This is a genomic window from Pseudomonas sp. BTN1 (assembly GCF_001907715.1).
Lineage (GTDB): Bacteria > Pseudomonadota > Gammaproteobacteria > Pseudomonadales > Pseudomonadaceae > Aquipseudomonas > Aquipseudomonas paracarnis.
This window is the reverse complement of the sequence record NZ_MPBM01000024.1, coordinates 1-53,225: the sequence shown is the minus strand read 5'-3', so window position 1 is coordinate 53,225 and position 53,225 is coordinate 1. Positions and strand designations below refer to the sequence as shown.

65 protein-coding genes, 1 tRNA gene and 1 pseudogene (1 of these 67 running past the window's edge) are annotated in these 53,225 nt (G+C 59.6%); 44 read left to right on the top strand and 23 right to left on the bottom strand.

Annotated elements, in window-relative coordinates:
• The 21 genes and pseudogenes from BMH52_RS10735 to BMH52_RS10640 form a co-directional block, all read left to right on the top strand.
• Nucleotides 1–323: the 3' portion of a putative holin gene (locus BMH52_RS10735; RefSeq protein WP_019818195.1), read on the top strand. It extends 31 nt beyond the left edge of the window; only the last 323 of its 354 coding nucleotides appear in the window; its start codon lies off the left edge, out of view; its stop codon occupies nt 321–323.
• Nucleotide 324: 1 nt separating this feature from the next.
• The gene (locus tag BMH52_RS10730; protein WP_057709714.1) at nt 325–603 is read left to right on the top strand and encodes a phage holin family protein; all 279 of its coding nucleotides are present in this window, start codon (nt 325–327) and stop codon (nt 601–603) included.
• Nucleotides 600–1,445, top strand: coding sequence for an N-acetylmuramidase family protein (locus BMH52_RS10725; RefSeq protein WP_057709713.1), 846 nt, complete (start codon nt 600–602; stop codon nt 1,443–1,445). The genes BMH52_RS10730 and BMH52_RS10725 overlap by 4 nt, the downstream gene beginning before the upstream one ends.
• A complete protein-coding gene (locus BMH52_RS10720; protein WP_057709712.1) occupies nt 1,442–1,645 on the top strand; it encodes a hypothetical protein in 204 nt (67 codons plus the stop codon). The genes BMH52_RS10725 and BMH52_RS10720 overlap by 4 nt, the downstream gene beginning before the upstream one ends.
• Nucleotides 1,642–2,085, top strand: coding sequence for an Rz-like lysis system protein LysB (gene lysB / locus BMH52_RS29555; protein WP_057709711.1), 444 nt, complete (start codon nt 1,642–1,644; stop codon nt 2,083–2,085). The genes BMH52_RS10720 and lysB overlap by 4 nt, the downstream gene beginning before the upstream one ends.
• A pseudogene (gene lysC, locus BMH52_RS29385) lies at nt 2,000–2,185 on the top strand (Rz1-like lysis system protein LysC); the annotation flags it as partial. The gene lysB and the pseudogene lysC, both read left to right, overlap by 86 nt.
• On the top strand, nt 2,182–2,664 hold the full coding sequence (locus BMH52_RS10710; protein ID WP_057709710.1) for a phage tail protein: 483 nt from the start codon (nt 2,182–2,184) through the stop codon (nt 2,662–2,664). The pseudogene lysC and the gene BMH52_RS10710, both read left to right, overlap by 4 nt.
• The gene (locus BMH52_RS10705; RefSeq protein WP_057709709.1) at nt 2,654–3,112 is read left to right on the top strand and encodes a phage virion morphogenesis protein; all 459 of its coding nucleotides are present in this window, start codon (nt 2,654–2,656) and stop codon (nt 3,110–3,112) included. The genes BMH52_RS10710 and BMH52_RS10705 overlap by 11 nt, the downstream gene beginning before the upstream one ends.
• 61 nt (nt 3,113–3,173) lie before the next feature.
• On the top strand, nt 3,174–3,746 hold the full coding sequence (locus tag BMH52_RS10700) for a phage baseplate assembly protein V (RefSeq protein ID WP_057709708.1): 573 nt from the start codon (nt 3,174–3,176) through the stop codon (nt 3,744–3,746).
• Entirely contained in the window at nt 3,743–4,087 is a 345-nt protein-coding gene (locus tag BMH52_RS10695) for a GPW/gp25 family protein (protein WP_073843666.1), read from the top strand. The genes BMH52_RS10700 and BMH52_RS10695 overlap by 4 nt, the downstream gene beginning before the upstream one ends.
• Nucleotides 4,084–4,995: a baseplate J/gp47 family protein gene (locus BMH52_RS10690; protein ID WP_073843664.1), complete on the top strand. Its 912-nt coding sequence runs from the start codon at nt 4,084–4,086 to the stop codon at nt 4,993–4,995. Before BMH52_RS10695 ends, BMH52_RS10690 begins: the two co-directional genes overlap by 4 nt.
• Nucleotides 4,995–5,612, top strand: coding sequence for a phage tail protein I (locus BMH52_RS10685; protein ID WP_073843662.1), 618 nt, complete (start codon nt 4,995–4,997; stop codon nt 5,610–5,612). Before BMH52_RS10690 ends, BMH52_RS10685 begins: the two co-directional genes overlap by 1 nt.
• Complete coding sequence (locus BMH52_RS10680; protein WP_073843660.1) at nt 5,609–7,567, top strand: phage tail protein; 1,959 nt, start codon at nt 5,609–5,611, stop codon at nt 7,565–7,567. The genes BMH52_RS10685 and BMH52_RS10680 overlap by 4 nt, the downstream gene beginning before the upstream one ends.
• 8 nt (nt 7,568–7,575) lie before the next feature.
• A complete protein-coding gene (locus BMH52_RS10675) occupies nt 7,576–8,175 on the top strand; it encodes a phage tail assembly chaperone (protein ID WP_057709703.1) in 600 nt (199 codons plus the stop codon).
• A 110-nt stretch (nt 8,176–8,285) separates the two neighbouring features.
• Nucleotides 8,286–9,461, top strand: a complete 1,176-nt coding sequence (locus BMH52_RS10670) for a phage tail sheath protein (protein WP_057709702.1) — start codon at nt 8,286–8,288, stop codon at nt 9,459–9,461.
• 57 nt (nt 9,462–9,518) lie between these two features.
• Complete coding sequence (locus BMH52_RS10665; RefSeq protein WP_057709701.1) at nt 9,519–10,034, top strand: phage major tail tube protein; 516 nt, start codon at nt 9,519–9,521, stop codon at nt 10,032–10,034.
• A 48-nt stretch (nt 10,035–10,082) separates the two neighbouring features.
• Nucleotides 10,083–10,418: a phage tail assembly protein gene (locus BMH52_RS10660; protein WP_057709700.1), complete on the top strand. Its 336-nt coding sequence runs from the start codon at nt 10,083–10,085 to the stop codon at nt 10,416–10,418.
• Between the two features lie 8 nt (nt 10,419–10,426).
• Nucleotides 10,427–10,546, top strand: a complete 120-nt coding sequence (locus BMH52_RS10655) for a GpE family phage tail protein (RefSeq protein WP_073843658.1) — start codon at nt 10,427–10,429, stop codon at nt 10,544–10,546.
• Nucleotides 10,536–13,274, top strand: coding sequence for a phage tail tape measure protein (locus tag BMH52_RS29550; protein WP_073843655.1), 2,739 nt, complete (start codon nt 10,536–10,538; stop codon nt 13,272–13,274). Before BMH52_RS10655 ends, BMH52_RS29550 begins: the two co-directional genes overlap by 11 nt.
• A 6-nt stretch (nt 13,275–13,280) precedes the next feature.
• Nucleotides 13,281–13,721 carry a phage tail protein gene (locus tag BMH52_RS10645; protein ID WP_057709698.1) on the top strand — a complete coding sequence of 147 codons (441 nt, stop codon included), beginning with the start codon at nt 13,281–13,283 and terminating at the stop codon, nt 13,719–13,721.
• Nucleotides 13,718–15,022: a phage late control D family protein gene (locus BMH52_RS10640; RefSeq protein WP_057709697.1), complete on the top strand. Its 1,305-nt coding sequence runs from the start codon at nt 13,718–13,720 to the stop codon at nt 15,020–15,022. The genes BMH52_RS10645 and BMH52_RS10640 overlap by 4 nt, the downstream gene beginning before the upstream one ends.
• 5 nt (nt 15,023–15,027) lie before the next feature.
• On the opposite strand, the gene BMH52_RS10635 is transcribed toward BMH52_RS10640, so the two are convergent.
• From BMH52_RS10635 to BMH52_RS10630, 3 genes are all read right to left on the bottom strand, one after another.
• Complete coding sequence (locus tag BMH52_RS10635) at nt 15,028–15,468, bottom strand: hypothetical protein (protein WP_134327138.1); 441 nt, start codon at nt 15,466–15,468, stop codon at nt 15,028–15,030.
• Between the two features lie 173 nt (nt 15,469–15,641).
• Nucleotides 15,642–15,803, bottom strand: a complete 162-nt coding sequence (locus BMH52_RS29185; RefSeq protein WP_157255539.1) for a hypothetical protein — start codon at nt 15,801–15,803, stop codon at nt 15,642–15,644.
• Nucleotides 15,804–16,018: 215 nt separating this feature from the next.
• A complete protein-coding gene (locus BMH52_RS10630) occupies nt 16,019–16,357 on the bottom strand; it encodes a helix-turn-helix domain-containing protein (protein ID WP_057709695.1) in 339 nt (112 codons plus the stop codon).
• 84 nt (nt 16,358–16,441) lie between these two features.
• On the opposite strand from BMH52_RS10630, the gene BMH52_RS10625 reads away from it, so the two are divergent.
• The 17 genes from BMH52_RS10625 (at nt 16,442) to BMH52_RS10540 (ending at nt 27,187) form a co-directional block, all read left to right on the top strand.
• Nucleotides 16,442–16,642, top strand: a complete 201-nt coding sequence (locus tag BMH52_RS10625; RefSeq protein WP_057709827.1) for a DNA-binding protein — start codon at nt 16,442–16,444, stop codon at nt 16,640–16,642.
• Nucleotides 16,643–16,671: 29 nt separating this feature from the next.
• On the top strand, nt 16,672–17,142 hold the full coding sequence (locus BMH52_RS10620) for a YmfL family putative regulatory protein (RefSeq protein WP_057709694.1): 471 nt from the start codon (nt 16,672–16,674) through the stop codon (nt 17,140–17,142).
• Nucleotides 17,142–17,438, top strand: a complete 297-nt coding sequence (locus BMH52_RS10615; RefSeq protein ID WP_057709693.1) for an ogr/Delta-like zinc finger family protein — start codon at nt 17,142–17,144, stop codon at nt 17,436–17,438. Before BMH52_RS10620 ends, BMH52_RS10615 begins: the two co-directional genes overlap by 1 nt.
• Nucleotides 17,438–17,809 (top strand): hypothetical protein, encoded by a 372-nt coding sequence (locus BMH52_RS10610; protein WP_057709692.1) that lies wholly within the window; start codon nt 17,438–17,440, stop codon nt 17,807–17,809. The genes BMH52_RS10615 and BMH52_RS10610 overlap by 1 nt, the downstream gene beginning before the upstream one ends.
• Nucleotides 17,810–17,885: 76 nt before the next feature.
• Nucleotides 17,886–18,119, top strand: coding sequence for a hypothetical protein (locus BMH52_RS10605; RefSeq protein WP_057709691.1), 234 nt, complete (start codon nt 17,886–17,888; stop codon nt 18,117–18,119).
• A gap of 12 nt (nt 18,120–18,131) precedes the next feature.
• On the top strand, nt 18,132–20,849 hold the full coding sequence (locus BMH52_RS10600; RefSeq protein WP_057709690.1) for a toprim domain-containing protein: 2,718 nt from the start codon (nt 18,132–18,134) through the stop codon (nt 20,847–20,849).
• Nucleotides 20,850–20,874: 25 nt separating this feature from the next.
• Entirely contained in the window at nt 20,875–21,732 is an 858-nt protein-coding gene (locus BMH52_RS10595) for a hypothetical protein (protein WP_057709689.1), read from the top strand.
• 25 nt (nt 21,733–21,757) lie between these two features.
• The gene (locus BMH52_RS10590; RefSeq protein WP_057709688.1) at nt 21,758–22,105 is read left to right on the top strand and encodes a hypothetical protein; all 348 of its coding nucleotides are present in this window, start codon (nt 21,758–21,760) and stop codon (nt 22,103–22,105) included.
• Nucleotides 22,102–22,308, top strand: a complete 207-nt coding sequence (locus BMH52_RS10585) for a hypothetical protein (protein WP_073843757.1) — start codon at nt 22,102–22,104, stop codon at nt 22,306–22,308. Before BMH52_RS10590 ends, BMH52_RS10585 begins: the two co-directional genes overlap by 4 nt.
• A 57-nt stretch (nt 22,309–22,365) precedes the next feature.
• Nucleotides 22,366–22,806 (top strand): hypothetical protein, encoded by a 441-nt coding sequence (locus BMH52_RS10580; protein ID WP_073843653.1) that lies wholly within the window; start codon nt 22,366–22,368, stop codon nt 22,804–22,806.
• Complete coding sequence (locus tag BMH52_RS29275; RefSeq protein ID WP_073843651.1) at nt 22,803–23,021, top strand: hypothetical protein; 219 nt, start codon at nt 22,803–22,805, stop codon at nt 23,019–23,021. Before BMH52_RS10580 ends, BMH52_RS29275 begins: the two co-directional genes overlap by 4 nt.
• Nucleotides 23,022–23,023: 2 nt before the next feature.
• A complete protein-coding gene (locus BMH52_RS10570; RefSeq protein WP_073843649.1) occupies nt 23,024–23,614 on the top strand; it encodes a hypothetical protein in 591 nt (196 codons plus the stop codon).
• On the top strand, nt 23,611–23,862 hold the full coding sequence (locus BMH52_RS10565) for a hypothetical protein (RefSeq protein WP_073843647.1): 252 nt from the start codon (nt 23,611–23,613) through the stop codon (nt 23,860–23,862). Before BMH52_RS10570 ends, BMH52_RS10565 begins: the two co-directional genes overlap by 4 nt.
• Nucleotides 23,863–23,874: 12 nt before the next feature.
• A complete protein-coding gene (locus BMH52_RS10560) occupies nt 23,875–24,753 on the top strand; it encodes a phosphoadenosine phosphosulfate reductase family protein (RefSeq protein WP_073843644.1) in 879 nt (292 codons plus the stop codon).
• A gap of 9 nt (nt 24,754–24,762) precedes the next feature.
• Nucleotides 24,763–25,401 (top strand): hypothetical protein, encoded by a 639-nt coding sequence (locus BMH52_RS10555; protein WP_073843642.1) that lies wholly within the window; start codon nt 24,763–24,765, stop codon nt 25,399–25,401.
• Entirely contained in the window at nt 25,391–25,687 is a 297-nt protein-coding gene (locus BMH52_RS10550; protein ID WP_073843640.1) for a hypothetical protein, read from the top strand. Before BMH52_RS10555 ends, BMH52_RS10550 begins: the two co-directional genes overlap by 11 nt.
• Before the next feature lie 306 nt (nt 25,688–25,993).
• Complete coding sequence (locus BMH52_RS10540; protein WP_073843636.1) at nt 25,994–27,187, top strand: Arm DNA-binding domain-containing protein; 1,194 nt, start codon at nt 25,994–25,996, stop codon at nt 27,185–27,187.
• A 133-nt stretch (nt 27,188–27,320) separates the two neighbouring features.
• Here BMH52_RS10540 and BMH52_RS10535 read toward each other — a convergent pair.
• A tRNA-Ser gene (locus tag BMH52_RS10535) sits at nt 27,321–27,410 on the bottom strand.
• Between the two features lie 321 nt (nt 27,411–27,731).
• On the opposite strand from BMH52_RS10535, the gene BMH52_RS10530 reads away from it, so the two are divergent.
• The 3 genes from BMH52_RS10530 to BMH52_RS10520 all read left to right on the top strand — a co-directional run bounded on the left by BMH52_RS10530 (nt 27,732) and on the right by BMH52_RS10520 (nt 30,479).
• On the top strand, nt 27,732–28,424 hold the full coding sequence (locus BMH52_RS10530; protein ID WP_014719521.1) for a crotonase/enoyl-CoA hydratase family protein: 693 nt from the start codon (nt 27,732–27,734) through the stop codon (nt 28,422–28,424).
• 213 nt (nt 28,425–28,637) lie between these two features.
• Nucleotides 28,638–29,360 carry a 1-acylglycerol-3-phosphate O-acyltransferase gene (locus tag BMH52_RS10525; protein ID WP_073843634.1) on the top strand — a complete coding sequence of 241 codons (723 nt, stop codon included), beginning with the start codon at nt 28,638–28,640 and terminating at the stop codon, nt 29,358–29,360.
• A 147-nt stretch (nt 29,361–29,507) separates the two neighbouring features.
• Nucleotides 29,508–30,479 carry a magnesium and cobalt transport protein CorA gene (locus BMH52_RS10520; RefSeq protein ID WP_003193449.1) on the top strand — a complete coding sequence of 324 codons (972 nt, stop codon included), beginning with the start codon at nt 29,508–29,510 and terminating at the stop codon, nt 30,477–30,479.
• Here BMH52_RS10520 and BMH52_RS10515 read toward each other — a convergent pair.
• The 3 genes from BMH52_RS10515 to BMH52_RS10505 all read right to left on the bottom strand — a co-directional run bounded on the left by BMH52_RS10515 (nt 30,476) and on the right by BMH52_RS10505 (nt 34,774).
• A complete protein-coding gene (locus BMH52_RS10515; protein ID WP_014719523.1) occupies nt 30,476–31,201 on the bottom strand; it encodes an amidotransferase in 726 nt (241 codons plus the stop codon). The two genes, BMH52_RS10520 and BMH52_RS10515, sit on opposite strands and share 4 nt — an antisense overlap.
• A 206-nt stretch (nt 31,202–31,407) precedes the next feature.
• Nucleotides 31,408–33,552 (bottom strand): 3-hydroxyacyl-CoA dehydrogenase NAD-binding domain-containing protein, encoded by a 2,145-nt coding sequence (locus BMH52_RS10510; protein WP_073843632.1) that lies wholly within the window; start codon nt 33,550–33,552, stop codon nt 31,408–31,410.
• 16 nt (nt 33,553–33,568) lie between these two features.
• Entirely contained in the window at nt 33,569–34,774 is a 1,206-nt protein-coding gene (locus tag BMH52_RS10505) for an acetyl-CoA C-acetyltransferase (RefSeq protein WP_014719525.1), read from the bottom strand.
• A 650-nt stretch (nt 34,775–35,424) separates the two neighbouring features.
• On the opposite strand from BMH52_RS10505, the gene BMH52_RS10500 reads away from it, so the two are divergent.
• Nucleotides 35,425–36,225, top strand: a complete 801-nt coding sequence (locus tag BMH52_RS10500; RefSeq protein ID WP_073843754.1) for a cytochrome c — start codon at nt 35,425–35,427, stop codon at nt 36,223–36,225.
• A 165-nt stretch (nt 36,226–36,390) separates the two neighbouring features.
• On the opposite strand, the gene BMH52_RS10495 is transcribed toward BMH52_RS10500, so the two are convergent.
• The 14 genes from BMH52_RS10495 to BMH52_RS10430 all read right to left on the bottom strand — a co-directional run bounded on the left by BMH52_RS10495 (nt 36,391) and on the right by BMH52_RS10430 (nt 47,966).
• Nucleotides 36,391–37,173 carry a transglutaminase family protein gene (locus BMH52_RS10495; protein WP_032901589.1) on the bottom strand — a complete coding sequence of 261 codons (783 nt, stop codon included), beginning with the start codon at nt 37,171–37,173 and terminating at the stop codon, nt 36,391–36,393.
• Nucleotides 37,170–38,120: an alpha-E domain-containing protein gene (locus BMH52_RS10490; RefSeq protein ID WP_019820590.1), complete on the bottom strand. Its 951-nt coding sequence runs from the start codon at nt 38,118–38,120 to the stop codon at nt 37,170–37,172. The genes BMH52_RS10495 and BMH52_RS10490 overlap by 4 nt, the downstream gene beginning before the upstream one ends.
• A 4-nt stretch (nt 38,121–38,124) precedes the next feature.
• Entirely contained in the window at nt 38,125–39,534 is a 1,410-nt protein-coding gene (locus BMH52_RS10485) for a circularly permuted type 2 ATP-grasp protein (RefSeq protein ID WP_019820591.1), read from the bottom strand.
• Nucleotides 39,535–39,962: 428 nt separating this feature from the next.
• Entirely contained in the window at nt 39,963–40,304 is a 342-nt protein-coding gene (locus BMH52_RS10480; RefSeq protein ID WP_003193463.1) for a ribonuclease E inhibitor RraB, read from the bottom strand.
• A 213-nt stretch (nt 40,305–40,517) separates the two neighbouring features.
• A complete protein-coding gene (locus BMH52_RS10475) occupies nt 40,518–40,754 on the bottom strand; it encodes a hypothetical protein (protein WP_014719530.1) in 237 nt (78 codons plus the stop codon).
• 103 nt (nt 40,755–40,857) lie between these two features.
• Nucleotides 40,858–41,463: an START domain-containing protein gene (locus tag BMH52_RS10470; protein WP_060767362.1), complete on the bottom strand. Its 606-nt coding sequence runs from the start codon at nt 41,461–41,463 to the stop codon at nt 40,858–40,860.
• A gap of 41 nt (nt 41,464–41,504) precedes the next feature.
• Complete coding sequence (locus BMH52_RS10465; protein ID WP_073843630.1) at nt 41,505–41,759, bottom strand: YkgJ family cysteine cluster protein; 255 nt, start codon at nt 41,757–41,759, stop codon at nt 41,505–41,507.
• A 162-nt stretch (nt 41,760–41,921) separates the two neighbouring features.
• Nucleotides 41,922–42,413, bottom strand: a complete 492-nt coding sequence (locus tag BMH52_RS10460) for a hypothetical protein (protein ID WP_014719533.1) — start codon at nt 42,411–42,413, stop codon at nt 41,922–41,924.
• Nucleotides 42,414–42,507: 94 nt separating this feature from the next.
• Complete coding sequence (locus BMH52_RS10455) at nt 42,508–43,947, bottom strand: PLP-dependent aminotransferase family protein (protein ID WP_003193472.1); 1,440 nt, start codon at nt 43,945–43,947, stop codon at nt 42,508–42,510.
• Nucleotides 43,948–44,215: 268 nt separating this feature from the next.
• Nucleotides 44,216–45,028, bottom strand: a complete 813-nt coding sequence (locus BMH52_RS10450; protein WP_019820595.1) for an OmpA family protein — start codon at nt 45,026–45,028, stop codon at nt 44,216–44,218.
• Entirely contained in the window at nt 45,025–45,387 is a 363-nt protein-coding gene (locus BMH52_RS10445) for a DUF4398 domain-containing protein (RefSeq protein ID WP_014719535.1), read from the bottom strand. Before BMH52_RS10445 ends, BMH52_RS10450 begins: the two co-directional genes overlap by 4 nt.
• A 9-nt stretch (nt 45,388–45,396) precedes the next feature.
• A complete protein-coding gene (locus BMH52_RS10440) occupies nt 45,397–46,212 on the bottom strand; it encodes an ABC transporter substrate-binding protein (protein WP_073843627.1) in 816 nt (271 codons plus the stop codon).
• A 72-nt stretch (nt 46,213–46,284) separates the two neighbouring features.
• Nucleotides 46,285–47,214 (bottom strand): electron transfer flavoprotein subunit alpha/FixB family protein, encoded by a 930-nt coding sequence (locus BMH52_RS10435; protein ID WP_034120769.1) that lies wholly within the window; start codon nt 47,212–47,214, stop codon nt 46,285–46,287.
• Nucleotides 47,215–47,216: 2 nt separating this feature from the next.
• The gene (locus BMH52_RS10430; protein ID WP_014719538.1) at nt 47,217–47,966 is read right to left on the bottom strand and encodes an electron transfer flavoprotein subunit beta/FixA family protein; all 750 of its coding nucleotides are present in this window, start codon (nt 47,964–47,966) and stop codon (nt 47,217–47,219) included.
• 515 nt (nt 47,967–48,481) lie between these two features.
• Between BMH52_RS10430 and BMH52_RS10425 the strand changes: the two genes are divergently transcribed.
• Nucleotides 48,482–50,146, top strand: coding sequence for an electron transfer flavoprotein-ubiquinone oxidoreductase (locus BMH52_RS10425; RefSeq protein ID WP_020301874.1), 1,665 nt, complete (start codon nt 48,482–48,484; stop codon nt 50,144–50,146).
• Between the two features lie 168 nt (nt 50,147–50,314).
• On the opposite strand, the gene BMH52_RS10420 is transcribed toward BMH52_RS10425, so the two are convergent.
• Nucleotides 50,315–51,208, bottom strand: coding sequence for an AraC family transcriptional regulator (locus tag BMH52_RS10420; RefSeq protein WP_003193483.1), 894 nt, complete (start codon nt 51,206–51,208; stop codon nt 50,315–50,317).
• 181 nt (nt 51,209–51,389) lie between these two features.
• On the opposite strand from BMH52_RS10420, the gene BMH52_RS10415 reads away from it, so the two are divergent.
• Complete coding sequence (locus BMH52_RS10415) at nt 51,390–52,442, top strand: NAD(P)-dependent alcohol dehydrogenase (protein WP_014719540.1); 1,053 nt, start codon at nt 51,390–51,392, stop codon at nt 52,440–52,442.
• Here BMH52_RS10415 and BMH52_RS10410 read toward each other — a convergent pair.
• Nucleotides 52,443–53,225, bottom strand: a 783-nt coding sequence (locus tag BMH52_RS10410) for an IclR family transcriptional regulator (protein ID WP_073843625.1), incomplete at its 5' end; no start/stop codon positions are given. It abuts the gene before it with no gap.

Below are 53,225 nucleotides of genomic sequence, written 5' to 3'. Positions count from 1 at the left end.
GCCTGCTCATTGGCTTGGGCCTGGCCAGCGTCACGCCAGTCATCGATGACGGGGCGCTATTCGGCGCCATCCTCGGTGCCTGGCTGGTTACCAGTACCAAGCGTGACCTGAAGGTCTGGCAACGGCTGGGCTCACTATTCCTGTCGGCCGGCGTGGGCTACCTGTTCGCACCGATGGCTTTACAGGCAATTCCGTTTATCACCAGCGGTGGCAGCGCCTTTCTCTGCGCACTGGTGGTCATCCCGATCAGCATCAAACTGATGGTTTGGGTGGAAAAAGCGGATATCTGGGACATCTGGCGTCGAATCAGAGGGGGCACCTGACATGCAGAACATCGAACTGGCTGTTCAAGTCATCACGGCAATCGCCTACCTACTGAGCGCCCTGCGCCTGGCTTGCTACACCCGAGGCGATGCGCGATATCGGCGCAGCATTTCGCTACTGGCGAGCTTGTTTGGCGCCACATTGTGCATCTGCGGTCTGGAAATTCTCCTTGACCGCCAACCCACCAGCCTCTGGCAGGCCGTGTCCATCGTGCTGCTCTGCACCCTGATTTTCCGTTCACGCGGCAACGTCGCCGCCCTGTTGAGGCCCAGCGCATGACCACCACCCTCCGCCACGGCGACCGTTCACAAGCGGTACTGATGCTGCAAAAGAGTCTCAACAAGAACGGCGCCAACGTCGTGCCGGACGGTGACTACGGCGACGCCACAGAAACCGCCGTGCGCGCGTACCAGGTCAAAGTGGGCCTGGTCGCCGACGGCGTTGCCGGCACCAAGACTCAAGCTAGTCTTGCCGGTGGCGACTGTACCCAGCTGCTACGCAACAACGACCTAGTGGTCGCTGCCGAACGTCTCGGCGTACCGCTGGCGAGCATCTACGCGGTCAACGAAGTGGAATCCAAGGGCAAGGGCTTTCTCGACAACGGCAAGCCGGTGATCCTGTTCGAACGCCACATCATGTACCGCCAGCTCGCCACGGCTCGAAACGCGGGCGATGACCCTGCCGAACTCAAACGTCACGCCGATCAGCTCGCCACCGCCAACCCCGCCCTGGTCAATCCAAAGCCTGGCGGATACATCGGCGGTACCGCCGAGCACCAACGCCTGGCCATGGCCCGCCTGATCGATGACACCGCCGCCCTGGAGTCGGCTTCCTGGGGCGCCTTCCAGATCATGGGGTTCCACTGGAAGCGTCTCGGCTATGCCAGCGTGCAGGAATTTGTGGCAGCAATGAGTGCCGGCGAATCACAGCAGTTCGACGCCTTCACCCGCTTCATTGAGACCGATCCGGTGCTACACAAGGCCCTGAAAGCTCGCAAATGGGCCGAGTTCGCCAAGCTCTACAACGGGCCGGACTACCTACGGAATCTCTACGACACCAAGCTTCAGCGCGCCTACGAGCGGCACGCCGGTTGCGAGTGTGGGCAAGGAGTGGCGGCATGATCGACTTCGACGCGGTAGAAAAACTGCGGGTGCAGGATGGTGACCTGCTGGTGGTACCTGAGTCGACCGAACAGGACGACATGCAGTTGTTGGGCGAAGCCATCCAGATGATGAACGGCGCCAGGGCCGTGATCGTGCGCGGCCCGATCAAGCAGTTCGACACCGCCGCCATGAACAAACTTGGCTGGTACCGCGCGTGAGCACACTGCGCCAAGCCCTATATGGCATTGCCCTGCTCGGCGCCCTGGCGTTGCTGATCTGGGGGCAGGAAGCGCGCATCGACGTCGCCGAAGGCGAAACCGAACAGGCGAAGTCAGCTGCCAAGACCGCCCGCGAAGACGCCGACCGCAACCTTCAAACCGCCAACACCCTCATCGCTACCTTGAAACAGGAGCGCGAGGCCCAGAGCACCCTGCGCGTCCAACAGGATCAACTGCGCCAGGGTCTGGCGAAACGCGAGCAAACCATAGAGGACCTGAAACGTGAAAACGCCGAACTACGGAACTGGGCTGATCAGCCTTTGCCTGACGCTGCTCGCCGGCTGCGCGAGCGCCCCGCCCTCACCGGCGCCGCAGCTTACCGTGACTGGCTGTCCGGCCGTGGTGCCGTGCCAACTACCAGCGACCAGCCCGCGCAATAACGGTGACCAGTTGAGCGATTTGGACCGCGCGGAAGCTGCCTGGGCCGACTGCGCTGCCCAGGTCGACATGGTCTACAAGCAACAGCAGGCCCAACCATGAACAAGCCCGAAAGCCTGCGCGCCCACCTGCTTGCCACCGTTGCCGAGTTCAAGCACAACCCCGACCGCCTGCTGATATTCATCGACAACGGTAGGGTTCGTTGCACCGCTGCCCATACCCTGTCGTTTGAATACAGCTTTGACCTGCAGATCATCCTCACCGAGTTCGCCGGTCATCCCGACAGCGTGATCCTGCCGATTCTGGGCTGGCTTAGCGTCAATCAATCCGAACTGCTGGAAAGCCTCGACAAGGTCAAGAACGGTATTCAGTTCGAAGCCGACATCCTGGACAAGAACAAGGTGGACCTCAGTATTACTCTGCAACTGACAGAGCGCGTCGTCGTGGGCAATGACGACCAGGGCAATACCACTGTCAAACACCCGAACGAACCACAGTACGTGCCGGGCTACCTCGATCCGAATTGGAAGCCGGGGGCCCAGGGCAACACCAGTGAATGGATTGTGCCCGATGGCAAGTAACCTGGAGGCGCTGGAGACCTGGGCAGCGGTTCTACTGGCACGGTTGGAGCCTGGGGAGCGCAGCAAACTGGCTCGGACCATTGGACAGGAGTTGCGTCGCAGTCAGCAGAAGCGCGTGATGGCACAGGAGAACCCGGACGGGAGCAAGTATGCCCCTCGCAAAAAGCGGGACCTGCGAGGGAAGCAGGGACGGATTCGCCGAAAGCTGGCGATGTTCAAGAAGCTACGGACGGCTTCATATTTGAAGGTCCGTGGTGATAGCAATGCCGTAACGGTTGGGTTCACCGGCCGTATTGCCCGCATTGCCAGGGTTCACCAGTATGGTTTGAAGGATCGTGCAGAGCCTGGCGCTCCTGACGTGCGTTACGAGCAGCGGGAGGTTTTGGGGTTCACTGATGCTGACCTAGATTTAATTCGCGATAGCCTGCTCGCACACCTGACACTGTAACTCCCCCTCCTACAAGGCGACGAAGCTGCACCCGCACGCGCGTGGCGTCACCATCGCCGCCATGAACGATTTCGCCGCCTTTGCCCGCATGCTTGAAAACCTCATCCGCTTCGGCGTCATTGACGCCGTGCAGATGGAGCCTCCCCGTGTGAAGGTGAAAACCGGAGAGCTTACGACTGCCTGGCTACCTTGGATCGTGCAGCGCGCCGGAGCCGATCAGGTGTGGGACCCTCCGACCGTGGGCGAACAAGTCATGTTGTTCAGCCCGTCCGGTCAACTCGCCAATGGTGTAGTTGTCACAGGCCTTTTCAGCGACCACATCCCCGCCAATGGCAACCGCCCCGGCCTGCACCGCCGCACCTACGCAGACGGCACGGTGATCGAGTACGACAGCGTCGCCCATCACCTCAACGCAACCCTCGCCAACGGCGGTACCACCAACCTGGTCAGCACGGGCGGCATCCATCTCGTCGGCGATATCACTCATCAGGGCGATTACATCCAAACCGGAAACCAAAACGTCACCGGCACCGTGACCGTTACCACCGACGTCATCGCGGCCGGCATCAGCCTGGTCAACCACCCCCACAGCGGCGTGATGCCAGGCAACGGCAAGACGGGGAAACCAGAATGAACCGAGAAACCGGCGCCGCCATCGATGAGCTGGACCATATCGCCCAGTGCTTGACTGACATCCTCACCACCCGCATCGGCACCCGCGTTATGCGCCGCGAATACGGCAGCCTGCTGCCCGAGCTGGTGGACCACCCCTTCAATGACGTCACACGCCTGCGGGTTTATTCGGGCGCGGTCATGGCCCTGATGCGTTGGGAACCGAGGGTGAGCCTCAGCCGTGTGCAATTTATGGGTGCCACCCTTCAAGGCCAGTCAGTGTTGGACCTGGAGGGCAGCGTGGTCGACAGCAATGAACCGTTCAGCCTGAGCCTGCCCCTCCAGCTCGGAGGCAGCGTATGAACACCTTCGCCGCTATCGACCTCAGCCTGTTGCCCGCTCCGCAGATCGTCGAGCAGATTGATTTCGAGCAGATCCTAGCCGAACGCAAGACCTACGCCATCAGCCTATGGCCCGCCGAGGAACAGGCGGGCATTGCCGCCAGGCTCGAAATGGAAGCGGAACCGCTGACCAAGCTCCTCGAGGAGAACGCCTACCGGGAAACCATCTGGCGACAACGCGTCAATGAAGCGGCCACCGCCAACATGATTGCCTTCGCCAAGGGCAGCGATCTGGAGAACCTGGCGGCGAACTATAACGTCAAGCGCTTGGTAATTCAGGCGGCCAACTCCCAAGCATCACCGCCCGTCCCGCAGTTAATGGAAACAGACGATAGTCTGCGCGAGCGTACCCAAATGGCGTGGGAAGGCCTCAGCACCGCCGGCCCGCGCAACAGCTACATCTTCCACGCCCGCGCGGCAGATGGGCGCGTGGCCGATGCCACGGCGGAAAGCCCGTCGCCGGCCGTAGTGGTGGTGACCGTGCAAGGTATGTCTGTGGACGGCACGGCCGAGAACGATTTGTTGGCGGTGGTCAAAACCTACCTTAGCGATGACAACCGCCGACCGGTAGCCGACCGACTGACCGTGCAGGCTGCTCAAATCCTGCGGTACCAGGTCAAAGCCAAGCTTTATCTGCTGACCAGCGGACCAGAGACCGAGCCTGCCCGCAGTGCCGCAGAACAACGTCTGCGCGCCTATGTTCATCAGCGCCGTCGACTCGGCATGGAGGTTTCGGAATCCGCGATCCACGCCGCGCTGCACGTCGAAGGTGTGCGCAAGGTCGAGCTGGAAGGCTGGACCGATATCGTCGCTACGCTGTACCAGGCTCCCTACTGCACTGACATTCAGTTATCGGTCGGGGTGGAGTGATGGGCGCTCAGCACCTTCTCCCCGGCAACTCCACCCCTCTGGAACGCCAGGCGGCGATAGCGCTGGCCCAAATTCAGCGCGTGCCTATCCCTCTGCGCCTTCTGTGGAACCCGGATCTTTGCCCTGTCGCCGTTCTGCCCTACCTGGCCTGGTCGTTTTCCGTCGACCGTTGGGACAGCACTTGGTCTGAAGCCACCAAACGCAAGGCCATTCGTGCCGCGTACTTCATCCACTCGCGCAAAGGCACCGTCGGTGCACTGCGCCGCGTGGTCGAGCCGCTGGGCTACCTGATTGAGATTGTCGAGTGGTGGCAGGACATGCCGGAGGGCGTGCCTGGCACATTCAAGTTGAGGATCGGCGTGCGGGATACCGGCATCACCGAAGAGATGTATCAAGAACTCACCTTCCTGATCGATGACGCCAAACCCCGCAGCCGGCACCTCACCGGCTTAGCCATCAGCCTGGAAACCCAAGGCGCCCTAAACATCGGTGTCGCCGTTTATGAAGGCGACGTAATCGACGTCTACCCACCCGTACAGCGTGACGTTGAAGTCACTGGTTACATCGGTGTGGTCGGGCGTGAACACACCATAGACACCCTGGACGTGTACTCATGATCGATCAGAACTCGCAATTTATGGCGATCCTCACCAACGTGGGGGCCGCAAAACTCGCAAACGCCAATTCATTGGGGCTTCCGTGGAAGCTCGCGGCACTCGGGGTGGGTGATGCAAATGACACCAATCCCATGCCCAGCGCGACCCAAACCAAACTGATCAACGAGCGTCGTCGCGCGCCTCTGAATCAGCTCATGATCGATCCCGTAAATCCGGCTGTAATTATCGCCGAGCAAATCATCCCTGCGGACGTGGGTGGCTGGTGGGTTAGAGAGATTGGCCTGTATGACGAAGACAATGACCTCGTCGCGGTTGCCAGCTGTGCCCCGAGTTACAAGGCGTTGATGGACCAAGGATCGGCGCGCACGCTCATCGTGCGGATGAATCTCATCGTCTCCAGCACCGGCAACATTGTGCTGAAGATCGATCCCGCCGTCGTGCTGGCCACCAGGGAGTATGTCGACCTCTCCGTCGATCGGGTGCTTCCACCAAACAAGGTGCCCGGTACCTACTTTCAGGTGACGACAGACAAGCGGGGGGTGGTGCAGTCAGGCCGTAATCCGACCACTCTGGATGGTTTCGGCATCACCAATGCCATCGCCAAAGGCCAGTATGGTTTGGGTGGAAAAACCGCCCCAAATGCCCCCATTGACACCATTGGGCTACCGGGAGGCTTTTATTCTTTTGGCGATGGTGGAAGCTCCTTCGGTAACTACGTCGGGCTAATAAATGTTCCTTACGCCACGGACAGCTACGCCGGACAAATCGGTTTCGCACAAGGCAACGATGAACCACGAATTTTGGTACGGGCTGGCAAAGGGCCGAACGCATGGACTAAGACCCGTGTGCTTTGGCACTCAGGTACGTTCAATCCTGATAGCAAAGCCGACAAAGCCACAACATTAGCTGGGTATGGCATTACTGATGCGTATACCGTTACGGAGGTCAACTCCGCTCTGAACCTCAAAGCGCCGCTGGAAAGCCCGGTGTTCACGGGCCAACCACAGGTACCAACGGCAGCTGCTGGGGCCAACAATAAACTCGTCGCTAACACAGCCTTCGTGCAAAAGACGGTACAGGATGCGATTACGGCCGTTATAGACGGCGCTCCGGGCGCACTGGATTCGTTGAAGGAGTTGGCCACGGCGTTGGGTAATGATCCAAACTTTTCCACCACCATTCTGACTGCATTGAATGGCAAGGCGGCAAAAGCCACCACCTTGACGGGCTATGGGATCACTGATGCATTAGCGAAAGGACAATACGGGCTGGGGGGAGCTACTGCACCAGCGGCAGCGATTGATACGATTGGATTGGCTGGCGGCTTCTATTACTACGGGGAAGGCAATTCAGGCTTTGCCGATAATGTTGGCTTGGTCAACATACCCTATGGGAACGCTGGCTACGCCGCGCAGCTAGGGTTTCGTCAAGGATTGGAAGAGCCGGACATCTACGTCCGTGGTTGTAAGAGCAATGGAGCCTGGGGGAGAACTCGAAGGGTCTGGCACACGGGGAACCTTGATCCTTATCAATTCATGCCCGCAGGCACCACCATTGCATTTGCAGGCCCGACAGTTCCTACCGGGTTCCTTAAAGAAAATGGTGCAGCCGTTTCTCGTACCACCTATGCAAATCTATTCGCCGCAATCGGCACGACCTACGGCGCTGGTGATGGCAGCACGACGTTCAACCTTCCCGATAGCCGAGGCGAGTTTATCCGCGGTGCTGACGAAGGTCGTGGCGTTGAACCAGGGCGTACTGTAGGTAGCTGGGTCGACTCGCAGAACAAATCTCACACCCACGTTTACGGTGCACAGCACAAGACCGATTATGGTTTGAGCGCTACCGGCATCCAGGGCGTGAGCCCTGGGAAAGTGATGTATGAAACTACTGCGTCCGGTGGTGATGAAGCCCGCCCTCGCAGTACTGCTCGACTTATGTGCATTAAGTATTGAGGTTAACCATGTCTGATTCCATGTTGGTCGTATACCAAGCGCATCCAGTAACGGGTGAATACACCGGCCCGACCCAGGCCGATCCCGACCCGCTGGACGAAGGGAAGTGGCTCATTCCCGCCATGGCTTTTGCCGATGCCCCGCCCAAGCCAAAGGCCGGGTTCGCTATCGTTCACACACCTGGCGCTGATCAGGTGTGGAGCCTGGTACCAGATCACAGGGGGATGGTTTACCAGGTCGAAACAGGTGCGCCGCTACAGTGGGAAGAATTCGGCCCGCTGCCGGACAACCTCACCGCGTTGCCGTACCCTGGGCCAGGCCACCGCTGGGGTGGGAGCGACTGGATCTATGACGATGCGCTGGCTCAGGCGGGGCTCATCGCGGCAGAGCGGGCGTGGCGCGACTCCGAGATCGAGTCGGTCAAATGGCTGCGGGAACGTCATCGGGATCAGCAGGAAATCGGGGTGGACCCGTCCCTGTCTTCGATTCAGTTCCGCGAGTTGCTGGTGTACATACAGGCCCTTCGCGACTGGCCGCAGACCGCCCAGTTCCCGGTTCTGGATTCACGCCCCACAGCTCCCGGCTGGATCGCCGACCAATCGCAATAACCCCTCCGTGAACCTGTAATGCCTCTCCCTACAAGCCCCCGCGCTCGCCCAACCGGCGCGCGCGCGGCAGCCTGTGCACTGTCATTCCATCACAGCGCAGGCAACCACCCATGGCCGGTTCAGACTATCTCCACGGCGTGCGGGTCATCGAACTCAACGACGGCACCCGCCCCATTCGCACCATCCCCACCGCAGTCATCGGCCTGGTATGCACGGCTGAGGATGCAGACCCACTTATGTTCCCGCTGGACACACCTGTCCTTCTGACCAGCGTTCAAGCCGCCATCGGCAAAGCCGGTGTGAAGGGGACCCTTGCGTCCAGCCTGCAGGCAATTGCCGATCAGACCAAGCCATACACCATCGTGGTGCGGGTCAAGGAAGGCGCTGACGAAGCGACCACCACCAGCGCCCTGATCGGCACCACCACGGCCGACGGCAAATACACCGGCATGAAAGCTCTGCTCGCCGCCAAGGCCCGCGTGGGCATGACGCCGCGCATCCTTGGCGTACCAGGCCTCGACAGTTTGCAGGTGGCTACGGCTTTGGTGTCGGTTGCCCAAGACCTGCGCGCCTTCGCGTACGTCAGCGCCTGGAACTGTAAAACCAAGGAAGAGGTGGTCGCTTACCGCGAAAATTTCGGCGCCCGCGAAGCCATGGTGATCTGGCCAGACTTCCTCAATTGGGACACCGTCACCAGCAAGACCGTTACCGCCTCGGCAGTTGCACGCGCCCTGGGCCTGCGGGCGAAGATCGATCAGGAAACCGGCTGGCACAAGACTCTCTCCAACGTTGCCGTCAACGGCGTGACCGGTATCAGCGCCGACGTGTTCTGGGATCTGCAAAACCCGGCTACCGATGCCAACTACCTCAATAGCAACGAGGTCACGACCCTGATCAACGAGGGCGGCTTCCGCTTCTGGGGTAGCCGTACCTGCAGCGACGATCCGCTGTTCGCCTTCGAAAACTACACCCGTACCGCGCAGATCCTCGCCGATACCATGGCCGAGGCGCACATGTGGGCTGTGGACAAGCCCATGCACGCCTCCCTGGTGCGGGACATCCTTGAAGGCATCAACGCCAAGTTTCGCGAGCTGATCGCCCAGGGCTACCTGATCGGCGGCAGCGCCTGGTACCCGGAAGATATCAACGACAAGGACACCCTCAAGGCCGGCAAGCTGACGATCGATTACGACTACACGCCTGTGCCGCCGCTGGAAGACCTCACCCTGCGCCAGCGCATCACCGACCGCTACCTGATGCAGTTCGCCAGCCAGATCAACGGCTAAACCGGGGCTCCCCGCGAGGGGAGTTGACCCGTTGCCAAATACCCGGAGAAGACCGCCATGGCTATGCCACGCAAACTCAAGAACCTCATGTTGTTCAACGACGCCAACATCTACAGGGGGGTGGTGAAGTCCATCACCCTGCCCGTGCTCGGCCGCAAGATGGAAGCCTATCGCGGCGGTGGCATGAATGGCCCGGTCAAGGCTGACCTAGGCTTTTCCGACGACGGTATCCAGTTCGAATGGAAGACAGGTGGCCTGGATCTGATCAGCCTGAAACAGTTCGGTATGGCCAACGCGTCCGGTGTGGCCTTGCGCTTTGCAGGTGCCTTTGAGCAGGACGATACGGGAGAAGTCAGCGCCGTAGAAATTGTCGTCCGTGGGCGTCATGAGTCCATTGAAATGGGCGAAGCAAAGCCAGGCGAGGACACTGAGCACACCATCAAAACAACCTGCACCTACTACAAGTTGACCGTCGACAACGAAGAGATCATCGAAGTCGACCTGCTCAACTTCATCGAGAAGGTTGATGGTGTCGACATGCTGGAGAAACAGCGTAACGCCCTCGGCTTTTGATAGCCCCACCGCACCATAACCGTTTGCCCATCACTAGGAGCTTTACTCATGGACACCGCAGCTACCGCACAGACTGACGTTAAACCATTGGTCGACGACAACACCGTTATCCTCGATACACCGATCCGTCGTGGCACAACCACCATCGACAGCATCAGCCTGCGCAAGCCAAACTCGGGCGAACTGCGCGGCGTTAGCTTGGCCGAGTTGCTGAACATGGACGTTGCCAGCCTCCTCAAGGTGCTACCGCGCATCAGCACCCCGACCCTTACGGCCGTCGAGCTTGCCGGCATGGACCCTGCCGACCTGTTCATCCTCGGCAACAAGGTGTCTGGTTTTTTGTTGCAGAAGCAACTGAAGACGGATGCATCCCTCGTTGCGTAGAAGACGCTATGGCCGATCTGGCCGTGGTTTTTCACTGGGCGCCGGCTGACATGGATCAGCTGGGCCTGCAGGAACTGATGGACTGGCGCGAACGGGCGCGTATTCGGAGCAGCGTCGATGGCAAATGATTTAAAACTGCGGGTGTTGCTCGACGCCATCGACAAAGCCACAGGCCCGTTGAAGAAAATCACAGGGGGCAGCACCGAAACGGCCCGCGCACTCAAAGCCGCCCGTGACCGCCTGAAAGAACTCAACACCCAGCAGAAAGATGTGAGCGCCTGGCGCTCCCAAAAAACTGCCGCCGACGAAACCAAGCAATCCCTGGACGCCGCCCGTGAACGAGTTAAAGCCCTCAGCCAGCAATTCGCCGCGACCGGCGCCCCGACCAGAGCAATGACCAAGGACTTTCGCGCAGCTGTGCGCGAAGCCCAACGCCTAAAACAAGAACACCTACAGCAAGGCATACAGCTCCAGGGGCTGCGGTCCAAGCTTTCCGATGCAGGCATCGGCACCAAAAATCTTAGCACCCACGAACGTCAGTTACGTGAGCAGATCAGCGCCACCAACAACAGCATTGCAGAGCAGGGGCGCCGTCTGCGAGCCCTGAACGCCAATCAGGAACGCGCGGCAAAAACCCGGGCACGCCTCGACAGCACATACAGCGGGCGCAAGCAGTTCGCCGGCAACGCTGCTATGGCAGGCGCCGCCGGTATGGGCACGGGATACGCCATCGGCCATGGCCTTTACGCGCCTCTACAAGAGGGTAAACAGTTCGCGCTTGAAGAAAACCGTGTTGCCGCCCTGGGCCTGGGCAAGGAAGACACCGGCAAGGCGATTGAGTTTGCCAAGCGCATGAAAACCTACGGCACCAGCGTGACGGAAAACCTAACGTTGGTTCGGGATGCAATGACGGTGTTTGCCGACGAGCATGAAGCGGAAATGGTTGCTCCCACCTTGGCGAAAATGAAGTTTGCCAACCACGCGATGTACGGTGAGGAAGAAGGCTCTGAGAACGAACGCAAGTTCATGGATATGCTCAAGGTGATTGAGCTGCGCGGTGGCCTGGCCAGTAAAGAAGCGTTCATCAATCAAGCCGATATCGTGCAGCGCATCCTTACCGCCACCGGGGGCCGTGTTGGGCCGAATGAATGGCTGAACGTGATCAAGACCGGCGGTGTAGCGGCCAAGGGCATCAAGGACGAAGCGTTCTACTACCAGATGGAACCGCTGGTGCAGGAAATGGGTGGCCATCGTGTGGGTACAGCGATGATGAGCGCCTATTCCAACATCTACCAGGGCAAGACCACCAAACGTGCGGCGAACAATCTAGAACAACTGGGCCTGGTCGACCCGGCCAAGGTCAAGCATGACAAGGCTGGGCAAATTGCTTTCCTCGACGTCGGTGCGATCAAGGGCAGTGAGCTGTTTCGCGAGAACCAGTTCGAGTGGATGGAGAAAATCCTGCTGCCGCAGCTGGCCGCCAAAGGCATCACGGACAAGAAGCAGGTGCTGGATAGCATAGGCAGCATTTTCTCCAACCGAACCGCCTCCAACCTGTTCGCGCAGATGTACTTGCAGCGTGAGCAGATCCACAAAAATGCCAAGCTCAATGCCGGTGCCGACGGCATCGACCAGCTCTACGACAAAGGCATGAACACCGCTCAGGGTGCTGAGCTGGAACTGCTCGCACAAAAAGCCAATGCCTACCGGGAAATGAGCGACGCGATTCTGCCCACCTACGTCGAGGCGCTGAAAAGCATCACCGCAGCGATCAAGGGCGTCACCGCATGGATGAAGGAGAACCCTGCAGCCGCCGCTGCCATGACGAAAACCCTGATGGTGGTCGGCGTGCTGGCGGGTGTCTTCGGTGCGCTAGCCTTGACCCTGGCCAGCTTGATCGGCCCCTTTGCCGTGGTCAGCTACGGCATGGGCTTGTTCGGCCTCAAGAGCGCCGGGGTGGTTGCCGTCGCCCAGCGGCTGTTCCCGACATTGGTTGGCCTCGCCAAAAACGCGTTCCCGATGCTAATGCAGGGCATTCGCTTGCTGGCCGTGACCATGGGCGGCGCGCTGCTGACAGCAATTCGGATGGTAGGCATTGCCCTGTGGGGCCTTGCGGCTAATCCGATCGTTCTGATCATCGCCGCCGTTGTCGCCGCAATTGCCGGCGGCGCCTACTTGATCTACCGGAACTGGGACGCAGTGAAGCTATATTTCAGCAACGCCTGGACGGAGATCAAGGCCGGATTCGATGGCGGCATCGGCGGCATCATCGCCACGCTGGTGAACTTCAGTCCGTTGGGGCTCGTGTACCAAGCCTTCGCCGGGGTACTGAGCTATCTGGGTATTGAGCTGCCGTCACGGTTCACCGAATTCGGCAGCATGATCGTCAATGGGTTGGTGAACGGCTTGATATCCGGCATGGGCCTGGTGAAAGACACCATCGTATCGATCGGAGACTCGACCATTGGGTGGTTCAAGGAAAAGCTCGGTATACACAGCCCATCGCGGGTGTTTGCGGAGCTGGGCGGCTTCACCATGGCGGGACTGACACAGGGGCTCGAAACCGGTGAAGGGGGGCCACTCACCGCACTGAGCAAGTTCAGCAAACAATTCACTGCCGCCGGCGCAATGACCCTGGGCACGATGAGCGGAACGGCGCTGGCAATTGATGACCGCCCGCCCATCAGCGCGATGAGCAGCCCCACTTACGACAGCCACGATCAGTACGAAATCAACATCCATCCCGGTCAGGGTATGGATGCCATGGCAATTGCGCGGGCCGTGCGTGCGGAACTGGCCCGTGTTGAGAGCGAAAAAAACGCCCGTACACGCAGCAAACTGTCAGACCTGGAGTAACCCCGCATGATGCTCGCCCTCGGCATGTTCGTGTTCAGCCTCTCAACCGCCGCCTATCAGGAACTGCAGCGCCAAACCGAATGGCGTCACGCCAGCAACAATCGGATCGGTGCCGTACCCGCGCGGCAGTTCCTTGGGCGTGGCGACGACACCATCACGCTGCCAGGTGTGATCCTGCCTGAGCTGGCGGGCAGCGGCCTCAGCCTGGACGCCATTCGATTGATGGCTAACACCGGCAAGGCCTGGCCTATGGTCGAAGGCAGCGGCCGCATTTACGGCCTATGGGTGATCGAAAGTCTGAGCGAAACCAAGACTATTTTCTTTAGCGACGGCACGCCTCGGCGCATTGAATTCAGCCTGTCCCTCAAACGTATCGATGATGACCGGATCGACCTACTGGGCGCCGGTACCGCCGTCGGCGTGAATATCCTGCGCAGGTTGCTATGATCGACGCCGCCCTTTCCCGTGTGACCGGGTTTCTAAAAGACACGGTCGATCGCTACAAACGCGATGCGGCGTATCCGGTACCGGCTTTTCGCGTGACCGTCGACGGCAACGACATCGCCCAACTCATCAGCCCGCGGTTGATGAGCCTTGAACTGACCGACAACCGCGGCATCGAAGCCGATCAGCTCAGCATCACCCTCAGCGACCACGATGGATTGCTGTCGATTCCCCCCAAGGGTGCGGTGGTGCGGTTATGGCTGGGCTGGAGTGACACCGGCTTGGTCGACAAAGGCACCTACACCGTCGACGAGATCGAACACAGTGGTGCGCCGGATATGCTGAGCATCCGCGCTCGCTCGGCAGATCTACGCAAGGCCCTCAAAACCAAACGCGAGCGCAGCTGGAGCAATACCACCCTCGGCGACGTCTTGGGCGATATCGCAATAGGCAACGGCCTCACCGCCACCATTGCCGGTGCGCTCGACGGTCTGCCCATCCTGCAGCTCGATCAGGCGAACGAATCTGACGCCAACCTGATCAGCCGCCTGGGTGAAGAGTTCGACGCGGTGGCCAGCGTCAAAGCGGGATGCCTGCTGTGCATGCCAGCCGGTGGTGGCAAGACCGCCAGCGGCCTGGACCTGCCCCACATCACCCTCACCCGCGCCGACGGCGACCAGCACCGCTACCTGTTGGCTGACCGCGACAGCTACGACGGTGTGCGTGCCTACTTCTACGACGTGAACAGCGCCAAGAAGCAGGAAGCCATTGCCGGCGGCGGCGAAAACCTCAAAGACCTGCGCCACACCTACAGCGACAAGCAGTCTGCCCTTCGTGCTGCCCGGGCGGAATTCAACCGCCTGCGCCGTGGCAGCGCGACCCTCAGCTACACCCTGGCGGTGGGCCGTCCCGATCTGATCCCGGAGCTGACCTACACGCTGCAAGGCGTGAAGGCTGAAATCGACGAAATCATCTGGTACGGCGGCAACGTGCAACACAACCTCAGCCCGGACAACGGCTACACCATGAGCCTGGAGCTGGAAAGCAAGTTGCCGGAAGACACCGTCGATGACCTGGCGGTGGAGAACAAACTGGATTACACCGGGATCATCGCCTACTACCGTGATGACAAAACCGGGAAAGAGAAAACTATGACGGCCGGGGACCAGGATAAGCCTCGGCGTCTGCTGTGGCTGTACGCCAACAAGAACACGGCCAAGCGGGCTGTGGATCGGGAGTGGAAGCGGCTTCAGGCGACGAAGGCTGAAACGGGAGGCCCTGCGGACGGCGGGGCCAAGGTGTAGGAAGGTTACTCGGCGAACACGGTAATGGTCGTGCCACCACCGTCACGGGCAAAGGCCTGGCATTCGATGGCCAGTCCTTTTTGCTCGACGGTCGCAATCTCGCTATCGTCTTTCAGTGCCTGTTGGCGGCATTGCTTGGACGCCTTCACCACTTCGGCAGCGGAGCGTTTTGATACCAGGCCGCCAGTACGGCCGACAAGGTCATAAAACGCTTGATCAGGGGCTGGGCCATCCCAAGTAACAGCAACGTTGGGAGCACCCAAGGCACAACTGAGCGACAGCGCGATATTCGGACCGTCACGATACTCGGTGGTTTGTTTGCCCTCAGTTTGCTTGACCTGGGAAAGGTGGCGTTCCTGCTGGAGCGCAGCGAGAACATCGTCGCAGGGTTCTGCCAGGGCGTTTGTGGAGAGTGCAAACAGCATCAGGCCGGTGAAGGCGCCCATCAGTACGTCAGTTTTCACAGCATTCCCTCTATGGATCATTCCTTGAGACCGTCGGATCTTTGGTATTGCCAAAGCACATAGGCTATTTGGCAATCACTAATTCGGCAATAGCGCAAGCCTCATACTGGCAGCATCAGCCTCTTTAAAAAGCCCGGCGAACCGGGCTTCCCCTCCTACTGAGCGTTCAAGAGTGCATCAATAAAGCGCAGCACGTCGTTCCGGTGTTCCTCGCTCAACTGCCTGAACACCTTCACCAAGTGAAGCTCCGCGTGTGTAAAACGCTGTTCTTCACCGCTTGCGGTTTGATTGGTCTCTGCATCGCTGTTCACCAACATGTTCTACTCCCTTTACAACACGTAACGGGCGCCCGGCACTATCGGTAGTGCCGTCGAAAACACCCGGCGAACGAGCGATTCTCAGCATGTTTTGGTGTGCCACCACCCCCGCCATGCAAAAAAGGCAACGAACACTTTGGGCAGAGAAATAAGTCAGTGCAGTCCACAGGAACTAAGGCCGATTGGCCGCCGCAGACCTAGAACGAGACAAAAGTTTAAGTAGTAGTAGAGATTGCTAAAGCGCTCGTCAGCCTCTGGACGGATGCTTTATCGCCCTCCGATAGGGATCGGTAGTTTTCTAGAATTCGAGACTCAGCACTGTCAATCCCATCTTTCGACAGCAAGGTCTTCGCGCCTGTCAGCACGTACTGAATGTCCACACCCGCTCTCTCAAGAGCCGCCAGGTATCGCAAATCGGGCGAATTAGCGCCCTGTTCGTAAGCCTTCTGTGTCCCTCGGCTGACACCTCCGAACGCCCCGAAATCAGTCTGACTAAGGCCCAAACGGTCGCGCTCTTCTTTTAGGCGATCGCCCACCCCATCAGAAATGTACATTTTTATGAGCAATCCTTATTGACTTGTATATTTTTCTGTTCAAAAATGCCCTCACACAAACACGAACGAACACACATGAACACTATGCCCGCCCCTCTGACACCCGAGCAAGCCCGCGCAGCTCTTGACCGCAAGGGCGTCAGCATTGCCGAGTTCTGCCGTACATATGAGTTGAACAGAAATTTGGTCAGTGACCTGCTTAACGGCCGCAAGAAAGGTCGTCGTGGCGAAGCACACCGGGCGGCGGTATTGCTCGGGATCAAAGACGGCGTGATTACAAACTAGGGCCTCTGGCTCCAAGGGGATACCAGAAGATGAAACGCCCAGTTCTAGACAGCAGAAAAAGCGTCGTCATGGCCGTGATCGGTGCCTACCCTGGCGGTCGGTCGTACGCCTCGGCAGACCTCGGCATGCCGATTAAGAAGTTCGACAACCAGGCCTACGGAAATGCAGGTAGTCGCCCGCTGACCGACGAGCATATTCACCGCCTGGAGAAGGTTGCCGGTACCACCTTCCTACCGGACTACATCGCCTCAATGTACGGCGGCATGTTCGTACCGCTGAGCCTCCCGGAAACCCTGGACAACGTTGAGCTGTACACCCGTTCGCTCAAAGCCTCGGCCAAGCGCGGCAGGGTTGACCAGATCATGTCTGCGGCCCTGGATGACGGAGTCATCGAAAAGCGCGAGGCCGACGCAATCATCGCCGCCCTGGTCACCTACATGTCGGCTCGTTACGCCGAGGTGTTCGCGACTATCCAGCTTTACAGCCAGGGAGCTGTCTAGTGAGTACTTACAAACTCGTCTGCCCTTGCTGCAACAGTTCTATGCGCATCCGTACCTCCGAGGGGCAGACGCCTTGCTTCCGCTCGATGTACTCGGAATGCACCAACTTGCTGTGCGGTGCCACCTTCTCCGGGTCGTTGGTTTGGGAATATCAGCTCAGCCCGTCCGGCATTGAGCGGCCCCTGACGGTTTTGCCCACGGCTCCCACAAAGGTTCGGCTACTTGCACGTCAGAACCTCAAGTCGAAAAACGATCAACCCGATCTGCTGGACCAACTGGAAATGGAGCGCGCGTGATGAACCTCGATCAACAGACTCATGACTACCGCAGCAGCATGCAACAAGCTGCTTTCGCTTACCTGCAACGCCACGAGGCTGAACACCTGGTGGATTCCGATTTGCTGTTCGATCGCTGCATTCGCCACCTGACACTTGCGTTGGAAGTTCCGGTGTTCATGGCGCCAAAGCTTGTTCACAACGCTTGGACTGAACTGCAAATGATCAAAAAGCGTCGTTGGATCGGCGTCGACTGGGCCACCGGGGCTGACAGCACCCGTGTACACCTGGTGGACGTTCTCGCAGATCAACGCTTCCCAGTTCCGGCTCGCTTTCTGCCGCAAAAAATGCTCGACCAGCGCAACGCCGTACACAAGCCACACCCTCAGTAACGCTTCCTTTTAACCCCCCGCCCTGCCCCATTCCCAATGGGTTTGGGTGAGCTTTGCCCGCAATCCGAGGTGGACCATGGAAATCGACATCGCCATCACCGCAAAACTGCCCCGCGACCAGGCAGAGGCCCTGCTACAGGACCTGCGCGCGCAGTACTCGGCGCAGCTCAACGAGCACTGGTATGACGATCGGTTTCGCATGATCCCCGAGGGTTTGCGGCACGGCTCATTGCTGGTGGCCTTCCCCGGGTTGGCAGCAAGAAAAAGCCTGATGGGCGCCCTTAAACACAGTCTCGACGAAGCGAAGTAAGCCACGATGGAAATGAAAGAAAGGCTGCGCGCCGACGTCATCCAACGCATTGAGCGGGATTACCAGCTCAAGCACATGCGCGGCACCGAATATATGCGTAAGGGTGTTTGCCCTGCCTGTGGCCAGAAGACCCTCTACACCTTCTACGACTCGCCCTGGACACTGATCTGCGGACGGCCGGAAAAGTGCGACCACCGCGTCCATGTGAAGGACGTTTACGACGACTTGTTCAACGACTGGAGCAAGACCGCCCCGTCGACGCCAGACAACCCCCAGGCCACGGCACGCGCATACCTTGAATTTGCACGGGGCTTCAAATTTGAGCTGATTGCCGGTTGGTTCACCCAGGAAAACTACTGGGATGGCCGGCTAAACATCGGCAGCGCCACGGTACGTTTCGCCCTGGAAAAGGGTGGGTACTGGGAACGGCTGATCGATCGGCCAGATCGCTTAGGCAAGATGAAAGCGCGCTTCCGCCCCACCGGCGATGGTTTGTCCGGCTACAAAGGCGTCTGGTGGTGCCCGCCGAGCGTCGACCTGCTGGAAGTCGACGAGCTGTTCATAGTAGAGGGAATTTTCGACTCCATTGCACTGGTGCACAACGAAGTGCCAGCCGTGTCGATGATGTCCAGCGCTCCCTGCCCCATCGACTCACTCAAGGCCCTGGCCAAGCTGCGCCACGACGCCGACAGGCGCTTGCCGGTACTTGTGTGGGCATTGGATAACGAGCCCGTCGCCAAGGCCAACATGCGCCGCTGGGCGAAGGAAGCGCGCGAGCTGGGCTTCACCTGCAAGGCTGCGGTGATCCCACAGCCCAATGGCAAAAAGGTTGATTGGAACGACCTGCACCTACGGTGGAAGCCGATCGAGGGCGACGACAAGCGTGCCGAGCGGATCGAGCAGGATCTGGACGAAGCCCGTCACCACGGCGATTTGCTGCTGGCTGACTCGGCTGAAGAAAAGGGGTTCCTCATTTACCTGCGCGACGAGCGCAAGGAATTCAACTTCACCTTCCGCAAGCGCCTTTACTGGTTTCGGCTGGACCTTGAGCGGTACGACCGTGCCATGGCCGATCTGGAGAGTTCAGACCGCCATGAGGACCAACTGCTCAACGACGACCAAAAGCGCTACAAGGCACTGCGCCAATCCGGATCAGTGACCAGCATCGCCAACTGCAATTTCCAGGCGCTGTATTACATGCGCAACGACCTGACAGATGAAGCCTGGTACTACTTCCGTATCGAGCGCCCGCAGGGGCCGGCCATCAAAAGCACGTTCACGGCCAAGCAACTCACGTCAGCACCTGAGTTCGCGAATCGTCTCCTGAACGTCTCCAACGGCGCGATGTTTGAGGGCAGTGCGCAGCAACTGAAACGAATTCTGGCGCCCCAGCTGGACTGCCTGAAAACCGTCAACACCATCGAATGGATCGGCTACAGCCGCGACCATGGTGCCTATGTTTTCAACGACCTGGCCTTTCACGGCGGCAAGGTGCAGGTGCGCAACAAGGAAGACTTCTTTGACCTCGGCAAGCTGAGCATTAAGTCGCAGAGCCAGTCGCCTGTGTTGCACATCAATACCGACCTCAATGCCTACAACGAGGGTTGGTTCGACATCTACTGGCGCTGCTTTGGCGTACAGGGCCTGGTGGTGCTCGCCTGGTGGCTGGGCGCATTGCACGCGGAGCAAATCCGCCAGATCCATAAGTCACTGATGTTTCTGGAGCTGGTGGGTGAAGCTGGCTCGGGCAAAACCACCTTGGTGGAGCTGCTGTGGAAGTCGGTCGGGCGTACTGATTACGAAGGCTTCGACCCGTCCAAAGCGACGGCCGCAAGCCGTGCGCGTAACTTCTCGCAGGTCAGCAACTTGCCGGTGGTGCTGATCGAGTCCGAGCGCGAGCAGAAGGAAGGCCAGCCGGTTAAGCACTTCGACTGGGACGAACTAAAAACCGCCTACAACGGCCGCAGCGTTCGCTCCACGGGCGTGAAAAACAACGGAAACGACACCCACGAACCGCCCTTCCGCGCCGCCTTGCTGATCGCTCAGAACAACCCGGTGAACGCTTCGGAACCGATCCTGCAGCGTATCTGCCATGTGCATCTGACACGCGAGCACCACACCCCGGAAACCAAGCAGTACGCCGAGCAACTGGAGCGCATGCCGATGGACAGCATCAGCGGCTTCCTGGTCAAGGCGCTGCAACGTGAAGCTGAAACCATGCGGCTGATGGAGGAAAACACCTCCGGCTACGAGCAGGAGCTGCTGGCCCAGCCTGGCGTGCGCACTGTGCGTATAGCCAAAAATCACGCCCAACTGCGCAGCCTGGTGGATGCACTGGCCGGGGTCGTGCCGCTCGGCGAGCGTCGCAAGGCCCTCGCACATGCCGAAATCAGCCGTATGGCCCTGGAGCGGCAGCAGGCAATCAACGCCGACCACCCGACCGTGCGCGAATTTTGGGACCTGTACGAATTCCTCAATGGCATGGACGAGAAAAGCGCGCTCAACCATGCGCGGCGCGACGGCCTGATCGCCGTGAACCTCAACGAATTCGTGGAGATGGCCGCCAACAAGCGGCAGCAGGTTCCCCCGCTGAGCGATCTGAAGCGCCTGCTCAAGACCAGCAAGTCACCCAAGTTTCTGGAGTCGAACAAGCCCGTCAACTCGGCGCGCCAGGTCGACGCCTTCGACAAACCGAAAACCATTCGCTGCTGGGTATTCCAGGGCGTGTAACCACCGCAACAACAGGAGCAGCACAATGCAAAACGAACTCAAATCAGCCATTCGCTTCAATGATTTTGTCGCCTACTTCGGCGCCAGAGGGGTAGTTGCTTTGGCCTGGTGGATGGGGGCTGCGCATGCCGCCCGTATTCGTGAAGACCAGAACAGCTTCCCGTTCCTTCAGATCAACGGCGCCGCCGGCAGCGGTAAGTCGCTGATGCTGGAGTACCTGCAAAAGTTGAACGGCCAAGCCCCTTATGCACATTCGCTGTCCCACGCTACCCAGGCCGCACGGGCTCGCATCTACGCCAACGCAGAACGGCCGATCGTCATTTGCGAACACCACGGTGAGCCAGAACAACCCTTTGATATTTGCGAACACCACGGTGAGCCAGAACAACCCTTTGATTGGGATGAACTGAAGCCGCTCTATAGCTCCGGCGACGTCATCAACCAGGAGGGAGGTGATCGGACCCAGCGCGTGACCTTCAAGGGTGCTCTCGTGATCACTGCAAACCAACCGTTGGAGTGCAGTGAGGCGGTCCGCAGTCGAATGGTTGTGGTCGATCTTTCAGGAGCCGACGCCCATACGCCCAGAATCCGGCCCGAGGCTATTGGCGACCTCAACGCAGACGAGGCAAGTGCATTCGGTATCAAGGTGGCTCAGGCAGAAGACTGGATTTCCAGCACCATTAAAGTTTGTTTGCCCGGCTACCAGGGGCAGCTAATGCACAAATACGGGCCAGGCCTGAACGCGCGCACCGCACTCAACTGCGCGCAAATGCTCGCTCTGCTCAACCTGCTTTGCTCTCTTCTCGCGATCCCGCAGGACGTCCAGCTTGAAGCCCGCAAGGTGGTTCACGACATCGCTTTCCTCGACACCATTCCTTATTGATCAGGCCTTCGAAAGGAGAACCCGCATGAATACGCCTGCCCAACAACCGCAACCCAACTGGTTTCAGCAGTTGCAAGAGTTCGAAGCCAAGCGCCCCGCCATCCGTAAAGCCGGTATCGAGGCACTTAACCGTCTGGTCCCTGTCGCCCAGCGCGATACAGGCCAGAGCGCAGTGATCGGCCGCTTCCTGCTCGGGCTCTACAACGGCCACGACTACCCCTTCGTGCTCACCAGCCTGCGCGGCCTCGACACCGCACTGTTCGATGACTGCCTGGCGGTGCTGCAACTGGACTACTCGCCAGAGCAAGAGGTGCACACGTACCTCCCCGACGGCGATGCCATCTGGGAAGAACTGATAGGGACATGGGCATGAAATGGGCGCCGAAACGCAACAGGGACGGGCAAGCCCAGCAGAACTGCTGGTTGACCGACAGCGGCTACACCGTCGCGTTGTGCCGGTTACCAGAGTCGCGATACCCCATCACTCGCCCAGGGGGCGAACTGCCCTTCGCTTACGCGAAAGACCGGGACGAAGTCATAAAGATCATTGAGCAAGACCAGGCCAAACCAGCCTGAAAGATGGTGTCGAGGAGCGCCAACTCCCCGACACCTACCACCCAAAGGAGATGCACCATGCAAGTGAATCAACCCAAAAGCAGCACGCCAGAGGCTACCACACCGCGATACGACACCATCGTTATCCGTGGGGCCCAAGGAAATACCGTTCCTAAAGAAGTCGACGGGGGGGAGGTGATTTCCTGGAGTCGCGGCCATGAACTGGCTGCCGGTGATGCCCTACTGGAGTTCGTCAACTACGTGGCTGATGCTGATTGCGGCATCAGCCCGGAGCTGAGCGCTAAGGCGCGCAAGGCACTAGACCTGATGGAGCGGCGCCAAAGGCTGGGCTGGGAGGCGGACGAACAGCCAGAAGACTGGCAGGCCTCGGTTAACCGTGCAGCGCAAACGGCCCGCGAAGTGTTCAGCGAATCCCATGACGACGCCATCCAGGCGATTGAATACATGCAGGCTCTGCTGCAACTGGCTGCCCCTGTCGTGCAAGGCGGTGAAGCATGAAGCCCTGCACCCTCGGCAAGCGCCACAGCTGGACTTTCGTCCACAACATCACCATCACCCGTCTAAACGGCAACTTCGGCAGCATCAGCACCCGTGGCCTTTACCGTTGCACCTGCGGCGCAACAAAGCACGGAACCGCTGTTCTTGCGATCGAAGTGGGGGCCGAGATCACATCTATTGCCTCTACAACACGCACGCAGTTGGGAGGGCAGTGATCATGGCCGACTTTTTCTACAAATCCAGCGAGCCTGCGACCGTCGCCATTGTTCGGGAGTTTTACCGTCAGAAGGACATCCTGATCGCCCAAATGGCTGTGCTTGGCTCAATGTTCGGCGGAAAGGTTGCACCGATGCGAGACATCACTTCTCACTTTGCTGGTGGTGTGAAACTTACAGGCGGTGCTGAGCTGGATGCGCACTGGTGCAGCCCTGATGACTATGGCTATCGCTCACTGCGCAGCACCGCCAAGCTTACCAAAGGCATGTCGAAGGAAGATCGCGCAGCAGTTCGGGCTGAGCATGAACGCCTGGTTGCCTTGTGGGCAGAGCATTGCCCAAAAAGGCTCAGCTCCCATGAGTATTGGCAGCGGTTGGGGGTAAACACGGGCCACTTGCTCATGAGCGGCGGAGTCAAGCTTGAACTCGACGGCACCGCGTACTTTCACCTGGGCTTTCAAATCAATGAAGCCGAGCATCTGGCCAACGTGGCGGCTGGGAAACCATCCTGTGGGTGGATTGACGGCGCGGTAGAGATACTGGCAAGCCAATACGAGTCCGCACGCGTGGCGAAGCTGGAGCAACGGTCATGACTGTTTTCCTGCTGCTTTACCTGTGCGCGGATGCGACCCGCACAGATTGCCAGGTGGTGAAGGCTGATAGCTGGAGCGGCCCTTACGCCAACGAACAATGCGCCGCCGCCGTGCCAGGTCTGACCGAAGCCCTCACTGGGCCCAATCGGAAGCGGCATCAGTTCGTTTGCGAGGTCCAGGGCGACATGGCGAAACCCGCAGAACATAAGGCTCAGCCGGCGTTCATTCATCAATCGTTTCGGATGTGAGGGAGAGACCTAATGCACACAATCTCCCCATACAAAATATCCGGGCCGACTGTTGTGAGCTTTTCCGGTGGCCGGACAAGTGCCTACATGCTGCGGCAGGTACTGGACAACAATGAAGACTGGAGCGATCTGGTGGTCACTTTCGCCAACACAGGGAAGGAACATCCCGCAACCTTGGAGTTCGTGCAGGAATGCGCCGAGCGCTGGGCGGTGCCGATTGCCTGGCTGGAGTTCCGAGACGATGACGCTGGATTTGCGGTGGTGCATTACGCCACCGCTAGCCGCCTGGGCGAACCTTTCGAAGCGCTGATCCGTAAACGCAAATACCTGCCCAACCCGGTAACCAGGTTCTGCACCATCGACCTTAAGATCAGGATCATCCACAAATACCTGCGCAGCCTGGGGCTTTCGACAGAGGAAGCACCGGTGGACATGATGACTGGTATACGGGCCGATGAGCCACGCCGGGTGGCGAAGATCAGAAACCGGAAAAGCACCAGCGAAAGCAAGTGGGCGACCATGGCTATGCCCTTGGCGGACGCAGGTGTCGGCGTACAGGACGTAACGGAATTCTGGGCCAGCCAGCCGTTTGACCTAATGCTACCGACGATCAACGGCCGCACGCTGGAAGGCAACTGCGACTGCTGCTTCCTGAAGGGGGTCAAGCAGGTCTATTCAATCATTGCCAGCGACTGTGGGCAGCCGGTGCGCAAAGGAGATTGGTGGGCCAGGCAGGAACGGGAAGTTGTATCCACGGGTGAATTCACTGGCGACGGCGCCCGCTTCCGCTTCGACCGCCCCAGCTACCAACAAATGCTCGACTACTCCGATACCCAATTCGACATGTTTGCCGACCACGACGAGGCTATTGCCTGCTTCTGCGGCGATTGAGGACTGACCATGAATACAGCAATTGAACGACCAATTTTATTCAGGGGCCCCATGGTGCAAGCGATCCTCTCCGGCCAGAAGACAGTCACGCGCCGCGAGGTGAAACGCGACTGGATTCAGTCAGCGCAAACACCTATTGAAACCTGCCCTGGAATTTTCCATTTCTGGTGCAGCGGCGAGCATGCCTGCCCGTATGGTCGCCCTGGTGACCGGTTGTGGGTCCGAGAAGCTTGGCAGGCTGACGCTCAAGTTAATGCGGTCACGCCGAGAGAGCTTAGCCAAGGTGAGCCAATCCAGTACCCAGCAGATGGGGCCGTCAGGCACACCGGATGTTCGATGATCACACCGGGAAAAACGCGTCCATCCATTCACATGCCGCGCTGGGTAAGCCGCATCCTGCTGGAGATTACCGATGTGCGTGTGGAGCGACTGCACTCAATTACCGATGAGCAATGCAGTGCCGAGGGAGCGAGGGGCGGTCACGGTTCAATCCCCGGTTACATCTACAACGCCACGGTGCAGGAGCACTTCCGATACATCTGGGAAAGCACCGGAGGCGACTACTTCGCGAATCCTTGGGTTTGGGTGATCAATTTCAAACGGATCACGCAAGGCCAGCCAGCAGAGGGCAGCCACGATGACGCATAAGTGCTATCGCCTCGATCCGTCCGTGCGCGTCATCACCGATCTGGTGAGCGATGAGCAAATGCAAGCCGCTTTCCAAGGCACCAACTTCGGGCACACAGACTTCCGCGGGCTTCTGGCCCAGGGCTGCACAAAATCGCTGGCCGGCTGGCACCAGGGCCACACATTGACAACGATCCTCGACGAGTTGCGCCTGATCAGCTGGAACAAGCAGACCAGCAAGATCAAGGTCACCGCCAAAGGTCGCCACTACATTTGGCTTGCCTTCAAAAGCCGACCGGGGGTGTAACCATGAACAATGGTAGATCCTTCCCTTGGAATCTCGATCTGACCGGCGTCTGTGACCAGTGCGGTAGATCCCGCGCCCACGGCAACCATCAAAAATGCAGTAAAGAGCGCCAGGCCATCAACGCCAAGCGGCGGGCCGAGGAAGCCCAAGCCGGGGCCACACCGGCACCTAGAAAAAGTGCCGGACTGTTCTGGTTACTTCGCCAGCAGTGATCGGCAACACTTAAACCGCAATACATCAGGCCCGGCGACGGGCCTTTTTTCTTCCTGTTGACAGAATCTTTCGATACATCGCGTGGGGACGCATATGGCAGATGGCGTAGAGGCCCGTGGCAATTCGGTACGGGTCTATTTTCGTTTTAATGGCGAGCTTTGCCGGGAGCTGGTGCCCGGCGGCAACACACCGGCCAACCGCGAGCATGCAAAGCGCCTGGTCACGGTGATCGAGTACGAGATCCAGGCCGGTACCTTCGATTACCGCCGGCATTTTCCCGAGTCGACCAAACTGGCCGAGAACAGCTTTGGGCACTACCTGGACCTGTGGCTGACCATCAAGAGCAACAGCGTGGCCGCGACCTCTTTCCGTGGGTACAAGAACAAGGCTGAGGTCCATGTGCGGCCGCGCTGGGGTGACGTTCAGATCGATCAGATTGACCACCTGGACCTGCAGGAGTGGATTCAGGGGCCGCTGTCGAAGCGACTGAAGAACAAAACCATCCGCGACATCATCAGCAATGTGCGCCAGGTGTTCCGTCTGTACCGCACACGGAAGAAGGTCGCACACGACCCAACCGAGGGGTTATTTGTGCGCCTGCCGGACCCAGAAGCGCCGGACCCCTTCACCAGGGCGGAAATCAAGCAGATCCTCAATACGCACACCAGCCGCACCCAGGAGCTGCTGATGGTGCAGTTCATGATTTGGGCTGGCCCAAGGGTGTCTGAGACCATCGCGCTGGCCTGGGAGGACGTCGACCTGAAACAAGGGACGGTGACTTTCCGACGGTCCAAGGTGCGTGGAGCCTATCGCGTGACGAAAACCCGGCGCTCTACGCGCAAGGTGCGTCTACTGGAGCCCGCATGGGATGCCCTGCGCAAGCTGGACGCGATCAACCAGCTCAAGACCGTGGACACGGTCGACGTCGTAGAACGGGACAACAAGACCATCCGCAAGCACAAGCTGCACTTTGTATTCCTGAACACCAAGAGCGGCCTGCCGCACGTCAGCGACTTCGTCGTGAGGGACAGGTTCTTCAAAGCGCACTTGAAAGCGGCCGGCGTTCGTTATCGCGGTCCTGGCCAATGCCGACACACCTACGCCAGCCAGTTGCTCACCACCGGAGTGGCGTCGGTTGACTGGATCGCGGAGCAAATGGGCCACACCAGCGCCAATATGATCCGACAGCACTACGGCATGTGGATCAACGAGGACGGCCCGGACGTCATCGGCATGCTGCAGCACGCCCTGGGCATCCAGACACCCGGTGGTGACAAAGCCCCGTAAACCGGGGTTCGAACGTAGGCAATCCGGCAACCCGTGTTCCCATGGATGTTCCCATATGGGCCTTTTTTGACCCTCTGAAAACACAAAACCCCTGAAAACTTCAACGTTTTCAGGGGTTTAGCCGTTTCAAATTTGGCGGTGAAGGAGAGATTCGAACTCTCGATACAATTTCTTGTATACACACTTTCCAGGCGTGCTCCTTAAGCCACTCGGACACTTCACCGTATCTCGTCAAACCAGTTCAGTCTGTCGAGGCGCGCTAATGTAGTCGAAAGCCTTTCTGATGGCAAAGGTTTTTTTCAGAATTTTCATGCGCTTAGACGGTTATGCCATTCCCCTCCCGGCGAGGGATGGTGATTGTGCCATTCTCGGGCATCGGCGGCAGGCGTCTGGGACGGTTGCTGCGCCCTGCTGCGGGCCGTCTACCCGTGGGGACGCGGGAAAAGCCTGACTGGGTAGTCAGTCACGGCGCTTTACCCGCGCGGGCGTGGTGAGTAACGTCTGCGCATCTACCTCTATAACAAACCCTACAAGGAACCGCGTCATGAGTGAGTTGATTGCCTACCACTTCGAAGACGGTATCGCGACCCTGACCCTGAGCAACGGCAAGGTGAATGCCATTTCTCCGGCGGTGGTCAGTGAGTTTAATGCGGCGCTGGATCAGGCCGAGAAGGATCGGGCGGTGGTGATCATCACGGGCACGCCGGGGATTTTGTCGGGTGGTTATGATTTGAAGGTGATGACCGCAGGCCCTAAAGAGGCAATCAGCCTGGTGACCTCGGGTTCGACCCTGGCGCGGCGGATGTTGGCGCATCCGTTCCCGGTGATCGTGGCCTGCCCTGGCCATGCGGTGGCCAAAGGCGCGTTCCTGTTGTTGTCGGCCGATTATCGGATTGGCGTCGAAGGCCCGTTCAGCATTGGTCTGAATGAAGTGGCGATTGGCATGACCATGCACCATGCCGGTATCGAGTTGGCGCGGGATCGCCTGCGTAAGTCGGCGTTTCAGCGTTCGGTGATCAATGCCGAGATGTTTGATCCGCAAGGCGCCCTGCACGCCGGTTTCCTCGACAAGGTGGTGGCACCCGAAGAACTGCACGCCGCCGCACTGGAAGCGGCGCGGCAGCTGAAGAAGATCAATATGAACGCGCACAAGCACACCAAGTTGAAAGTGCGCCGTGCACTGCTCGAAGCCCTGGACGATGCAATCATCCAGGATCAGGGCCATAGCCTGAGCTAAGCCCTACCCCTGCTGTGCCTGAGCCCGACCTTGAGTCGGGCTTTTTCTTACCTAGTAAGTGTGAAACGTCTGTAGCCGCTCTAGCTAGCCGTTATCGGCCCATGTGGAAACATGCGCTTAAACATCGGCTATCTCCTACGTCTGTAGGGGCAATTGCCGAATACAGTGCACATCCGTACACTGCGCCACCTTTTATCCCGATGGGCCGTGTCGATGCTTTTTCTGTTGCGTATGTTGTTGATGAGCCTGCATTTTATGATCGCTGGCGTGCTGGGTGTGCTGGTCGGTGTGTGCCGGCCGTTCAACCCGGACAACAGCCGTCTCTGCGCTCGCCTCTATGCGTTGCCGGCCATGCGGATCCTGGGCTTGAACGTGAAGACCGACGTCGACTCGCTGCGCGACAAGCCCGGTACCTGCGTGGTGATCGCCAACCATCAGTCCAATTACGATTTGTTTGTGTTCGGCAATGTAGTGCCGCATCGCACGGTCTGCATCGCCAAGAAAAGCCTGAAATGGGTACCGCTGTTCGGCCAGCTGTTCTGGCTGGCGGGCAATGTGCTGATTGATCGTGGCAATGCACACAAGGCGCGGCGGGCGATGCTGACCACCACGCATACCTTGCAGCATGAAGACACGTCGATCTGGGTGTTCCCGGAAGGTACGCGCAACCTGGGCAAAGGGTTGTTGCCGTTCAAGAAAGGCGCGTTTCATATGGCGATTGCGGCCGGTGTACCTATCGTGCAGGTGTGCGTCAGCAATTACGTGACGCAGATGAAGCTCAATCGTTGGGACAGTGGCAGTGTGCTGATACGCTCGTTGCCGCCGATTCCTACCTGTGGCTTGACGGTGGATGACATCCCTCAGTTGCTGCTGACGTGTCAGACGCAGATGAATGAGTGCATTGCACAGATGGACCGCGAACTGCAATGCGCGTAGGCGCACGCTTAGAGTGACGCGGAGCGTCAAGGGCGGCATTCCCACGCAGAGCGTGGGAACGATCAGTGATATCAGCCAGCAACAACGGAACGCCATTCAGGCTAAGCTGCCCAACATCTGTCCTCTTGATAAGAAGTGATCAGCACCATGGGTAGAGTTGTTGCGGCTGCCGTCTATAGCGCCGGTAAGAAAGTCTCGGATATCACTCTCGATGAAGGCGCGGCCTGGGCCGCCAAACCTGGGCACTTTGTGTGGATCGGCCTGGAAGAACCCAGCGCCCAGGAATTGAACAACCTGCAACGCCAGTTCAACCTGCACGAGCTGGCGATTGAAGACGCCATGGAAAAACACAGCCGCCCGAAGCTGGAAACCTTCGGCGACGCGCTGTTTATCGTCACCTACTCACCGGTGCGCGAGAACGGCAAGCTGGAGTTTATCGAAACCCATATTTTTGCCGGCAACGGCTACATCATAACCGCACGCAACGGTCACTCGGCGTCCTACGGCTTTGTGCGCCAACGCTGTGAGGCGCGCCCGTTGTTGCTGGAGCATGGGGAAGATTTCGTACTCTATGCGTTGCTGGATTTTGTCACTGAAAACTACCAGCCGGTGAGCGAGGCGATCCACGCCGAGATTGATGAGTTGGAGCGTAACGTGCTGTGCAGTTCGCTCAACGAGCGCGATATCCAGCACCTCCACGGCCTGCGCCGCGATGTGTTACGGCTCAAGCGGCACGTGGCGCCGATGGTGGAGATCAGCCAGGAGTTGCAGAAGCTGAGCTTCCCGTTTATCGACAAGAACATGCGCCCGTATTTCCGGGATGTGCAAATCCACGTGACGCGGCAAATGGAAGACCTCACCACCCTGCGCGACATCGCCAGCCAGACCATCGAGATCGGTGTGCTGCTGGAGGCTTCGCGCCAGAGTGTGGTGCAGCGCAAGTTCGCCGCGTGGGCGGCGATCCTGGCGTTCCCCACGGCGGTGGCGGGGATTTACGGGATGAACTTCCAGAACATGCCCGAGCTGCAATGGCACTACGGCTATTTTGCGGTGCTCGGTTTTATTACCTTGGGCTGTACCGGTTTATGGGCAAGTTTCAAGCGTTCGGGATGGCTTTAAGCCTTGGCTTCAGGCTGGTGCGCGACAAAGCGCATCATCCACTCCGCCACGGTCACGCCGTGGTGGTCGCGCTCCAGGCTGGCCACGCCGTTGCTGTAGACCTTTTCACCCAGGGTTGTCTGAAGTATTTCCAGCAACTCACGGGAATAGTCGTGAACAAACTCCGGATGGCCCTGGAAGCACAGCACTTGGTCGCCAATGTGATACGCGGCAAACGGGCAGAATTCGCTCGAGGCGATCACGGTGGCATTTTCTGGCAAGGTGGTGACTTGGTCCTGGTGGCTGATCAATAGCGTCAGCTCCGGCACCTCGGGGCTCATCCATGGCGTCTTGGCATCCAGCTTGTAAGCGTGGGTGCCCATGCCCCAGCCCTGGCTGGCACGTTCGGCCTTGCCGCCCAAGAGCAGCGCGAGCAACTGATGGCCGAAGCACACGCCCAGCAGCTTGTCGCCGCGCTCATAACGCGTGAGCAGGTAGGTCTTGAGCGTCTGGATCCAGGGGTCGGTACCGAACGAATCAGCCTTGCTGCCGGTGATCAGGTACGCGTCAAACACTTCGTCATCCGGTGGGTACTCGCCCTGCACCACGTTGTAGACCACAAACTCGGCGGCAATCGGTTGCTTGGCGAACAGGCGCTTGAACATCTGCCCATAGCCTTGGTACTCATCGATCAAAGCGGGGCGCAGAATATCGGTTTCCAGGATGCAGACGCGTAGCGACATAAAAAATACCTGACACGGCGATGGGAATATTGCACACCCCAGAGCCTGCCTTGAAATACACCTTCAAAGCAAGCCCTCAATGGGCGCCCACACTCACTGGAGGAGCGAGCTTGCTCGCGAAGAACGTCAACGATAACGCAGGTATCCTGGATAAAAGCGTTGCCTGTGCGTTTTTCGCGAGCAAGCTCGCTCCTACAGTGAAACGTCTAAAACCGCTCGCCTTTTGCGGCTTTTTCCAACAACAACGTCGGCGGCGAGAAGCGCTCCCCATACTGCTCTGCCAGGTAGCGGGCGCGGGCGATGAAGTCGTTCAGCCCGTACTGGTTGATAAACTGCAACGCGCCGCCACTCCACGCGGCAAAGCCGATGCCGAAGATTGAACCAACGTTGGCATCCGCCGTGGACATCAACACGCCCTCCTCCACACAGCGCACGGTTTCGATGGCTTGGATAAACAACAAGCGGTCGCGCACGTCCTGAGGTGAGATTTGCTCGTCGGGCTGTTCAAACCGGGTTTTCAGCTCAGGCCACAGGTGCTTCTGGCCTCCAGCGGGATAGTCGTAAAAACCACCGCCGGCCGCCTTGCCCGTGCGCTTGTATTCGTTCACCAACAGATCAATCACCGCCGTCGCCGGATGGTTCGGCATGGCCTTGCCTTCGGCCTGCAGGTCCTTGGCCGTTTGCTGTCGGATATGGCTCATCAGGCTGAGGGACACTTCATCGGACACCGCCAACGGCCCCACCGGCATGCCGGCCTTGCGCGCTTCGGTCTCGATCATCGGCGCGGCCACGCCTTCGCCGAGCATGGCGATGCCTTCGTTGGTAAAGGTGCCGAATACCCGCGAGGTGAAAAAGCCGCGACTGTCGTTGACCACAATCGGGGTTTTCTTGATTTGCAGTACGAAGTCAAACCCTCGGGCCAGGGTTTCGTCGCTGGTGCGCGCCCCCTTGATGATTTCCACCAGGGCCATCTTGTCCACGGGGCTGAAGAAGTGCAGGCCGATGAACTTGGCTTGATCGGGCACCGCCGTGGCCAAGCCGCTGATGGGCAAGGTGGAGGTGTTGGAGGCGATCACCGCGTCGGCCCCCACCACACTTTGCGCCGCGGCCGAGACCTTGGCCTTGAGTGCGCGGTCTTCGAATACGGCCTCGATGATCAGGTCGCAGCCGGCCAGGCCGGCGTCATCCTGAGTAGGATGAATGCGCGCCAGGGTGGTTTCGCGCTGTTCGGCGGTCAATTGCCCACGGCTGACTTTCTTGTCCAGCAATGCGGCCGAATGGGCTTTGCCTTTTTCAGCGGCGGCCAGGGTGATGTCTTTGAGCACCACCTCGATACCCGCACAGGCACTGACATAGGCGATGCCCGCGCCCATCATCCCGGCGCCGAGCACACCGACTTTGCGCGTTACATAAGGCGCAAAGCCCTGCGGGCGCGAGCTGCCGGCGTTGATTTGGTTGAGCTGGAACCAGAAGGTGCCGATCATGTTTTTTGCCACTTGCCCGGTCACCAGTTCGGTGAAGTAGCGGGTTTCGATCAGGTGCGCGGTGTCGAGGTCCACCTGGGCGCCCTCGACCGCCGCACAGAGGATTTTCTCCGGCGCAGGGAAGCAGCCTTGGGTCTTGCTACGCAAAATCGATGGGGCAATGGCGAGCATTTGCGCGACTTTAGGGTGGGACGGCGTGCCGCCGGGAATCGCGTAGCCCTTGTTGTCCCAGGGTTGCCTAACGTCGGGATTAGCCAGAACCCAGGCACGGGACTGAGCCAACAATGCCTCGCGATCTGCCGCCAGCTCATCAATCAGGCCCGCTTGCAGGGCCTGGGCGGGCCGCACCTTTTTGCCTTCGAGCAAATACGGCAAGGCTTTTTCCAGGCCGAGCATGCGCACCATGCGCACCACGCCGCCGCCCCCTGGCAACAGGCCAAGGGTGACTTCCGGCAAGCCCAGTTGCACGGACTTGTCGTCCAGCGCGACCCGGTGATGGCAGGCCAGGCAAATTTCCCAACCGCCGCCCAGGGCCGCGCCATTGATCGCGGCCACCACCGGTTTGCCGAGGGTTTCCAGGCGGCGTAATTGCGCTTTCAATACCAAGACACTGTCGTAGAACGCCTTGGCGTGGGCTTTATCGACCTTGATCAGCTCATTGAGGTCGCCCCCGGCAAAAAAGGTCTTCTTGGCCGAGGTGATCACCACCCCGGCGATCTCGTCCTTTTCAGCTTCCAGGCGCGTGAGGGTGGCCGCCATGGCTTCACGGTAGGCGGCGTTCATGGTGTTGGCGCTCTGGCCGGGCATGTCGAGGGTCAGCACCACGATCTGGTCCTGGCCTTTTTCGTAACGAATGGCATCGGTCATGACAAATTCCTTAGGCTCAGAGACGTTCGATGATGGTGGCGATACCCATGCCACCGCCGACGCATAAAGTGGCCAGGCCGTAGCGTTGCTGGCGCGCCTCCAGCTCGTCGAGCAAGGTGCCGAGAATCGCGCAGCCGGTGGCGCCCAAGGGGTGGCCCATGGCGATGGAGCCGCCGTTGACATTGACCCGTGCGGCGTCGATACCCATGTCCTTGATGAACTTGAGCACGACCGAAGCGAAGGCTTCGTTGACTTCGAACAGGTCGATGTCCTCGACCCGCAGGCCGGCCTTGGCCAGCGCCTTGCGAGTGGCCGGCGCGGGGCCGGTGAGCATGATCGTCGGGTCGGTACTGGTCACCGCCGTGGCGACAATACGCGCCCGCGGTTGCAGGCCCAGCTCGCGGCCTTTGGCCTCGGAACCGATCAGCATCAACGCGGCGCCATCCACAATGCCGGAACTGTTGCCCGGCGTGTGCACATGGTGGATGCGCTCCACGTGGCTATAGACCCGCAACGCGGTGGCGTCGAAGCCCATCTGGCCCATCATTTCGAAGCTCGGCTTGAGCTTGCCCAAGCCCTCGAGGGTTGAGTCGCCGCGGATAAATTCGTCATGGTCCAGCAGCACGATGCCGTTCTGGTCGTGCACCGCGATTAGCGACTTATTGAAGGAACCGTCTGCCCGCGCCCTGGCTGCTTTCTGCTGGGACTGTAGGGCAAAGGCGTCGACATCCTGGCGCGTGAAGCCTTCCAGGGTGGCAATCAGGTCGGCGCCAATGCCTTGGGGCGTGAAGTGGCTGTGCATATTGGTTTGCGGGTCGAGTACCCAGGCGCCGCCATCGCTGCCCATGGGCACGCGGGACATGGACTCGACGCCGCCAACAACCACCAGGTCTTCGAAGCCGGAACGCACCTTCATCGCCCCCAGGTTCACCGCTTCCAGGCCCGACGCGCAGAAGCGATTGACCTGCACACCGGCCACACTGACATCCCAGTCGGCCACCAGCGCGGCGGTCTTGGCGATATCGGCGCCCTGGTCGCCAACGGGCGTGACGCAGCCCAGGACGATGTCATCCACTTGGCGAGTGTCGAGGTCGCTGCGCTGCGCCAGCGCCGTGAGCAAGCCAGCCACCAGGTTTACCGGCTTGACGCTGTGCAGGGCACCGTCGGCCTTGCCCTTACCCCGGGGCGTGCGTATCGCATCAAAAATCAAAGCTTGGGTCATGACATCCTCGAACCGCTGTGGGTGTGTGCTCCTACCTTAGGCCCGATTGACACGGTTTCAATGACGGATGCGCTCATTGCTTTTGACCCCCTCGCTCGGACGAACGGTAGGTTCCTACGGGAAATGCCTGATTAATCGTTTTAGCTGTCTAGCCCTAGGGCTGGCGCCAAGATGGCAATAAGCCTCATGCCGTTTTTAGCGCAAATACTTCTTAGCTGATATGAAATGAGTCTAAGCCAGAAAGAACGGGCGCTCTAAGGTTGAATCTGTAAGACGCTGTTGCCGGGTTTTGCTGGAACAGTTGTAAGAAAAGTGCAACGTCACCTCGCGATACTGAAATAAACCAGCACGCATTTGACGCTCAGGAATAACAACAAAAGAAAAGGCAGTCAGCCATGTTCAAACAATCGAAAGTACGTCAGGCGGGACTTATTCTGTTCGCCACCACCTTGATTCTGATCTTGCCCAATTTAACCAAGGTTATTGGGTGACACTCCCCGCTTGCGTGCACACACCGCACCAGGCCTGCAGTTTTTGGCAGCACCTGCCAGGACATTGCGCTTAGCGCTCCTGTTTTGCAGGGGCTGTCTTTTTACCTGCCGTTTTCCGTTATCGTGTGCGCCCTCACTCTCTCGCAACGGGCCTGTGCCTTGAAACCGATCCTCGCCCTTTTTGCCCTGCTGCTGAGCCTGCCCGCGGCGGCGGCACAGTTGACCATCGAGTTGGACCACAGCCAAAAGACCTGGCAGACCGCCGAGTTGCTCAAGCACCCCGACGCTCAGACGGTGCAGATCGTCGATGATGTGTCCTACAAGCGCACTATGACCTATCGTGCGGTGCCCCTGGCGGTGCTCTTACCGGGCCTTAAATCTGCGAACCACCTGCAAGCCGTTGCCCTTGATGGTTTTGCCGCCGAACTTGCCGCCGCGCCGTTACTGGAAAAAAACGGCGCCCGCGCCTGGCTGGCCGTGGAAGACCCGGCCCATCCATGGCCACCGCTGGCACAGGGCAAGCCCAGCGCCGGGCCGTTCTATCTGGTCTGGACCAACCCTCAAGCCGGGCATATCAGCCCCGAACAGTGGCCGTTCCAGGTATCGAAATTCAAGCAGTTGCAGACGGTTGGCGAGCGTTTCCCGGCGTTATTGCCCGACCCGAAGCTGGCGGCGAACGCCCCGATCAACCAGGGCTTTGCGTTGTTCCAGAAGAACTGCCTGGCGTGCCATCGCCTCAATGGCGGCGGTGATGCCCAGATGGGGCCGGACCTGAATGTGCCCTACAACCCCACCGAGTATTTCAGCGGGGATTTCCTCAAGCGTTACATCCGCGACCCGCAAAGCCTGAGGCAGTGGCCACAGGCGAAGATGCCGGCGTTTACAGCGAGTGTATTGCCAGACAATGAGTTGGATTTGCTGGTGGGGTATTTGCGGCATATGGCGGGCCGCAAGTTGTAGGAGCGAGCTTGCTCGCGAAAACCCTGAGAGCATCGATCGTTCCCACGCTCCGCGTGGGAACGCCTCTTGTGATGCTCTGCGTCACGCTTTGGGACGCGGAGCGTCCTCGGCTGCATTCCCACGCAGAGCGTGGGAACGATCAAAGCTCGCCCCTACCGTTATCGGTCATTGCTGCGGCGCCACGAATACCTTGGCATGCATCTGCTCATGCCCACCGCCACGGCGCATGCCCCGGACCGGGCAGGCGTCGAGGTAGTCCAGGCCCACGGCCAGCTTCAAGTGCCGCTCCGGCCGCGCCAGTTGGTTGGTCACGTCAAAGCTGTACCAGGCGTCATCCAGCCAGGCTTCGGCCCAGGCATGGCTGGCCAGGTGCGTGCTGTCTTCGGTATACAGATACCCCGACACATACCGCGCAGGGATCCCCAGGCTGCGTGCGCAGGCCAGGAACGCATGGGTGTGGTCCTGGCACACCCCTGCTGCACCTGCAAAGGCCTGGGCGGCGCAGGTATCGACGTCGGTCGCACCGGGGGTGTAGACCATGGTGTGGTTAAGCGCGTGCATCAAGTCGATAAGCGCCGTGCGGTCGCGACGCTGATGGCAGTGTTGCCCGGCAAACCCGCGCAGAGCGTCGTCGGGCTCGGTGAGGCGCGTGGAGCGCAGGAACGGAAAGGCAGACTGACTTTCGTGTTCGGCCTCGCGCAATTCATCGATCTCCACCACGCCCCGGGCGCCGATGATGATGGCGTCGTGGGGTTCGTCCAGCGTGAGCACATGCAAGATATTGCCGAAGGGGTCCACCTGTGCCCGCACCGGGCGCGGCAGGTCGAGTTGCCAGCTCAGCACGTGTTGGCGCTCGCTGTCATGGGGCGTCAGGCGCAGGTACTGGATGCTGGCGCGCACCTGGTCTTCGTAGTGGTAGGTAGTGTCGTGGCTGATGGAGAGTCTCATGCCGCCTCCAGGTAGGAACTGTAGATGGCGTCGCCCAACTGGCGGACCAAGGGGATAAAGTCGGTCAGCCAGGCATGCAGGCCTTCCTCGAGGATTTCGTCGATGGCGGTAAAGCGCAGGCGCGCATCCATCTCGGCGGCCAGGCGCTGGGCCGGGCGGCCGTTGATGCCGGGCAGGCTGGCGAGGATCTGGTCGATCTCTTCGCTGCAAGCGCGCAGCGAACGCGGCACATCCGCGCGTAACAGCAGCAGCTCAGCGACCTGCCGAGCCCCCGGGGCATCGCGATAAATCTCGGTGTACGCCTCGAATGACGACAGTGCGCGCAGCAACGCACTCCATTGGTAATACGCGTGAGCCGTGCCATCGCTGACGACCGCCGCGTGTTCGCCGGCCATTTCGTAGCGGGCATCGAGCAAGCGCAGGGTGTTATCGGCGCGCTCGATAAAGGTGCCCAGGCGAATAAAGCGGAAGGCATCGTTGCGCATGATAGTGCCGTAAGTGGCGCCCCGAAACAGATGGGAGCGCTCCTTGACCCACTCACAAAACCGGCTCATGCCGTAATGGCTCAGGCCCTGCTGGGCGATATCGCGTATGTCCAGCCAAGTGGCATTGATGTTTTCCCACATGTCGGCGGTGATTCGCCCACGTACAGCGTGAGCGCTGGCCCGCGCCGCACCCAGACAGCTGTAGATGCTCGCCGGGTTGGCCGCGTCCAGGGCAAAAAAGTGCAGCAAGCGTTCAGCGTGCAAGGGGCCATGGCGCTCGTGGTAATCCTCCAGGGTGCCGGTGATCAACAGCGGCATGGCCAACTCGTGCAGGCCATCGCCGCGCCCGTCCTGGGGCATCAGCGACAGCGAATAGCTGACATCGAGCATGCGCGCGAGGTTTTCGGCGCGCTCCAGGTAGCGCGACATCCAGTACAAATCCGAGGCAGTTCTACTCAACATGGCATCAGCCCTCGACCACCCAGGTGTCCTTGGTTCCGCCGCCCTGGGACGAGTTGACCACCAGCGAGCCTTCGCGCAGCGCCACGCGGGTCAGGCCACCCGGTACCACGCGGGTCTCCTTGCCGGACAACACGAAAGGGCGCAGGTCTATGTGGCGCGGGGCGATGCCGTTCTCGACAAAAGTCGGGCAGGTAGACAAGCACAGGGTCGGCTGCGCGATATAAGCGTGTGGCTTGGCCTTGATACGTGCCCGGAACGCTTCGATTTCTGCCGTGGTAGACGCCGGTCCAACCAACATGCCGTAACCACCGGAACCCTGGGTTTCCTTGACCACCAGCTCGGGCAGGTTGGCCAGTACGTGGGACAATTCGTCAGGCTTACGGCATTGGAAGGTCGGAACGTTCTGCAGGATCGGCTCTTCGTCGAGGTAGAAGCGAATCATCTCGGTGACGAACGGATACACAGATTTGTCGTCCGCAACCCCGGTGCCAATGGCGTTGGCCAGCACCACATTGCCGCAACGGTAGGCGGCGAGCAGGCCGGGCACACCGAGCATGGAGTCCGGGTTGAAGGCCAGCGGGTCAAGGAACGCATCATCAAGGCGACGGTAGATCACATCGACAGCCTTGGGCCCGTCGGTGGTGCGCATGAACACACGGTCATCGCGCACGAACAAATCCGCACCTTCTACCAATTCCACACCCATTTCCCGAGCCAGGAAGGCATGTTCGAAGAACGCGCTATTGAAACGCCCGGGCGTCAGTACCACCACACTGGGGTTATCCAGGGGGCTGGCGCTTTTGAGGGTGTCGAGCAGCAGGTTGGGGTAATGGTCGATGGGCGCGATGCGCTGGGCCGCGAACAGCTCGGGGAACAGACGCATCATCATTTTGCGGTCTTCAAGCATGTAGCTGACACCGCTGGGCGTGCGCAGGTTGTCCTCGAGCACGTAGTACGTGCCGTCGCCATCGCGTACGAGGTCGACCCCGGAGATGTGCGAATAGATATCGCGGTGCAAATCCAGGCCCTGCATTGCCAACTGGTATTGCTCGTTGGCCAGTACCTGTTCGGCGGGGATGATGCCGGCCTTGATGATGCGTTGATCGTGGTACAGGTCGGCGAGGAACAGGTTCAGCGCCTTGACCCGCTGGATGCAGCCGCGCTCGACAATCCGCCATTCACTCGCTGGAATGCTGCGGGGGATGGTGTCGAAGGGGATCAGGCGCTCGGTGCCTTGTTCGTCCCCGTAGAGGGTGAAGGTGATACCGGCGCGGTGGAACAGCAAATCGGCTTCACGCCGGCGCTGGGCCAGCAGTTCGGCAGGGGTGTCGGCCAGCCAACGGGCGAACTCGCGATAATGGGGGCGAACCTGCCCTGCCCCATCGTACATTTCATCGTAATAAGTGCGGATCATGCCGTACTCCTTGTCACCCGGACGCAAGAACCTTCGCAAGGCCCGTGCCAGCGGCATAAACACTTAATAATCAACCAGTTGAATAATCCAAGCGCATTCCTCGCACCGTCCTGGTGCGCACAATGGCTTGGGTCACGTCGCGCGCCTCATTGCAATGCGGTCTTTGACTATCAACAGCATAGCCAGAGTTGATTTCACTGCCCGGCTGGCGCTGCGGATAATCACCTCCATTGGCTGAACAGGAGATGTCCTACAGCGAAACCTTTTGTGCAAGCGATATCGTGTTACTTCGTGTACTGATCTACTCCCTTGAGCTTCCCTTTCCGCCACCCTATCCGGGTGGCTTTTTTTTGCACGTAAAACGCCGTCCAAACAAAATCGGCCGACCCAAAGGTCAGCCGATACGCTGTGGTGCTCATAAATACCAACTACATGGGTAACCCACGCACCTCCTGCTTGACGCCCCATCCTTCGATGATCCCTCCCAGGGGCTCGACCACTGCTTCAAAGTCTTGCTCGAAATCTCCTATGCCGTCGTAGGTTGCGAACATGATTTTGCTCAGTTCCAGGTACCAGGCGCCATCGTCGCGCGCGCTGACCTGGGCATTGAGGGACTCCCCACGAAATCGACCCGCCGCCCTGCGCGCCCGTTCCTCATCCGGGAAAATGGCGTAGAACTCGATGGGGTGAAAACGCGAGAAGTCAAAGCCGCCTTCTTTCATGCGGCGCAGTACGTTGGTGCTGATGTCTTCTTGATAGGCTGTGCTCATGAAACGTCCTCCTCAAACCGATGGATAGACTTTCCGTGCTTCCTGAAGCCCCGCGCCCTGCTGGCGCGGGCACCACGGCATAACAACGCCGCAGGAAAACAAGCATGTAGCTGACAAGACCAGACCTTAGCGATTCATTCGCTGATCTCGATTGCAGAGTAGCGCGAAGCTATCACCTCCACCAGAGGTGCTCGTGTGGCGTGTGAAAAATGTTTAGACGGAGGGAGAAATATCGAGAATCTGGATACTGTTCTGGTCTTTGAGAATCTTGACCGTCGGCTCGGGTTTACGGCCTTCCAGGTCATTGAGATCGAGTTCGGCAGCAATCGGCACCAGCTTCGCACGAATCATATGCGCAGCGTCTTCGAGGCTGGGCTTTTGTTCGCAGGTGAACTGCTGCACGGACTTTTCACCGTGATCATCAACGAAGGTAATTTGCCACGTTTGCATCGGTGCCTCCTCGATAAAACCCATAGGTGGGCTTACAAGTATCTGGACCTTGGCGGCGCGCAAAACGTTCCGCTCAAGCCCGGAGGCACCGGATCAACTGCACTTATTTTTCAGCGTGTTCTTTCAAGGCTTTCAAGGTATTGAACGGCGCTTCCACCACGAACTTGTTGGCCAGCCACGAAGGTACGCTGCCGCCTGGCTCGGTGTGTACCTGGTAGGTGACTTCGGTCTGGTTATCGCCCTTTGGCACCAGTTTCCAGAAACCGTCCACCTGGGCAACCCGCACGTAGCCTTTTGCTTCTGGCTTGTAGGTCGGCACACCTTCCAGTTTGCGCGTGACCGTGCCGTCAGCGGCTTTGGTGGTGGTGACGTGGATGTACGAGTCGCGGTCCGTCACGGGGAACGGGGCCTTGAACTGGGTGTAGGTCCAGGCCTCGTCACCTTTCTTATCGACGAGTTGCTGGGATTTGCATTCATGGATCCATGCGCAAGCACCGGCCACATCTTCCTGCAGCGCCTGGACCTTGGCCAAAGGCGCCTTGATCACCGTCACACCGCGATACGCCTTGTACTTGGAACCAGCAATCTCGCTCAGGGAGACTTTGATACCGTCTTCGTCCTTGGCGACTTGCCAATCCTCAGCCTGGGCAGTAGCCGCCAACAACAGCGTAAAACCGCACAGTACAGCCACTCGTTTCAGCGAACCCATCGTTGTATTCCTTATTGTTGAAGTTCCGATAGTAAAGCCCATCAAGCCGCCGTCATCTGTTCCCACCAACCGATCAGGCGAATGGCATCGGCCTGGTCATTGCCGCACACCTCAATATCGGCCTTGAAATCACTGCATACGGCTGGCCGCTGCGGTTGACCGAACAACTGGCACAGTTGTTCCACCGACAAGTGCACGCAGCGAACGCCAGCGGGCTTGCCATTGGGCATTCCCGGCAACGGTGAACTGATGGAGGGGGCAATGCAGCATGCGCCACAGCCTTCACGGCATTTCATGACCAGCAGGTCCTCGACGACTCAATAGGGATGGCCGGGCTAGAGTACGCCCTTAAACAGACGTTTTAAAATGGCCCAACAGGCGTTTTTCGCACAAAACAAAAGTGACCGACCAGTCTGCGACAGATGGTCGGCGACCTGGGTCACCTGTGGTGCGAAAGTTTATTGCTTGAATTCGAAATCCAGCGCAGCGCCTTCAACATCACGGCGCTCTTCGTTACGCAGTTGCAGCTTCATCTCATTGCTGAGCAAGCGGCCGTTGATCTGAAACGCGCTGTTGTCGGTGGGCTTTTCGCCAAACATTGGCGGCAGCAAGGGCACACTCTTGGGCTTGGGCATGGTACCGATGGGTTGCAAGTGCCTGACCATGTCCGAAGGCAGGGACAGGTCCAACTGTGCCGGTGGCAGTTTGGTCTGGGCGACTTCATGGGCCGACTTGGACTTGCTCGCCACGGGTGCACGCTTTTTGGTCGAGGCGGCTTTCTTTTGTGCGGCGGGGGCTTTTTTCGCAGGCGCTGGCTGCTTGGCTGAGGTCTTTTGCTCGGCACCGACAGCAGGCTTGCCTTCAGCCACCGGCGCTGCAGCCAGCACGCTGCCGGCATTGCACAGGCTCAGCAGACCAAGCATCAACGTAACGCGAAAAATAGAAGTCATATCGCCAACAGCATTAACGGCAGAAGGCCATATGCTCGCTTGTTGTGCGCGGCATGACAAGGGCACAGATCAGTCTTGTGCCCTTTTGCTCGCCTCAAAAACCCGCTGCGGCCTCCTGGCACAGCTGGCTGGCAAGCATTCCCAGGGTCATCAACGCCCTCTCCGCCTCACGGTTCCACGGCGTGCCGCAATTGAGGCGAATACAGTGGTTGAACTGTTCGGTATTACTGAAAATCAGCCCTGGCGCAATGCTGATGCCTTGTTGCAGGGCACGCACATGCAGTTCCTGAGTATTGACCCGCCCCGGCAAACTGACCCACAAGATAAAGCCGCCGGTCGGGCGGGTCATCTGGGTGCCTTCGGGGAAATACTGCTGCACCGCCAATTGGAAGGCACTGAGGTTCTTGCGGTATTCCTGGCGGATGTAGCGCAAATGACGGTCGTAGCCACCGTTTTCCAGATAGGCCGCGACGCCCATCTGCGTGACGCTGCAAGCAGAATGCGTGCTGAACATCTGCAGGCGCTGGATTTCCTGCTGGTACTTGCCGGCAATCATCCAACCAATGCGCACGCCCGGCGACAAGGTCTTGGAAAAGCTTGAGCAATAGATTACCCGGTCGAGGCGGTCGTAGGCCTTGAGGGCTTTGGTGCGGCCGAGTTCGAACATCAACTCGCCGTAAATGTCATCTTCGACGATCTGGATATCGAAGTCCGAGGCCAGGCGCAGCAACTGTTTCTGCCGCTCCTCCGGCATGGTGCCGCCCAGCGGATTACTCAGGCGCGTGGTCAACACCAGCGCCTTGATCGACCATTGGTTGGCGGCCAGTTGCAGGGCTTCCAGGCTCATGCCTGTGGCGGGGTCGCTGGGGATCTCGATCACCTTGAGGCCCAGCAGATCAGCCAATTGCAGCAGGCCGTAATAGGTGGGTGATTCAGCCGCGATCAGGTCGCCAGGGCGCGTCAGCACGCGCAACGACATTTGCAATGCATCGACACAGCCGTGGGTGATCACCACTTCGGAAGGGTCCACCACCACGCCCGCATCGCGCATACGGATCGCCACCTGGCGCCGCAATGGTTCAAAGCCAGGGCTGAACATGTAGCTGAAGGCCCGTGGGCTCTGGAAACGCGTGACCTTGGCCAACTGCTGATGCAGTGCCCGCACCGGCAGGTAGTCGACACTCGGCACCGCCGCGCCCAAGGGAAACACCCCTTCGCGGCGCGACTCGACCAGCACCTGCTGGATGATACTGCTACGGGTGACCAACCCTGGGCGCTCGACCCGTGCGATATCAGGCGTAGGCGCCGTGAGTGCTGGCGTCTGGTGCACGTAATAGCCCGACTGCGGCCGCGCCCGGATCAGCCCCTGGTCTTCCAGGTTGGCGTAGGCCTGCAGCACCGTGGCATGGCTCACATTGAGCTGGGAACTCATCTTGCGCACCGACGGCACGCGCTCCCCCGGTTGGTAGACACCGCGCCGGATGTCTTCAGCCAGTTGCTGGGCAATACGTTGGTAAAGCAACAGATTGGTCATGACGCAGCACTCGATTTCACGGGCATTTTATTTTTGTGTGAAACATACATACCGGCACAGTTTAGAAGTGTACGGGGACAGTTGCCACAATAGTCGAGCGCGGGCGGGAGTGACAGTAAAAACTGCGGGGGAGCTGGGGTGGGCATCGCCGAAACGAAATGTGGGAGCGGGCTTGCCCGCGAAAGCGGTGTGTCAATCAGTACATTCGGTACTGAGCCACCGCATTCGCGGGCAAGCCCGCTCCCACAATTTGGATCTGCGTCAGACTTTAGCGTGCTGCGCCCAATTGGCCCTTCTCGTCAGAGAACACAATTTCCACTCGGCGATTCTGTGCACGACCACGCTCGGAGGCATTGGCTTCCACCGGGTATTGGTCGCCATAACCCTCGACCTCGATGCGCTTGTCATCAATACCCAGGTCCATCAACAGATCGGCCACCGATTGAGCACGGTCGCGGGACAGTTTCAGGTTTTCCTGCTCGCCACCGGTGTTGTCGGTGTAGCCCTCGATGCGCACCCGACGCTTGGGGTTCAGTTGCAGAAATTGCACGATCTTGAGCACCGTGCGGTTGGCCGAGTTCTGCAGTTCAGCTTCGCCGGTGTCGAACAGTACGTCCCCCAGGGTCATCACCAGGCCACGATCGGTCTGGGTGGTGAGGCTGGCGATTTGCGCTTCAACCCACTTGCCCTGCTGTTGCACGCTGGCCAGCTTGTTTTCGCGCAAGGCCAGTTGCAGGCGCTGACGCTCCAACTCCAGTTGAGTGCCGCGTTCGGCATTCAGGCCCTGCTGGGTGTGCTCTCGGGCGATGGCGCTGTAACGCTGGCTCAGGTAAGCGTAATGCACCACATCCGCGCCGCTGCCCCAGTAGCTGGACAGGCGATCGGCGCGGGCCAGGGACTCGCCGGCGCGGATCACGTCCTTGGGGGCGAAGCGCAGTACGTTGGCGTCTTCCTTGACCTTTTGAAAGTCATCGCCGGCCTGCTGCAACGCCTGCTCGCTCGTGGGTTGGCTGGCACAGCCGCCCAAGGCCGCGCCGCCCAGCAGCAGTACACAGCTCAAACTACGGATCATCGGGCTCATTGTGCGTCTCCCAACTGCAGTTGCTTACGCAGGCGAGTGATACGGGTATTGAGCACGTTCAATTGTTCCTGGCTCTTGCCGGTCAGCACTTTGGCCTCGGCCAGGCGCGCGTCCAACTCAGCCTGCTCGGCGCGCATACGCGCACGTTTGTAGGATTGGTCGGCCATGTTGCCCTTGGCCCGGGCGAATTTTTCTTCGGCCAGCTTCAGTTCGGGGGATTCATCGGTGTTGGCCCCGACCGCGGTGGCTTGTTCCAAGGCTTGCTGGGTCAGGCGCATTTGTTCGATCGGCGCAGGATCGGTTGCGCATCCCGCCAGCGCGACAACGGCAAGGGCCGCGAAAAGAGCTCGAAAAATCACTGTAAATCCCTACTTTGTTGGGGTGCCGACAGGTTGTTGCAGTTGCGCTTTCCAACGCTCCAGATTGCGCTGCAGCGCGGCTTGAGCGGCACCGGAGGCGGGCAATTCTGTCATCTTTTTCGTCAGCTGTCCGCGAAGCCAAGGATCATTGCAGGCCGAGTTGTGGGAAATCGCCAGGTACAGGCCAGGCTGATCGACAGGCACCGCATGGGCCACCAGGTCATTACTCATGCCCAGGGTCTGGGCCATGGCCATGCCGGAATAGCGCCCGGCCAGCACGTAGTCCACCTCACCCAACAGCAGTTTCTGGAAGGCCGGCGTCAAGTTGGGCAGGCGTTGCAGGTTGAGTTGCTGGCTGGCGAAGGTTTCGAACTCCGCGCTCAAGCGCGCACGTTCCGAGACTGCGCCTTTGTGGCCGTGCAAATCGGCGGCGGTGGAATAGACCACGGCTGAATCCTTGCGCGTCCATACCAGGTAGTCGGTCTGCATCAGCGCCGGATGGATGTAGTCGAAGTGGTCCAGCTCACCCAGATTCAGCGGTGCGTCGGCGAGAATGTCCATGCGCCCGCTACGCGCTTCATCCAGGGCCAGGGAGCGTTTGCCACCGTAGAGCAGGTCGATTTTCAGCCCGAGGTCCTTGCCCACTTGTTGCAGCACGTCAGCGGTCGCGCCGATCAGGTGCGTAGGGTCCTGAGGGTCGCGCCAGAGCAAAGGCGGTGCGTCCGGGCTGCCGGTGATTACCAGGCGCTCGCACTTGCCGGCGGCGAGCGTCAGGCTCGGCAGCAGCGTAAGGCCCAACAGTAAGGCCCAGGGGCGCAGTTGCATGGCAAGACTCTCCCGATCAGTAAAAAAAAACCCGGTCATAAGACCGGGCTCTTTATAAGTGAAGTGGCTGGATTAGACCAGCTTCTCCAATTCAGGTACGGCTTCGAACAAGTCCGCCACCAGGCCATAATCGGCTACCTGGAAGATCGGCGCTTCTTCGTCCTTGTTGATCGCAACGATCACCTTGGAATCTTTCATACCGGCCAAGTGCTGGATAGCGCCGGAGATACCGACGGCGATGTACAGCTGTGGCGCAACGATCTTGCCGGTCTGGCCGACCTGCATGTCGTTGGGTACAAAGCCTGCGTCGACAGCAGCGCGGGAAGCGCCGACCGCAGCACCCAGCTTGTCGGCCAGGGCGTACAGGTGTTTGAAGTTGTCACCGTTCTGCATGCCACGACCGCCCGAAACGACGATCTTGGCAGCGGTCAGTTCAGGACGGTCCGACTTGGCCAGCTCTTCGCCGACAAAGCTGGAAGTGCCAGCGTCGTGGGCAGCGGAGACGGCTTCAACGGCAGCCGAGCCACCTTCGGCAGCAACCGGGTCGAAACCGGTGGCGCGCACGGTGATGACCTTGACCGAGGCGTTGGACTGCACGGTAGCGATGGCGTTACCGGCGTAGATCGGGCGCTTGAAGGTGTCGGCGCTTTCTACCGAGATGATCTCGGAGATCTGGTCAACGTCCAGCTGCGCGGCAACGCGTGGCAGGATGTTTTTGCCGTTGGAGGTAGCGGCGGCCAGGATGTGGCTGTAGCCAGCGCCAAGCTCGGCGACCAGCGGTGCAACGTTTTCCGGCAGCTGATGCGCATAAGCGGCATTGTCAGCGTTCAGGACTTTGCTCACGCCTGCGATTTTTGCAGCCGCTTCAGCCACGGCGCCAGCGCCCTGACCAGCAACCAGCACGTGGATGTCCCCACCGATTTTAGCGGCAGCGGCCACGGTGTTCAGGGTGGCCGGGGCCAGTACCTTGTTGTCGTGTTCAGCGATTACCAAGATAGTCATGATTAGATTACCTTCGCTTCGTTTTTCAGTTTCTCGACCAGTTCAGCCACCGACTTGACCTTGATGCCCGCGCTGCGTGCAGCCGGCGCTTCGACTTTGACGGTCTTGTTGGTAGAGGCGGTGGAAACGCCCAAAGCGTCCGGAGTCAGCGTCTCCAGAGGCTTCTTCTTGGCTTTCATGATGTTTGGCAGGGACGCATAACGCGGCTCGTTCAAACGCAGGTCGGTGGTGACGATGGCCGGCAGTTTCAGGGAAACCGTCTGCGCGCCGCCGTCGATTTCACGGGTAACCGCAACGCTGTCGCCGCTCACTTCGACTTTCGAAGCGAAGGTGCCCTGGCCGTAACCGGTCAGTGCAGCCAGCATCTGGCCAGTCTGATTGTTGTCGCTGTCGATGGCTTGTTTGCCCAGGATCACCAGCTGAGGCTGTTCCTTGTCGACAACGGCCTTGAGCAGTTTGGCAACGGCCAGGGAGGTCAGCTCTTCAGCAGACTCCACCAGAATGGCGCGGTCGGCGCCCAGGGCCAGAGCGGTACGCAGCTGCTCTTGGGCAGTGGTCGGCCCGATGGACACCACGACGATTTCCGTCGCCACGCCTTTCTCTTTCAGGCGTACGGCTTCTTCCACAGCGATTTCGCAGAAAGGGTTCATCGACATCTTGACGTTAGCAAGGTCGACGCCGGAATTGTCCGCCTTGACGCGAACTTTCACGTTGTAATCGACAACGCGTTTGACAGCTACAAGAACCTTCATGGATTCCTCGTTACTCTCCGGTGAAAAGAAAGTCGCCTAGGCGAACCTGGCGGTTGATGCTCATCGGCACACAAGGGCACCTCCAAAGACCTCGGCAGTGGCCTTGCACACGGGAAATGACGACCGTTCGTCAGTGGTGACTGAGAGGTCATTCTTTATCGCGGCGTGTAAACTGCGCTCCAACGTTGGGGGGCGCATCACCTTTATTGCCTTCAGCCTGTCTTTGGACGTGCTCTTGAAACCTGCAGTCTGCCTACGGGAAGCGCAAAACCGACCGTATCTTGACCGGAACGCCTATTCTGGTCAATACGGCAAAATGGTCAGTCATAAGCCCCGTTGCTTTGATTTATCTAGGCTGCAGGCAATTCAAACAAACGTTTGTATTGGACGCTGTCAGTGGTCTATATATAATGCGCCACCTAGAGAGACAGGTGGGTGCTGCCTTCGCGCAGAACCACACCGAACCTCCACCCATTAGAAAAAAAGCCTGTTGAGCCTTGAGTAGGAGATAGCCTGTGGAACGCGAATACATGGAATTCGACGTGGTCATCGTCGGCGCTGGCCCGGCTGGCCTGTCTGCCGCCTGCCGACTGAAGCAGAAGGCCGCCGAAGCCGGTAAGGAAATCAGCGTCTGCGTGGTCGAGAAAGGCTCCGAAGTCGGCGCCCACATCCTCTCCGGTGCCGTGTTTGAACCCCGTGCCCTGAACGAATTGTTCCCGGACTGGAAAGCACTCGGCGCCCCGCTCAACACCCCGGTGGTGCGCGATGACATCTATGTACTGCGCAGCCCGGAAGCCTCCACCAAGGTGCCCGACTTCTTTGTGCCCAAGACCATGCACAACGAAGGCAACTACATCATTTCCCTGGGCAACCTGTGCCGCTGGCTGGCCCAGCAGGCCGAGAACCTGGGCGTGGAAATCTACCCAGGCTTCGCCGCCCAGGAAGCGCTGTTCGACGAGAACGGCGTGGTACGCGGCATCATCACCGGCGACCTTGGCGTTGACCGTGAAGGCAAGCCAAAAGACGGCCTGTACACCCCGGGCATGGAACTGCGTGGCAAGTACACGCTGTTCGCCGAAGGCTGCCGTGGCCACATCGGTAAGCAACTGATCCAGCGCTTCAACCTGGACAGCGACGCCGACGCCCAGCACTACGGCATCGGTCTGAAGGAAATCTGGGAAATCGACCCAGCCAAGCACCAGCCGGGCCTGGTGGTGCACACCGCCGGTTGGCCGCTGGACATCATGGGTAACGAGAACACCGGTGGCTCGTTCCTCTATCACCTGGAAAACAACCAGGTGGTGGTCGGCCTGATCGTCGACCTGTCCTACAGCAACACCTTCCTGTCGCCGTTCGATGAGTTCCAGCGCCTCAAGCACCACCCGGTGCTGGCCCAGTACCTGGAAGGCGGCAAGCGGGTCAGCTACGGCGCCCGCGCGATCTGCAAAGGTGGCCTGAATTCGCTGCCGAAGATGGTCTTCAAGGGTGGCGCGCTGATCGGTTGCGATCTGGGCACCCTGAACTTCGCCAAGATCAAAGGCAGCCATACCGCGATGAAGTCCGGCATGCTCGCCGCCGACGCCGTGGCCGACCGCCTGTTTGCCGAATCCGAGGGCGGCGACGAACTGACCGCGTATGTCGACAGCTTCAAAGCCAGCTGGCTGTATGAGGAACTGTTCGCCAGCCGCAATTTCGGCCCGGCCGTGCACAAGTTCGGCGCAATCATTGGCGGCGGTTTCAACTGGCTCGACCAGAACATTTTCGGCGGCAAGATCCCTTTCACCCTGCACGACACCAAGCCGGACTACGCCTGCCTGAAGCTGGCCAAAGACAGCCAGAAGATCGACTACCCCAAACCCGACGGCAAGTTGAGCTTCGACAAGCTGAGCTCGGTGTTCATCTCTGGCACCAACCATGAAGAAGAGCAGCCGTGCCACTTGAAGCTCAAAGACCCAAGCATCCCGATCGGCACCAACCTGCCGCTCTACGATGAACCGGCGCAGCGCTACTGCCCGGCTGGCGTGTATGAAGTGGTGACCAAGGAAGACGGCGAGAAGCGCTTCCAGATCAACGCCCAGAACTGCGTGCACTGCAAGACCTGTGACATCAAGGACCCTTCGCAGAACATCACCTGGGTGACACCGGAAGGTGCGGGTGGGCCGACTTACCCGAATATGTAAGTCGTTCGCTTAACCCAAAAAGGCTCCCGAGATGGGAGCCTTTTTTGTGGGCGACATCGATCAAAATGTGGGCGCTGACTTGCCTGCGATGGCGGCCTTCAGGTGCCAAATGTATGGCTGACCCACCGTTATCGCAGGCAAGCCAGCTCCCACAATGACCTCGTGGTGTCAGGCGGCCCGCTCTTCACCTGGGTTGCGCAGGAAATAGCGTTTGTACTCCCGGCTGAACTGCGACGTACTCTGGTACCCCACCTTGTGCGCCGCCTGCGCCACACTCATGCCTTCCACCAGCAGCAACTGCTGGGCCTTCAATAACCGCAAGCGCTTGAGGTACTGCACCGGTGACAACAAGGTGCAGCGTTTGAAATGCTCATGAAAGGTCGAGGCACTCATGTGCGCAAATCCGGCCAACGTCTCGATATTCAGCGGCTCGGCGTAATGGGCATGCAGGTGATTCAATGAGGTGGCGATGCGCGAAAACTGCCCCTGTTGTTCCACCAGCGCACGCAACACATCCGCCTGAGGCCCACGCAAGGCGGTGAACAACAATTCGCGCACCCGCGCCGGGCCCATGATCCGGCTTTCCAGCGGATCGTGCAGGCACTGCAACAACCGCTCGACGCAGCCACGCATCGCATCGTCCAGCACCACCGAACTCATCGATTCCAAGGTCTGCGCGGTCGGCGGTGGCCCGGCCTGCATGCCCATGGCAATCACCAACTCGCCCAACACCACGCGGTCGATGCCTACCGTCACGCCATACAGCGGCGCCTCGGGGGCCATGGCAAAGGTCTCGCATTCGAACGGCACCGGCATCGCCTGGATCAGGTAATGCCCGGCGCCATACTCCAGCGTGCGGGGGCCAAGGTAGGCGACTTTGCTGCCCTGGGCCACGAACATCAGGCTTGGCTCATAGATCTGCGGCCCACGCGCCACATCGCAACTGGCGCGCAGCACCTGCACACCGGGCAAGTGAGTCGGGGAAAAACCGTCGCGGGGCGTGAGCCCTTCGATCAAGGCAACCAGCGTGGCATTGGCGTCCAAATGGCGGGTCAACAGCATGGCAAAAAACTTCGCGAATAAGGGATGACAGCATCATCGCAGGTCTGGCGGCCAATATATCCAAACCTCAGGCACTGCCGGACGAATAGGCATGAGACTCGGAGCATTTGCCATGTTCGCGCCCCCAGGCCGACGCGCAGAATTCGCCACCTCTGCAGTCCAAGCTTTTGTGAGGTTTACTATGTACACCGCCATCGGTTACGCCGCCCAGTCGGCCACCACGCCCCTCGCCCCGATGTCATTTGAACGCCGCAGCCCGCGCGTCGATGACGTGGCCATCGAGATTCTCTACTGCGGCGTGTGCCACTCCGATATCCACCAGGCTCGCAACGAGTGGGGCATCGCCGTGTACCCGTTGATGCCGGGCCACGAAATTGTCGGCAAGGTCACCGCCGTCGGCGCCAATGTGACTGCCCATAAAGTCGGCGACCTGGTGGGCGTAGGCTGCATGGTGGACTCGTGCCGTCACTGCGAAGCCTGCCAATCGGACCTTGAGCAATACTGCCTCGAGGGCCCGACCATGACCTATGCCACGCCGGACCGCGTGGATGGCAGCAACACCATGGGCGGTTACTCCGACAGCATCGTGGTCAGCGAACATTTCGTGGTGAAGATCCCGGCCAAGCTCGACCTGGCCAGCGCTGCGCCGATCCTGTGTGCAGGTATCACCACTTACTCGCCGCTCAAGCACTACGGCGTGAAAGCCGGCGATAAAGTCGGGATCCTCGGCATGGGTGGTCTGGGCCACATGGGCATCAAGTTCGCCAAGGCCATGGGCGCCGAAGTGACGCTGTTCACGCGTTCGGCGAGCAAGGCCGAGGAAGGCCGTCGCCAGGGCGCCGACCATGTGATCGTGTCCACTGATGCCGAGCAGATGAAAGCTGCTGCCGGGCACTTCGACTTCCTGCTCGACACCATCCCGGTGCAGCACGACCTGAACCCCTACCTCGATGTGCTGCGCTTTGACGGCGTGCATATCCTGGTCGGCCTGATCGAGCCGGTGGACCCGCCCGTCAATGCCGCCAAGCTGGTATTGGGCCGTAAAGTCTTGGCCGGCTCGCTGATCGGCGGCATTGCCGAAACCCAGGAAGTCCTGGATTTCTGCGCCGAGCACAACATCACCTGCGACATCGAGATGCTCGACATCCGGCAGATCAACGAAGCTTACGCACGCATGATTGCCGGTGATGTGAAGTACCGCTTTGTCATCGACATGGCAAGCCTCAAAGCCTGATCAGGCCTTGGCGCCCAACTCCGCTGACAGCCGGGCTGCGACCTGTTTGATCACAGGAATCAGCTCGGCCATTTTCTCCAGCGGCATGTAGGGCACCGTACTGGCGATGCTGATGCCGGCGACGACGCGCCCGCTGGCATCGCGCACCGGTGCGGCCACGCAGCGGATCGAAGGCTCGTTGTCTTCGAGGTCAAACGCGTAGCCACCCTCGACATACTCATGCATGCGCTGTTCGAACTGCGCCCAGGATTGCTCCGGGTGCTGCGGCCATTGCAGGCTTTTGCCCGCCGTCGGCAAGCTCTCCTCGTACAAGCGCTGCCACTCCTGCGGCGAGTCATCCAGCATCAACGCCTTGCCGATACCGGTGCGCGCCAACGGCATGCGATGGCCGACCCGCGAGCGCATTTCCGGCCCATTGCGGCCGGGGTTCTTGTGCAGGTAAAGCACCTCGTCGTACTCACGAATCGCCAGGTGAATGGTATCGCCGGTCAGCGCCGACAATTCATCCAGGTAAGGCACCGCCAGGTTCACCAAGGGCAACTCTTCACGGGCCTGGAACCCTAACTCGATCAGCTTGGGCCCCAGCAGATAACCGATCTGGGGCACCACACGCAGGTAACGCTCGTCCACCAGGCAACTGGCCAGGCGGTGCGTCGTGCTGCGCGTGGTGCCAATGCGCCGGGCGATCTCCTTGAGATCCCGCGCACCAGCCGCCACCGCTTGCACCACCCCCAAGCCGCGCAACAGGGTCTGGGTGCCGGTGGGGGCGGCGTCTTTGACGGG

What these genes read in the sequence shown, in the direction of transcription:
- BMH52_RS10730 (WP_057709714.1), top strand. Translation starts at nt 325, where the DNA reads ATGCAGAACATCGAACTGGCTGTTCAAGTCATCACGGCAATCGCCTAC.
- BMH52_RS10725 (WP_057709713.1), top strand. Translation starts at nt 600, where the DNA reads ATGACCACCACCCTCCGCCACGGCGACCGTTCACAAGCGGTACTGATG.
- BMH52_RS10720 (WP_057709712.1), top strand. Translation starts at nt 1,442, where the DNA reads ATGATCGACTTCGACGCGGTAGAAAAACTGCGGGTGCAGGATGGTGAC.
- BMH52_RS10710 (WP_057709710.1), top strand. Translation starts at nt 2,182, where the DNA reads ATGAACAAGCCCGAAAGCCTGCGCGCCCACCTGCTTGCCACCGTTGCC.
- BMH52_RS10705 (WP_057709709.1), top strand. Translation starts at nt 2,654, where the DNA reads ATGGCAAGTAACCTGGAGGCGCTGGAGACCTGGGCAGCGGTTCTACTG.
- BMH52_RS10700 (WP_057709708.1), top strand. Translation starts at nt 3,174, where the DNA reads ATGAACGATTTCGCCGCCTTTGCCCGCATGCTTGAAAACCTCATCCGC.
- BMH52_RS10695 (WP_073843666.1), top strand. Translation starts at nt 3,743, where the DNA reads ATGAACCGAGAAACCGGCGCCGCCATCGATGAGCTGGACCATATCGCC.
- BMH52_RS10690 (WP_073843664.1), top strand. Translation starts at nt 4,084, where the DNA reads ATGAACACCTTCGCCGCTATCGACCTCAGCCTGTTGCCCGCTCCGCAG.
- BMH52_RS10685 (WP_073843662.1), top strand. Translation starts at nt 4,995, where the DNA reads ATGGGCGCTCAGCACCTTCTCCCCGGCAACTCCACCCCTCTGGAACGC.
- BMH52_RS10680 (WP_073843660.1), top strand. Translation starts at nt 5,609, where the DNA reads ATGATCGATCAGAACTCGCAATTTATGGCGATCCTCACCAACGTGGGG.
- BMH52_RS10675 (WP_057709703.1), top strand. Translation starts at nt 7,576, where the DNA reads ATGTCTGATTCCATGTTGGTCGTATACCAAGCGCATCCAGTAACGGGT.
- BMH52_RS10670 (WP_057709702.1), top strand. Translation starts at nt 8,286, where the DNA reads ATGGCCGGTTCAGACTATCTCCACGGCGTGCGGGTCATCGAACTCAAC.
- BMH52_RS10665 (WP_057709701.1), top strand. Translation starts at nt 9,519, where the DNA reads ATGGCTATGCCACGCAAACTCAAGAACCTCATGTTGTTCAACGACGCC.
- BMH52_RS10660 (WP_057709700.1), top strand. Translation starts at nt 10,083, where the DNA reads ATGGACACCGCAGCTACCGCACAGACTGACGTTAAACCATTGGTCGAC.
- BMH52_RS10655 (WP_073843658.1), top strand. Translation starts at nt 10,427, where the DNA reads ATGGCCGATCTGGCCGTGGTTTTTCACTGGGCGCCGGCTGACATGGAT.
- BMH52_RS29550 (WP_073843655.1), top strand. Translation starts at nt 10,536, where the DNA reads ATGGCAAATGATTTAAAACTGCGGGTGTTGCTCGACGCCATCGACAAA.
- BMH52_RS10645 (WP_057709698.1), top strand. Translation starts at nt 13,281, where the DNA reads ATGATGCTCGCCCTCGGCATGTTCGTGTTCAGCCTCTCAACCGCCGCC.
- BMH52_RS10640 (WP_057709697.1), top strand. Translation starts at nt 13,718, where the DNA reads ATGATCGACGCCGCCCTTTCCCGTGTGACCGGGTTTCTAAAAGACACG.
- BMH52_RS10635 (WP_134327138.1), bottom strand. Translation starts at nt 15,468, where the DNA reads ATGGGCGCCTTCACCGGCCTGATGCTGTTTGCACTCTCCACAAACGCC.
- BMH52_RS29185 (WP_157255539.1), bottom strand. Translation starts at nt 15,803, where the DNA reads ATGTTGGTGAACAGCGATGCAGAGACCAATCAAACCGCAAGCGGTGAA.
- BMH52_RS10630 (WP_057709695.1), bottom strand. Translation starts at nt 16,357, where the DNA reads ATGTACATTTCTGATGGGGTGGGCGATCGCCTAAAAGAAGAGCGCGAC.
- BMH52_RS10625 (WP_057709827.1), top strand. Translation starts at nt 16,442, where the DNA reads ATGCCCGCCCCTCTGACACCCGAGCAAGCCCGCGCAGCTCTTGACCGC.
- BMH52_RS10620 (WP_057709694.1), top strand. Translation starts at nt 16,672, where the DNA reads ATGAAACGCCCAGTTCTAGACAGCAGAAAAAGCGTCGTCATGGCCGTG.
- BMH52_RS10610 (WP_057709692.1), top strand. Translation starts at nt 17,438, where the DNA reads ATGAACCTCGATCAACAGACTCATGACTACCGCAGCAGCATGCAACAA.
- BMH52_RS10605 (WP_057709691.1), top strand. Translation starts at nt 17,886, where the DNA reads ATGGAAATCGACATCGCCATCACCGCAAAACTGCCCCGCGACCAGGCA.
- BMH52_RS10600 (WP_057709690.1), top strand. Translation starts at nt 18,132, where the DNA reads ATGAAAGAAAGGCTGCGCGCCGACGTCATCCAACGCATTGAGCGGGAT.
- BMH52_RS10595 (WP_057709689.1), top strand. Translation starts at nt 20,875, where the DNA reads ATGCAAAACGAACTCAAATCAGCCATTCGCTTCAATGATTTTGTCGCC.
- BMH52_RS10590 (WP_057709688.1), top strand. Translation starts at nt 21,758, where the DNA reads ATGAATACGCCTGCCCAACAACCGCAACCCAACTGGTTTCAGCAGTTG.
- BMH52_RS10585 (WP_073843757.1), top strand. Translation starts at nt 22,102, where the DNA reads ATGAAATGGGCGCCGAAACGCAACAGGGACGGGCAAGCCCAGCAGAAC.
- BMH52_RS10580 (WP_073843653.1), top strand. Translation starts at nt 22,366, where the DNA reads ATGCAAGTGAATCAACCCAAAAGCAGCACGCCAGAGGCTACCACACCG.
- BMH52_RS29275 (WP_073843651.1), top strand. Translation starts at nt 22,803, where the DNA reads ATGAAGCCCTGCACCCTCGGCAAGCGCCACAGCTGGACTTTCGTCCAC.
- BMH52_RS10570 (WP_073843649.1), top strand. Translation starts at nt 23,024, where the DNA reads ATGGCCGACTTTTTCTACAAATCCAGCGAGCCTGCGACCGTCGCCATT.
- BMH52_RS10565 (WP_073843647.1), top strand. Translation starts at nt 23,611, where the DNA reads ATGACTGTTTTCCTGCTGCTTTACCTGTGCGCGGATGCGACCCGCACA.
- BMH52_RS10560 (WP_073843644.1), top strand. Translation starts at nt 23,875, where the DNA reads ATGCACACAATCTCCCCATACAAAATATCCGGGCCGACTGTTGTGAGC.
- BMH52_RS10555 (WP_073843642.1), top strand. Translation starts at nt 24,763, where the DNA reads ATGAATACAGCAATTGAACGACCAATTTTATTCAGGGGCCCCATGGTG.
- BMH52_RS10550 (WP_073843640.1), top strand. Translation starts at nt 25,391, where the DNA reads ATGACGCATAAGTGCTATCGCCTCGATCCGTCCGTGCGCGTCATCACC.
- BMH52_RS10540 (WP_073843636.1), top strand. Translation starts at nt 25,994, where the DNA reads ATGGCAGATGGCGTAGAGGCCCGTGGCAATTCGGTACGGGTCTATTTT.
- BMH52_RS10530 (WP_014719521.1), top strand. Translation starts at nt 27,732, where the DNA reads ATGAGTGAGTTGATTGCCTACCACTTCGAAGACGGTATCGCGACCCTG.
- BMH52_RS10525 (WP_073843634.1), top strand. Translation starts at nt 28,638, where the DNA reads ATGCTTTTTCTGTTGCGTATGTTGTTGATGAGCCTGCATTTTATGATC.
- BMH52_RS10520 (WP_003193449.1), top strand. Translation starts at nt 29,508, where the DNA reads ATGGGTAGAGTTGTTGCGGCTGCCGTCTATAGCGCCGGTAAGAAAGTC.
- BMH52_RS10515 (WP_014719523.1), bottom strand. Translation starts at nt 31,201, where the DNA reads ATGTCGCTACGCGTCTGCATCCTGGAAACCGATATTCTGCGCCCCGCT.
- BMH52_RS10510 (WP_073843632.1), bottom strand. Translation starts at nt 33,552, where the DNA reads ATGACCGATGCCATTCGTTACGAAAAAGGCCAGGACCAGATCGTGGTG.
- BMH52_RS10505 (WP_014719525.1), bottom strand. Translation starts at nt 34,774, where the DNA reads ATGACCCAAGCTTTGATTTTTGATGCGATACGCACGCCCCGGGGTAAG.
- BMH52_RS10495 (WP_032901589.1), bottom strand. Translation starts at nt 37,173, where the DNA reads ATGAGACTCTCCATCAGCCACGACACTACCTACCACTACGAAGACCAG.
- BMH52_RS10490 (WP_019820590.1), bottom strand. Translation starts at nt 38,120, where the DNA reads ATGTTGAGTAGAACTGCCTCGGATTTGTACTGGATGTCGCGCTACCTG.
- BMH52_RS10485 (WP_019820591.1), bottom strand. Translation starts at nt 39,534, where the DNA reads ATGATCCGCACTTATTACGATGAAATGTACGATGGGGCAGGGCAGGTT.
- BMH52_RS10480 (WP_003193463.1), bottom strand. Translation starts at nt 40,304, where the DNA reads ATGAGCACAGCCTATCAAGAAGACATCAGCACCAACGTACTGCGCCGC.
- BMH52_RS10475 (WP_014719530.1), bottom strand. Translation starts at nt 40,754, where the DNA reads ATGCAAACGTGGCAAATTACCTTCGTTGATGATCACGGTGAAAAGTCC.
- BMH52_RS10470 (WP_060767362.1), bottom strand. Translation starts at nt 41,463, where the DNA reads ATGGGTTCGCTGAAACGAGTGGCTGTACTGTGCGGTTTTACGCTGTTG.
- BMH52_RS10465 (WP_073843630.1), bottom strand. Translation starts at nt 41,759, where the DNA reads ATGAAATGCCGTGAAGGCTGTGGCGCATGCTGCATTGCCCCCTCCATC.
- BMH52_RS10460 (WP_014719533.1), bottom strand. Translation starts at nt 42,413, where the DNA reads ATGACTTCTATTTTTCGCGTTACGTTGATGCTTGGTCTGCTGAGCCTG.
- BMH52_RS10455 (WP_003193472.1), bottom strand. Translation starts at nt 43,947, where the DNA reads ATGACCAATCTGTTGCTTTACCAACGTATTGCCCAGCAACTGGCTGAA.
- BMH52_RS10450 (WP_019820595.1), bottom strand. Translation starts at nt 45,028, where the DNA reads ATGAGCCCGATGATCCGTAGTTTGAGCTGTGTACTGCTGCTGGGCGGC.
- BMH52_RS10440 (WP_073843627.1), bottom strand. Translation starts at nt 46,212, where the DNA reads ATGCAACTGCGCCCCTGGGCCTTACTGTTGGGCCTTACGCTGCTGCCG.
- BMH52_RS10435 (WP_034120769.1), bottom strand. Translation starts at nt 47,214, where the DNA reads ATGACTATCTTGGTAATCGCTGAACACGACAACAAGGTACTGGCCCCG.
- BMH52_RS10430 (WP_014719538.1), bottom strand. Translation starts at nt 47,966, where the DNA reads ATGAAGGTTCTTGTAGCTGTCAAACGCGTTGTCGATTACAACGTGAAA.
- BMH52_RS10420 (WP_003193483.1), bottom strand. Translation starts at nt 51,208, where the DNA reads ATGCTGTTGACCCGCCATTTGGACGCCAATGCCACGCTGGTTGCCTTG.
- BMH52_RS10415 (WP_014719540.1), top strand. Translation starts at nt 51,390, where the DNA reads ATGTACACCGCCATCGGTTACGCCGCCCAGTCGGCCACCACGCCCCTC.